Origin of the sequence: Blastococcus litoris, from assembly GCF_003075095.1 — a bacterium.
GTDB classification, from domain to species: domain Bacteria; phylum Actinomycetota; class Actinomycetes; order Mycobacteriales; family Geodermatophilaceae; genus Blastococcus_B; species Blastococcus_B litoris.
Map to the genome: position 1 here is coordinate 1 of NZ_QCZF01000015.1, position 57177 is coordinate 57177.

The window sequence follows — 57177 nt, forward strand, 5'->3', positions numbered from 1 at the left end:
GGCCACCGCCCCGGGCAAGACGGCGACCACCTGGGCCATGGCCGACGGCGCCCTGGCCGCGCTGCGGGCGAGCCGCCGGCCGGCGCCCCCGCCGTCGGTGCACACGCCGTGGCACGCGCTCGACCCCGACGAGGTGCTGCGCCGCGTGGCCGACCTCCCGGCGGCCGAGGACGACCGGCGCCGGCTGCCGGCCCCGGTCCGTGCGGTGGCCGCGCTGCCGGTGGTGCGCGGGCCGGCGCGCCTCGCCCGGACCGTCGCCGCCGAGCTCTCCGACCCGCTCACCCCGATCCTCGGGACCGGGGCGGCCGCGACCGCGGTCCTCGGCGAGTCGACCGACGCGATCCTCGTCGGCAGCGTGACCGTCGGCAACGCCCTGATCAGCGGGCTGCAGCGGCTGCGGGCCGAGACCGTGCTGGAGTCGCTGCTGCTCGAGCAGGACGTGACCGCGCACCGGGAGACCGGCGGCGGCACCGAGGACGTGACCGCCCGCGCGCTCCGGGTGGGCGACGTCGTGCAGGTGGCTGCCGGGGACGTCGTGGCCGCCGACGCACGGCTGCTGGAGGCGGTCGACCTGGAGGTGGACGAGTCCGACCTCACCGGTGAGTCGCTCGCGGCGTGCAAGGGCGTCGACGCCACGCCCGGCGCCGACGTCGGCGACCGCACCTGCATGCTCTTCGACGGCACCACGGTGGTCGCCGGCCGGGGGCGCGCGGTCGTCGTCGCCGTCGGGCCGGCGACCCAGGCGGGACGGGCGACCCGCGCCGCCGGGGGCGCCGCGCCGCCGGCGGGGGTGCAGGCCCGCCTCGGCGAGCTCACCCGCGCGGTGCTGCCGCTGACCCTCGCCGGCGGCGCCGCGGTCGCCCTGCTGGGTGTGCTGTGGGGGCGGCCCCTGCGCGAGGCCGTCGGGTCGGGGCTGGCCGTCGCCGTCGCCGCCGTCCCCGAGGGGTTGCCGCTGGTCGCGACGGTGGCCCAGCAGTCCGCGGCGCGGCGGCTGTCCCGCCGGGGCGCCGTGGTGCGCAGCGCCCGGGTGCTCGAGGCGCTCGGCCGGGTGGACACGGTCTGCTTCGACAAGACGGGCACGCTGACGGAGAACCGGCTCCGCGTGGTCCGGCTGGTCCCGGTCGAGGGCAGCGAGGAGGACGTCCTCCGGCTGGCCGCCGGGGCGGCCGCGGAGGGCGACGACCGCGCGCACGAGACCGACCGGGCCGTCGCCGAGGCCGCCCGCGAGCGGGGCGTGGACGGCGGCGCTCCGGAGTCCGCCCTGCCCTTCGCCGCCGAACGGGGCTTCTCGGTCGCGGTCCGCGACGGGCGGCTGGTGGTCAAGGGAGCGCCCGAGGTCGTGCTCGCCCGCTGCTCCGGAGCGGGCGGGGTGCAGGAGCGGGTCCGGGAGCTCGCCGCCGACGGGCTGCGGGTCCTCGCGGTCGCCGACCGGGCGGTGGACGGGCAGCCCGGCGACCTGGACGGGGCGGCGCGCGACCTGACGCTCCGCGGCTTCGTGGGCCTGGCCGACACGTTGCGCGGGTCCTCGGTGGCCGCCGTCGAGCAGCTGCTCGCCGCCGGCGTCCGCGTCGTCGTGGCCACCGGCGACCACCCGGGCACCGCCGGCGCGATCGCCGCGCAGGCCGGCGTCCCGCACGCCGACCGGGTGGTGACCGGCGCCGAGCTGGCGCGGGCCTCGGACACCGAGCGAGCGAAGCTCGTCCGCACGGCCGGGGTGTTCGCCCGGCTCTCGCCGGAGCAGAAGGTCACCCTGGTCGCGGCGCTGCGGCGGGCCGGGGCGACGCTGGCGATGACCGGCGACGGCGTGAACGACGCCGCCGCGATCCGGCTGGCCGACGTCGGGGTCGGGGTGTCCGGAGCCGAGTCGCCGGCCGCGCGCACGGCCGCCGACCTGGTGCTGACCGACCTCGACCTGACCCGCCTGGTCGACGCGATCGCCGAGGGGCGGGCGATGTGGGGCCGGGTGCGCGACGCCGTCTCGGTGCTGGTGGGCGGCAACGCCGGCGAGGTGGCCTTCACCGTGCTCGGCACCGTCTTCGGCGGGCGGGCGCCGCTCGGCACCCGTCAGCTGCTGCTGGTGAACCTGCTGACCGACATGTTCCCGGCGCTGGCCGTCGCCGTCGCCACGCCGCGGGCGGCCGCCGTCGAGGACGTCGAGGGCCCGTTGCGCGGGCACCCGCTGGCGCCGGTCCTCCTGGACGGGCCGCAGCGCGGCTTCACCGGCACGGTCCGGCGGATGGTCCTCGTGCGCGGCGCGGCCACCACCGTGGGCGCGACCGGCGCGTGGGCGACCGGTCGGCTCACCGGCACCTCCGGCCGGGCGAGCACGATGGGCCTGGCCGCCCTGATCACCACCCAGCTGGGGCAGACGGCGTGGGCCGGACGGCGGAGCCCACTGGTGCTGGCCACCGCGGCAGGGTCCCTGGCCGTGCTGGTCGCCGTCGTGCAGACCCCCGGGCTCAGCCGGTTCTTCGGCTGCCGGCCGCTGACGCCCCTGTCCTGGCTGACCGTGCTCGGCTGGGCGGCCGCGGGAACGGCGACGGCCGAGCTCGGGCCCGGCCTGGTCGCCCGGCTCAGCTGATCAGGACCACCACGAGCGTCCGCGGCCCGTGCACGCCCTCGACCCGCTGCAGCTCGATGTCGCTGGTGGCCGACGGGCCGCTGATCATCGTCAGCGGCGCCGGCGGGTCCAGCCGCGCCAGCCCCTCCGGGACGCTCCCCACGACCTGCGCCGCCTCGACCACGCACACCAGGCAGTCGGGCAGCAGGGAGAGCGCGCGGCGGCCGCACAGCGGGCTGCCGTCGAGGACCAGCGTCCCGGTCTCCGCGATCGCGACGGAGACACCGGTGACCGAGGCGGCGAAGCCGGCGAGCGCCACGGCGGGGCGGCCGTCGTCCTCGGCGACGCCGTCCGGCCGCCAGCCCGCCGGCACCCCCGGGGCGACGACGACGTCGGCGGGGGAGTGCTCGCCCAGCGCCGTCCCGAGCGCGCCGGCGACGGCCTCCGCGGCGTCCGGCGGCGCGCAGCGCACCACGGTCGCCTGGTAGTCCTCGAGCCGGTCGGTCAGGACGTCGAGCAGCTCCGTCGTCGGCCGGTCGTCCGACGTCCGGTAGCTGCGGGCGACGTCGGGCACCGCGGGCCGGTCAGGTCCGAGCGCCGTCCGGATGCGGCCCAGGATCTCCTCGCGAGCGTTCACCGGCCGTGCTCCTCGGCCCACTGCTGCGTGAAGGTCTTCGCCGGTGGCGTCGGCAGGTCGCGGGTCCGGGTCCACCGCGACGCCGGCGGTGGCAGGGCGGCGGGCAGGGTCGGCTTCCCGCGGGCGAGCAGGCGTGCGAGCCCGGCGGCGCGCTGCGCGAGCCGCCACAGCCGCGGGGTGGCCATGGCCCTCGCGAGGGCGCGGAACGCGACGGCCTCGGGCGTGGTGCGCTCCTGTGCCTCGACGTGCTCGCCCCGCAGGTGCACCAGGATCGAGGGGATGTCGATCGCCACCGGGCAGACGTCGTAGCAGGCGCCGCACAGCGACGAGGCGTACGGGAGCGAGGCGTTGTCCTCCACGCCGGTGAGCTGGGGCGACAGGACGGCACCGATCGGGCCGGGGTAGACCGAGCCGTAGGCGTGCCCGCCCGCGCGCTCGTACACCGGGCAGACGTTGAGGCAGGCCGAGCAGCGGATGCAGTGCAGCGCCTCGCGTCCCACCTCGTCGGCGAGCACCGCCGTCCGCCCGTTGTCGACCAGGACGAGGTGGAACTCCTGCGGGCCGTCCCCGGGCGTCACGCCGGCCCACAGCGACGTGTAGGGGTTCATCCGCTCGCCGGTGGAGCTGCGGGGGAGCAGCTGCAGGAACACCTCCAGGTCGCGCCACGTCGGGACGACCTTCTCGATGCCCATGACCGTGATCAGCGTCGGCGGCAGGGTCAGGCACATCCGCCCGTTGCCCTCGGACTCGACGACGGCGAGCGTGCCGGTCTCGGCGACGGCGAAGTTGGCGCCGCTGATCGCGACGCGGGCCCGCAGGAACCGCTCGCGCAGGTGCGCGCGGGCGGCCATCGCCAGCCGCCGCGGGTCGTCGGGCAGGTCCGGGTCGACGCCCGGCATGGTGCGCAGGAAGATCTCGCGGATCTCTGCCCGGTTCTTGTGGATCGCCGGAACCAGGATGTGGCTCGGCTGGTCCTCGCCCAGCTGGACGATCAGCTCGGCGAGGTCGGTCTCGTGCGCGGTGATGCCGGCGGCCCCGAGCGCCTCGTTGAGCCCGATCTCCTGGGTGGCCATCGACTTGACCTTGACGACCTCGTCGGCACCGGTCGCCTGCACGAGGCGGGTGACGATCTCGTTGGCCTCCGTGGCGTCGCGGGCCCAGTGCACCGTGCCGCCCCGGGCGCGGACCTGCTCCTCCAGCGCGACGAGGTGCTCGTCCAGCCGGGCCATGGTGGCCGCCTTGAGCGCCCGGCCGGCCTCGCGCAGCTCCGCCCAGTCGGGCACCTCGCCGACGACGGCGGCCCGCTTGGCACGGATCGTCGACGTCGCGTGGCCGAGGTTGGCGCGCAGCTGGCCGTCGCGCAGCGACTCGCGGGCGGCGTCGGGGAACGAGCGGTCGCCGCGGAGGTGGCCGACACCCCGGGGCGCGGTGGGCAGGCCGAGGAAGACCGCGGTCATGGCGTCACCGCCGGCGTCGTGGCCTGCCGGGGGGTGACCGCGTCCTCGGTCGAGGCGAGGATCTCGGCGAGGTGCACCGTGCGGGTGCCCGACCGCAGCCGGGACAGGCCGCCGCCGATGTGCATGAGGCAGGACGCGTCCCCTGCCGTGCACACCTCCGCGTGCGTCGAGAGCACGCCGGCCATCTTGTCGGTGAGCATCGCCGTCGACGTCTCGGCGTTCTTGACGGCGAAGGTCCCGCCGAAGCCGCAGCACTGGTCGGCCGCCGGCAGCTCGACCAGCTCCAGCCCGCGGACGGCGCGCAGCAGCTGCAGCGGCCGGTCGCCCACCCTCAGCATGCGCAGCGAGTGGCAGGTCGGGTGGTAGGTGACGCGGTGCGGGTAGTAGGCCCCGACGTCGGTGACGCCGAGCACGTCGACGAGGAACTGCGACAGCTCGTAGGTGCGGCCGGCCAGCGCCGCGGCGTCGTCGGCGAGGGCGTGCTCCCCGGCCCGCCGGGCGACCATGGCCTGCTGGTGGTGGATCGACGCCACGCACGACCCGGACGGCGCCACGATCGCCTCGACCCCGGAGGACAGGGCGCCGGCGAAGGCCCGCACGTGGTTGGCGACGATCGGCACGGCCTCGCGCCGGTACCCGGTGTTGACGTGCATCTGCCCGCAGCAGCTCTGCCCCGGCGGGACGACGACCTCGTGGCCCAGCCGCTCCAGCAGCACCGCGGTCGCCCGCGCCACCTGCGGCGCCACCGTGTCGACCAGGCAGGTGGCGAACAGGGCGACCTTCACGGCGCCTCCCTCACGACGCGTCGTCCCGGCGGACCATGCTCGACTCCCGGACGACCAGCTGCGGGCCGAAGACCTCGTGCTCGTGCCGGTGCCCCTCGCCGACGGCCTCGGCGAGCAGCAGCTCGGTGGCCCTCCGCCCCAGCTCGTGGCGCGGCTTCCGCACGGAGGTGAGCGGCACGGCCGCTGCCGCGGCGAAGTCGATGTCGTCGTAGCCGACGATGGCGAACTCGTCCGGGACGCGCACGCCGTGCGCGACCATGCCCTGCAGCAGCCCCAGCGCCAGCAGGTCGTTCGCGCAGATGGCCGCGGTGGGCCGGCGCGCGGCCGGGATGCCCACGATCCGGCCGGCGGCCTCCCGCCCGCCGGCGACGGTCAGCGCCTCGGGGGAGAGGACCGTCAGGGCGTCCACGGAGCCGAGCGCCTCGCGCACCGCGGCGGCCACGCCCTCGTGCCGCTCCTGGATCTGGGGCAGGCCCGACGCCCCGCCGATGAACGCGATGCGGCGGTGGCCCCGCTCGAGGAGGTGCTCGGCCGCGAGGCGACCGCCCAGGACGTCGTCCACCGAGACGGCGCACTGGTCGGGCCCGGACGGCCGGCGGTCGACGAGGACGACGGGCACGCCGCGGCCGCGCAGCGCGTCCAGGTGCGGGGAGAGCTCCGCCGTCGGCGTGATGAGGACGCCCTGCACCCGCTGCTCGGACAGCACGTCGAGGTGGGCGGCCTCCTTGTCCGGCTCGTCGTCGGAGTTGCAGAGGATGACCGAGAGCCCCTGCGCGTTGGCGACGTCCTCGACCCCGCGGGCGACGTCGGTGAAGAACGGGTTGGAGATGTCGAGGACCACCAGGCCGATCGTCCGGCTGCGGCCGGCCCGCAGCTGGCGGGCGGACTCGTTGCGCACGAAGCCGAGCGCGTCGATGGCGCCCAGGACGCGGTCGCGGGTCGCCTGACCGACGGTGTCGGGCCGGTTGAGGACGTTGCTCACCGTGCCCACGGAGACCCCGGCCCGCAGGGCGACGTCCCGGATGCTCGCGTTCACCTTCCCCCTCCTCGGCGATCCCGGGCCCTGCTCGGTGAACCGGTTCAGTGCGGTCCGCCGCACTCTGCCCGTGATCGTTGACACAGTCCTACCAGCTTCCCTATGGTCGGCGCCAGCATGGATTGAAACGTTTCACCACCATCGGAGACCGCATGCCCGACTTCCGCGCCGCTGCCCTCGAGGCGCTCGCGACCCAGACCATCGAGCTGCCCTCGTGGGCGTTCGGCAACTCCGGCACGCGGTTCAAGGTCTTCGGCCAGCCCGGTGTCGCCCGCGACCCGTTCGAGAAGCTCGAGGACGCCGCCCAGGTGCACGCGCACACCGGCGTCGCGCCACGGGTCTCCCTGCACATCCCGTGGGACCTGGTCGACGACTACGGCGATCTCGCCGCCTCCGCCCGCGACCTGGGCGTCTCGATCGGCGCGATCAACTCCAACCTCTTCCAGGACGACGAGTACAAGCTCGGCTCGCTGACGCACGCCGACCCCGCCGTCCGCCGGCGGGCGATCGACCACCACGCGCAGTGCATCGAGGTCATGCGGCGGACGGGGTCCACGGACCTGAAGATCTGGCTGCCGGACGGCACCAACTACCCGGGTCAGGACGACCTGCGCGAGCGGCAGGAGCGGCTGGCGGACTCGCTGCGGCAGATCTACGCGATGCTCGACCCCGGGCACCGGATCCTGCTCGAGTACAAGTTCTTCGAGCCCTACTTCTACGCGATGGACATCCCCGACTGGGGCACCTCGCTGGTGCACTGCCTCGAGCTCGGCGACCAGGCCACCGTCGTCCTGGACACCGGCCACCACGCCCCGGGCACCAACATCGAGTTCATCGTCATGCAGCTGCTGCGCCTCGGCCGGCTCGGTGCCTTCGACTTCAACTCGCGCAACTACGCCGACGACGACCTGATCGTCGGCTCGGCCGACCCGTTCCAGCTGTTCCGGATCATGGACGAGATCGTCGCCCAGGGCGCCCACCTCCCGGCGTCGGGCGTCACCTTCATGCTCGACCAGTGCCACAACCTGGAGAAGAAGATCCCCGGGCAGATCCGCTCGGTGATGAACGTCCAGGAGGCGACGGCGAAGGCGCTGCTGGTCGACCGCGAGGCGCTGCGGGCCGCCCAGCGGGCCGGTGAGGTGCTCGACGCCCACTCGGTGCTGATGGACGCCTTCAGCACCGACGTCCGCCCCCTGCTGGCCGAGCTCCGCGAGCAGCAGGGGCTCGACGCCGACCCCTACGCGGCCTACGCCCGCTCCGGCCACCAGCAGCGCATCGAGCGCGAGCGCGTCGGCGGTCGGCAGGCCGGCTGGGGCGCCTGAACCGATCTCCGCCTTCTGCACCGAACGCCGAACAGGACAGGACGACGACGTGACGAACCCCGTGGTCAGCGATCTGCTGGCCCGCAGCAACCGGCTGGGCGCGGACCCGCGCAACACCAACTACGCCGGCGGCAACACCTCCGCCACGGGCAGCGGGACCGACCCCGTCACCGGGCAGCCGGTCGAGCTGCTCTGGGTCAAGGGCAGCGGCGGCGACCTCGGCACCCTGACCGAGGGCGGCCTCGCCGTGCTGCGGCTGGACCGGCTCCGCTCGCTGGTCGACGTGTACCCCGGCGTCGACCGGGAGGACGAGATGGTCGCCGCCTTCGACTACTGCCTGCACGGGCGCGGGGGAGCGGCGCCCTCGATCGACACCGCGATGCACGGCCTCGTCGGCGCCGCGCACGTCGACCACCTGCACCCGGACTCGGGCATCGCGCTGGCCACCGCGGCCAACGGCGAGGCGCTGACCCGCGAATGCTTCGGCGACCGCGTCGTCTGGGTGCCCTGGCGCCGTCCCGGGTTCCAGCTCGGCCTCGACATCGCTGCCGTCGCGGAGAAGAACCCACGGGCGATCGGGTGCATCCTCGGCGGCCACGGCATCACCGCCTGGGGCGCGACCAGCGAGGAGGCCGAGGCCAACTCCCTGGACATCATCCGCACGGCCGAGCGGTTCCTCGCCGAGCGCGGGCGGCCGCAGCCGTTCGGGCCCGTGCTGCCCGGCTACGAGGCGCTCCCGCCGGCCGAGCGGCGGATCCGGGCGGCGGCCCTCGCGCCGGTCATCCGCGGCATCGCGAGCACCGACAAGCCCCAGGTCGGCCACGTCACCGACTCCGACGTCGTCCTCGACTTCCTCGCCTCGGCCGAGCACCCGCGCCTGGCGGCGCTGGGCACGTCCTGCCCCGATCACTTCCTGCGCACCAAGGTGCGGCCGCTGGTCGTCGACCTGCCGGCCACCGCTCCCGTCGAGGACGTCGTCGCGCGGCTGCGGGAGCTGCACGTGGAGTACCGCGAGGAGTACGCGGCCTACTACGCCCGCCACGCCACCCCCGACAGCCCGGCGATGCGCGGCGCCGACCCGGCGATCGTGCTGGTGCCCGGTGTCGGCATGTTCAGCTTCGGCGCCACCAAGCAGACCGCCCGGGTGGCCGGCGAGTTCTACGTCAACGCCATCAACGTCATGCGCGGCGCGGAGGCGGTGTCCACCTACGCGCCCATCGACGAGAGCGAGAAGTTCCGCATCGAGTACTGGTCGCTGGAGGAGGCCAAGCTCCAGCGGATGCCGAAGCCCAAGCCTCTCGCGAGCCGGGTCGCGCTCGTGACCGGCGCCGCGTCGGGCATCGGCAGGGCCGTCGCCCACCGGCTCGCGGCCGAGGGCGCCTGCGTCGTCGTCGCCGACCTCGACCTGCAGAAGGCGGCCGACGCCGCGGCCGAGATCGGCTCGTCGGACGTGGCGATCGGCGTCGCCGCCGACGTCAGCGACGGCGAGGCCGTCGCCGCCGCGTTCCGCGCGGCGGTGCTGGCCTTCGGCGGGGTGGACCTGGTCGTGAACAACGCGGGTCTGTCGATCTCCAAGCCGCTGCTCGAGACCACCGAGCAGGACTGGGACCTGCAGCACGACGTCATGGCCAAGGGCAGCTTCCTCGTGTCGCGCGAGGCGGCCCGCATCATGATCGAGCAGGGGCTGGGCGGCGACATCGTCTACATCAGCAGCAAGAACTCGCTGTTCGCCGGGCCGAACAACATCGCGTACGGCGCGACCAAGGCCGACCAGGCGCACCAGGTCCGGCTGCTGGCCGCCGAGCTCGGCCCGCACCAGATCCGGGTCAACGGCATCAACCCCGACGGCGTCGTCCGCGGCTCGGGCATCTTCGCCGGCGGCTGGGGCGCGTCGCGGGCCGCCGTCTACGGCGTCCCCGAGGAGGAGCTGGGCGAGTTCTACGCCCAGCGCACGCTGCTCAAGCGCGAGGTGCTGCCCGACCACGTGGCCGACGCCGTGTTCGCGCTGACCGGCGGCGACCTCACCCGGACCACGGGCCTGCACGTACCCGTCGACTCCGGCGTCGCGGCCGCGTTCCTGCGGTGACCGGGGGGACCTTCGCGGCCGTCGATCTCGGGGCGTCCAGCGGCCGGGTGATGGTCGCGAGGGTCGCTCCGGAGCGGCTGGACCTGCACGAGGTGCACCGCTTCCCCAACCGGCCGGTCCGGACGGCGGGAACCCTGCACTGGGACGTGCTCGGCCTCTACGCCGGGGTGCTCGACGGCCTGCGGGCCGCCGGGCGGGACGGCGGCCGGCTGGACGGCGTGGGCATCGACAGCTGGGCCGTCGACGTCGGGCTGCTCGACGACGACGGCGCCCTGCTGGGCAACCCGGTGCACTACCGGGACGCCCGGCACGCCACCGCGGTGCCCGAGGTGCACGCCGTCGTCCCCGCCGACGAGTTGTACCGGACCACCGGCCTGCAGCACCTGCCGTTCACCACGGTGTTCCAGCTGGCGGCCGCCCGCCGCACCGCCGGGTTCGCCGCGGCGCGGACGCTGCTGCTGGTGCCCGACCTGTTCGCCCACTGGCTGACCGGAGCGGTCGGGGCCGAGCTCACCAACGCGTCGACGACGGGGCTGCTCGACGTCGCCACCCGCGACTGGGCGTGGGACCTGGTCGACCGGTTGGAGCTGCCGCGCGGGCTGTTCCCGCCGATCCGGCGGCCCGGCGACCGGCTCGGCGAGCTGCTGCCCGACGTGCTGGCCGAGACGGGGCTGGCCGGCCCCGTGCCGGTGACGGCGGTCGGCTCGCACGACACCGCCTCGGCCGTCGTCGGCGTCCCGGCCTCCTCCGACAGGTTCGCCTACGTCTCGTGCGGCACGTGGTCGCTGGTGGGCGTCGAGCTGGAGGAGCCGGTGCTCACCGAGGCCGGCCGTGAGGCCGGGTTCACCAACGAGCTCGGCGTCGACGGCACGATCCGCTACCTGCGCAACGTCATGGGGCTGTGGCTCCTGCAGGAGTCGCAGCGCACCTGGGCGGCGGCCGGCCTGCCCGCCGACCTCCCCGACCTGCTGGCAGCGGCGGCGCGCGTGCCGGCGTTCACGGCCGTGGTCGACCCGGACGACGCCCGGTTCCTGCCGCCCGGCGACATGCCCGCCCGGATCGCCGAGGCGTGCGCGGAGACGGGGCAGGTGCCGCCGCAGAGCCAGGGGGAGACGGTGCGCTGCATCCTCGACAGCCTGGCGCTGGCCTACCGGCGTGCGGTCCGGCGGGCGGCCGAGCTCTCCGGCCGGGACGTCGAGGTCGTCCACCTGGTGGGCGGGGGTGCGCGCAACACCCTGCTGTGCCAGCTCACCGCCGACGCCTGCGGCCTGCCGGTCCTCGCCGGCCCGGTCGAGGCGGCGGCGCTCGGCAACGCCCTGGTGCAGGCCCGGGCCGGAGGGGTGCTGGCCGGCGGCCTGCCTGAGCTGCGCGCCCTGCTCCGCGCCACGAGCGACGTGCGGACCTACACCCCGTCGCCCGCGGCCGGGAGCGCGTGGGCGGCCGCGGAGGGCCGGCTCAGCCCAGGGAGGCGATGAGATCCCGGCAGGCCTGCTCGCACCTGCGGCAGGACTCGGCGCACACCCGGCAGTGCTCGTGCATGGACGCGTGGCTGCCGCACTCGTCGCCGCACGCCTGGCAGGCCGCCGCGCACGCCTCCAGAACCGCGCGGGTCAGGTTCGCGTCGTAGCCGGTGTGCCGCGACAGCACGCGGCCGGTCGCCTCGCACACGTCGGCGCAGTCGAGGTTGGTGCGGATGCACTTCCGGAGCTCGGCGACCATGTCCTCCCCGAGGCAGGCGTCCGCGCAGGCGGTGCACGCCTGCGCGCACTCGACGCACGCGTCGATGCACTCCTGCAGCTTCTGGCGGTCGATCCCGCCGAGATCCGCCGGGTACGTGTCGAGCATCTGGGCTGCGACGGTCATGGACCCTCCTCGTGCTTCCGGTGGGGACGACCCGCTGCCGTCCCGCCGTCACCGGTGCGCGAGCTCCTACCCGGCCGGTTCCGGTCCACCTGCGCTGTCACCCAACCGTCATGTCGCAGTGCGGCCGACGGGTGTCGCCACCGACCGGCCGGGGCAGGGGACCGGCCATGGTCGACGTGCTCATCCTCGCCGCGGGTGCGCTCGGGCTGGGCGTCGCGGCGCTCTCGGAGCGACTGCGCCGGCTGCCGGTGTCCGAGCCCGTCCTGGCCCTGCTGGCGGGCGTGCTGCTCGGGCCCGCGGTCACCGGCGTGCTGGACCTCCACCCGGTCACCGAGGACCACACCTGGCTGCACACCGCGACCCGCATCCTGCTGGCGGTCTCGGTCATGTCCGTGGCTCTGCGCTACCCGTTCGACGCGGCCCGTGCCCGGCTGCGGCCCGTCCTGCTCCTGCTCGCGGTCGCCATGCCCGTCATGGCCCTGGTCACCGCCGGGCTGGCGGCTCTGACGCTCGGTGTCGGGCTGGGGGCCGCCGCCCTCCTCGGTGCCGCACTGTGCCCGACCGACCCGGTGCTGGCGTCCAGCGTGGTCACCGGGGGGCCGGCGGAGGAGGACCTGCCCGCCCGCGACCGCCAGATCCTCTCGCTGGAATCAGGGGCCAACGACGGGCTGGCGCTCCCGCTGGTGCTGGTCGCCGTCGCGATCGCGGGCGCCCACCCGCTGGGCGCGGCGCTGCTCGAGTCGGTCTGGCAGGTGCTCGGTGCGCTCGCCGTGGGCGCCGGCACTGGCTGGCTGGGCGGACGCGCGCTGCGCGCGGGCGAGCAGCACGGCTCCACCGACGCCGGACCGCGGCTGCTGTTCACCGCGGTCCTCGCCCTGGCCGTGCTCGGGGTGTCCGGCCTCATCCACGTCGACGGCATCCTCGCGGTCTTCGTCTGCGGGCTCGTCTTCAACCTGGTGAGCACCGGATCGGACCGGACGGACGACGCGCCGATCGACGAGGCCGTGAACCGGTTCCTGGTGCTACCGCTGTTCCTCGGCCTCGGCGCCGTGCTGCCCTGGGACGAGTGGGCCGAGCTCGGCTGGCCCGGCGTCGCCCTCGTCGTCGGCGTCCTGGTGCTGCGCCGGCTCCCCGTCGTCTGGTTGCTCCGCCGCCCGCTGGGGCTCGGCCGGCCCGACGCGGTGTTCCTCGGCTGGTTCGGGCCGATCGGTGTCTCGGCCGTCTTCTACCTCGTGCTGGAGGCCGAGCGGCTGGGCGTCGATCCCGTCGTGCTGGCGGCGGGGACGCTCGTGGTGGCGTCCAGCACGGTCGTGCACGGCATGAGCTCGACGCCGGGGCGGCTGCTGTACCGCCGGGCCACGTCCTCCGGCGGACCCAGGACCGGTGCGGCTGCCCGTGCGGGCGAGAGCTAGGGGGAACGATCCATGTGGTTCGACTCGTGGGCGGATCTGGGGCGCGTGCTCGCCGTCGGGGCCGCCGCCTACCTCACCGTCGTCCTGGTCCTCCGGCTGTCGGGGAAGCGGACGCTGGCCAAGCTGAACGCCTTCGACCTCGTCGTCACCGTCGCGCTGGGCTCCACCCTCGCGACGATCCTGCTCAGCAGCGACGTCTCCTGGTCCGAGGGGGCGCTCGCCCTGGGGCTGCTGGCCCTCCTCCAGTTCGTGGTCGCCTGGCTGACGGTGCGGATCTCCGCGCTCCGGGACGTGGTGACCGCCCGGCCGACGCTCCTGCTGCTCGACGGCGAGGTCATCCCCGGGGCGCTGCGCGATCAGCGGGTCACCGACGACGAGATCCGCCAGGCCGCGCGCGCGTCCGGGCAGGGAGACCTCGCATCGCTGGGCGCCGTGGTGCTGGAGACCGACGGGACGCTCAGCGTCATCAGCTCGGGCGACCTCGGGAACCGGTCGGCGCTGACCGGGGTCCGGGGGTTCGACGGCTGACCCCTCAGGGCGCCGGCGCCCAACGCCCGGCCAGCGCCTCGCCCAGGTCCCGCTCCCAGCGCCCGATCTCGGCCTCGTCGACCGACGTCGTCTCCCGGGCCAGGTCGACCAGCCGCACGGCGTACTCCCGCAGGGCCGCCTCGACGCCGCCGTCCGGCGCCCGCCAGGCGACCTCGCGCAGGAGCCCGGCGATCCGCCGGAGCACCGCCGGCTGGCCGCCGGCGAACTGCAGCGGCTCCTCGAGGCCCACGCGGATCAGGGCCGGCACCTCCCACGGCGGAAGCACGAGGCGGACCACGCCCTCGTCGTCCCGGAAGACCCGCGGGACCGGGGGGCGGACGACCAGCTGACCCAGCAGGGCGGACACGTGCGACATCGCGTGGACGGCGGTGGTGGGGTCGTTCGTGCCGGGGGAGAGCGCGCGGACGGCGATGTCGACGACCTTGCGCAGGCTGTAGGCCACATCGTGCGCGGGGGAGCGCTCGAACCCCAGGTGCACCGCCGCCTGCAGGGCGTCGTCGAGCGCCGCCGTGTCCTCGCCGCCCCCTGCCCAGACGTGCGCCAGCGGGGTGCCGGCGACGACGGAGTCGCCCATGCGCGGGACCAGGAGCACCGTGGCCCCGGCGGCCCGTGCCGCCCGGACGACGGGCGGGTGCACGACGTCGACGACGAAGCCGCTCGACCGGGCGGTGAGGAGACGGGGCGGGCCCATGGGGAGGGAGCCTCGTTCCGGCTGCTCGCCCGGACGCGGCAGCTCCCGGTCGTAGGTCGCGGTGGCCTCGTCGTGGACGTCGCGGAGCATGGTCTCCACCCGCAGCGACGTGGCGAGGTGGCCCAGGAACAGCACGATGGCGACGACGCTGGCGAGCGTGAGCACGAAGCCGACCGTCACCGACAACCGGGGGACGACGGCGAAGCCGCCGCTGGCGGCGTCCTCGGTGCGGACCGTGCGCAGCACCGTGAGCGCGTAGACGAAGGTCCCGACCAGCTGGGCGAGGGTGAGCTGGACGACGCGGTCGGTGGCGAAGGTCTGCAGGAGCCGGGGCGAGTGCTGGCTGCTGCTCAGCTGCAGCGCGACCACGGTGAACGAGAAGGTCAGGCCGGTGACGGAGATCAGCGAGCCGGCGATGGCCGCCAGCAGATCGCGGGCGGCCGACGGCCCGCCCCCGAAGACGAAGATGAGCGGGTGCTCGCCACCGGGCTGCTCGAGCACCTCGTCCAGCGCGGGCAGCCCGATGCCGAGCGCGATCGCGACGACGATGGCCAGCACCGGCAGCGGCCAGAGCGACCCGCGCACACGGGACCAGAGCCGGGAGAGGGGTGCAGGTGGGCCGGTCATCGGGCACGCATACCCACCGGTGGCGGGAAGGCACGCGGGGAGGCGGTGCGCGAGCGCACCGGCGCGCAGCGGAGGATCGGGGCATGCAGCCTGACGACCGCCGCCCCGGGACCAACTGGGCCGGCAACCACCTTTACCGGGCGACCCGGTTGCACCGCCCGGCGAACCTGGACGAGCTGCGCGACGTCGTCACCGGCGCGTCCGCCGTGCACGTGCTGGGCTCCCGCCACTCGTTCAACGGCATCGCCGACGCCGAGGACCTGGTCTCCCTCGAGGTGCTGCACACCGAGGAGGCGCTGCCGCCCGGCGTCGCCGTCGACCGCGCGGCCGGCACCGTGTCCTTCGGCGCGGGGCTGAAGTACGGCGAGCTGGTCGGGCTGCTCCAGGACGAGGAGCTGGCCCTGCACAACCTCGCCTCGCTGCCGCACATCTCCGTCGCGGGAGCCGTGGCCACCGCCACGCACGGGTCCGGCGTCGGCAACGGGAACCTCGCGACCGCGGTCGCCGCCGTCGAGCTGCTCACCTCGGACGGCGAGCTGCGCACCTTCTCCCGGGACGACGCCGACTTCGAGGGCGTCGTCGTCGGCCTGGGTGCCCTCGGCGTCGTCACCCGCCTCACCCTCGACGTGCAGCCGGCCTTCCAGGTGCGGCAGCGGGTGTTCGAGCGGTTGCCCTTCGAGGCGCTGTGCGAGCACTTCGACGAGATCGTCTCGGCCGCCTACAGCGTCAGCGTCTTCACCCACTGGGAGGACGACGTCGAGCAGGTGTGGCTCAAGATCCGCGACGGCGAGCCGGAGCCCGACGAGCTGTTCGGTGCGACGCCGGCGACGGTGGACCGCCACGTCATCCGCGGCCTCGACGCCACCCCGTGCACGCCGCAGCTGGGCCGGCCGGGGCCTTGGTCGGACCGGCTGCCGCACTTCCGCATGGGGTTCACGCCGAGCGCGGGCGAGGAGCTCCAGTCCGAGTGGATGGTGCCCCGCGACCGTGCCGTCGAGGCGCTGCAGGCAGTCAGGTCCCTGTCGGACCGGATCCGGCCGCTGCTGCTCGTCTGCGAGATCCGCACCGTCGCCGCCGACCGGCTGTGGATGAGCATGAACCACGAGCGGGACTCGGTCGGCCTGCACTTCACCTGGGTGCGCGACCAGGAGGCGGTCGAGGAGCTGCTGCGCGACCTCGAGGCCGCGCTGGCCCCGTTCGGCGCGCGGCCGCACTGGGGCAAGGTGTTCACGGCCGACGCGTCCGCCATCGCGCCGCTCTACCCGCGGCACGCCGACTTCGTCGGCCTCGTCGAGCGGCTCGACCCGCGCGGGGTCTTCCGCAACGAGTGGCTCGAGCGCCGGGTGCTCGCCTCCGTCTAGGGCCGGCCCGCCTCCGGCTGCCGCTTCATCGCCGAGCGCCCGGCGCCGGGCGCAGCCTCGGACGCCAGCAGGGGCAGCGTGCGGAAGGGCACCAGCTGGGAGAGGGCCACCACGCTGGTCGAGCGGACGACGGCCGACGAGCGGTTGAGGTCGACGAGGATCTGCTGCAGCCCCTCGTGCGAGCTGGCCGCCACCCGGCACAGGACGTCGCCGCTGCCGGTGGTCGCGTGCGCCTCGAGCAGGCCGGGGATCGCCTCCAGGTCGCGCTGCACGTCCTCGATCGCTCCCTGGGCGATCTCCAGGGTGACGAAGGCCTGCACGCCGAAGCCGGCGGCGGTCACGTCGACGTCCGGGCCGTAGCCGGTGACGACGCCGGTGTCCTCGAGCCGCTGGAGCCGCGCCGACACCGTCGCGCGCGCCACGCCGGTGATGCGGGAGAGCTCGAGGGCGCCTGCCCGCGGCTGCCGGCGGAGGGTGTCGAGCAGGGCGACGTCCAAGGCATCGATGGGCACGTCGCAACTATGCAACCTGAGCAGCGCATGGCGCACCCAGGTAGCCCGATGGTGCAGCCCGGCCAGCAACAACAGCACCGTTTGCCGAGGGTAGGCCTGCGGGTGTGCACTGCCGCGCATGAGCCTCGAGCAGACCCTCAACGACGAGGAGCGGCTGGCCGACCTCGACCTCGGCCAGCTCAGGGAGTTGGTCGGCCTGGTGGAGTACGACGCCTCCGGCGACCCCTTCCCGGTGTCGGGCTGGGACGCCCTGGTGTGGGTCGTCGGCAACGCCGTCCAGTCCGCGCACTTCTTCCAGTCCGCGTTCGGCATGGAGCTGGTGGCCTACTCCGGCCCGGAGACGGGCAACCGCGACCACCACGCCTACGTGCTGCGCTCCGGCGCCGCCCGCTTCGTGATCACCGGCGCGTACGACCCCTCCAGCCCGCTGGCCGACCACCACCGCCGGCACGGCGACGGGATCGTCGACATCGCGCTCTCGGTGCCCGACGTGGACCGGTGCATCGCCCACGCCGAGGCGCAGGGGGCGACGGTCCTCGAGCGGCCGCACGACCTGACCGACGAGCACGGGACCGTGCGGATCGGCGCGATCGCCACGTACGGCGACACCCGGCACACCCTGGTCGACAGGTCGCGCTACACCGGTCCCTACCTGCCCGGGTTCGCGGCCCGGACCTCGACCATCGAGCGCGGCGCCGGTGCGCCGAAGCGGCTGTTCCAGGCCGTCGACCACGTCGTCGGCAACGTCGAGCTCGGCGCCATGGACGAGTGGGTGGCGTTCTACAACCGCGTCATGGGCTTCACCAACATGGCGGAGTTCATCGGCGAGGACATCGCCACCGACTACTCCGCGCTCATGAGCAAGGTCGTCGCCAACGGCAACCACCGGGTCAAGTTCCCGCTCAACGAGCCGGCGGTCGGCAAGAAGAAGTCCCAGATCGACGAGTACCTGGAGTTCTACGGCGGGCCGGGCGCGCAGCACGTGGCGCTCGCCACGAACGACATCATCGGCACCGTCGACGCGATGCGGGCCCGGGGCGTCGAGTTCCTGTCGACGCCGGACTCCTACTACGAGGACCCGGAGCTGCGGGCCCGCATCGGGCAGGTCCGTGCGCCGATCGAGGAGCTGCAGGCGCGCGGGATCCTGGTCGACCGCGACGAGGACGGCTACCTGCTGCAGATCTTCACCCGGCCGACCGGCGACCGGCCGACGGTCTTCTTCGAGCTGATCGAGCGGCACGGCTCGCTGGGGTTCGGCAAGGGCAACTTCAAGGCGCTCTTCGAGGCGATCGAGCGCGAGCAGGCCCGTCGCGGCAACTTCTGAGCTCCATCGCGACAGAGCACGGAGGAGGAGTTCGGATGGCGCACTACCGGCAGGTGGGGGAGATCCCGCCGAAGCGGCACACGCAGTTCCGCCGGCCCGACGGCCGGCTGTACTCCGAGGAGCTCATGGGGGAGGAGGGCTTCTCCTCCGACAGCTCGCTGCTCTACCACCGGGGCGTCCCGTCCTCGCTGGTCGACGCCCGCCCGTGGGAGCTGCCCGACCAGACGACGACGCCCAACAGCCCGCTGGTGCCCCGGCATCTGCAGCTGCACGACCTGTTCCCCGGTGAGCAGCACGAGGCGACCGACCCGGTGACCGGCCGGCGGCTGGTGCTGGGCAACGCCGACGTCCGGCTCTCCTACGCCGTGAGCAGCCTGCCCAGCCCGCTCTACCGCAACGCCGTCGGTGACGAGTGCGTCTTCGTCGAGCGGGGGACGGCGACGGTCGAGACGGTCTTCGGCGCGCTGGACGTCGGCCCGGGCGACTACGTCGTCCTGCCGCGGGCGACGACGCACCGCTGGCTGCCCACCGGGGACGAGCCGCTGCGCACCTACGCGATCGAAGCGAGCGGCCACATCGCCCCGCCGAAGCGCTACCTGTCGAGGTACGGCCAGTTCCTGGAGCACGCGCCCTACTGCGAGCGGGACCTGCGGGCACCGGCCGCGCCGCTGCTGGCCGAGGGCACGGACGTCGAGGTGTTCGTCAAGCACCGCGGCGAGGGGCCGGGCGGGCTGGCCGGCACCGTGCACGTGACGCCGGAGCACCCGTTCGACGTCGTCGGCTGGGACGGCTGCCTCTACCCGTACGCCTTCAGCGTGCACGACTTCGAGCCGATCACCGGGCGCGTGCACCAGCCGCCGCCGGTGCACCAGGTGTTCGAGGGGCCGAACTTCGTCGTCTGCAACTTCGTGCCCCGCACGGTCGACTACCACCCGCTGGCCGTGCCGGTGCCCTACTACCACTCCAACGTCGACTCCGACGAGATCATGTTCTACGTCGACGGCGACTACGAGGCGCGCAAGGGCTCCGGCATCGGCAAGGGTTCGGTCACCGTGCACCCCGGTGGGCACTCGCACGGGCCGCAGCCGGCCGCGGTCGAGGCGTCCCTGGGCGCGGAGCGGTTCGACGAGCTCGCCGTCATGGTCGACACCTTCCGGCCGCTCCAGCTCGGCGAGGGCGGCCGGGCGGTGGACGACGGCCGGTACGCCTGGTCCTGGTCGGGCCGCGGGCCCGCGTGACGTGGGTCGAGCTGCCGGACGGCACGGGATTCGGGATCGACAACCTGCCGCTGGGAGTCGTGCTCGGCGGCGGCCGTCCGGGGATCCGGCACGCGGTGCGCATCGGGGACTCGGTCCTCGACCTGCACGGCGTCACCGGGCTGCCGGTGCACGCGACGCGGACCCTCGACTCCTTCCTGGTCGCCGGCCCCGACGCCTGGCGCGACCTGCGCGAGCAGGTCACCGAGTGGCTCACCGACGAGCGGCACCGCGCCCGCGTCGAGCCGCACCTGCTCCCGCTGGCCGCGGTGCAGGCGCTGCGACCGATCGGGGTCGCCGACTACGTCGACTTCTACAGCTCGAGGGCGCACGCCGAGAACGTCGGCCGGCTCTTCCGGCCGGACGGCGACCCGCTGCCGCCGAACTGGCTGCACCTGCCGATCGGGTACCACGGCCGCGCCGGCACGGTGCAGGTCTCCGGGGCGCCGGTGGTCCGCCCCTGCGGCCAGATCGGCCCGCCCGGTGACGACGGGCTGCCGCCGTTCGGGCCCACGCGCCGGCTCGACCTGGAGGCCGAGCTCGGCTTCGTCGTCGGTGCGCCGTCCGAGCCGGGGGAGCGGGTGCCGGTCGAGGCCTTCGGCGAGCACGTGTTCGGGGTCTGCCTGGTCAACGACTGGTCGGCCCGCGACCTGCAGGCGTGGGAGTACCAGCCGCTGGGGCCGTTCCTCGGGAAGTCGTTCGCGACCTCGATGTCGCCCTGGATCGTGCCGCTGGCCGCGCTGGAGGCGGCTCGCGTCCCCCCGCCGCCGCGCGACGCCGCGCTGCTGCCCTACCTGCGGGACGACGCGGCGCCCTGGGGGCTGGACGTCGAGCTCGAGGTGCGGATCAACGGGGAGGTGGTCAGCCGGCCGCCGTTCCGGGACATGTACTGGACGGCCGCCCAGCAGCTGGCGCACCTGACGGTCAACGGCGCCCCGGTGCTGGCCGGCGAGCTGTTCGCCTCCGGCACCGTCAGCGGCGCCGCCCGCGAGCAGTGGGGCTCGCTGCTGGAGCTGACCGCGAACGGCACCCGGCCGCTGCCCCTCGCGGACGGGTCCACCCGCGCCTTCCTGGAGGACGGCGACACCGTCTGCATCACCGCGAGCGCTCCGGGGCCGCACGGCGCGCGGATCGGCTTCGGCGAGGTGACCGGCCGGGTGCTGCCCGCCCGGTGATCAGCCGACGACGACGTTCCAGGGCCTGATCGTCCAGCCGGTGACCAGGCCCCGGACGACGTACGGGTCGCGCGCGACGAAGTCCTCGACGACCTCGCGCGGGGCGGTCCACACCAGCAGCGCGCGGTCGTAGGGGTCGGGGAGTGCGCCGGCGAGCAGCAGCTCCCCGCGCTCGTGGGCCTCCCGCGCGAGGGCGAGGTGCTCGTCGCGCAGCGCGGCCCGGCGCTCCAGGTAGTCGTCGGCCAGCGCGTACTCGAGCACGAGGTGCATGCCGTCCAGTGTCATCCGGAACCCGGCCCGCGTCGCGGGAGGACGTGGCCGAGGAGCAGGGAGCCCAGCCCGGCGGCGACGACGGCGAGCAGGGCGACCCGCAGGCTGAACGCGTCGGCCAGGACGCCGATGAGCGGCGGCGAGAGCAGGAAGCCGATCCGGAGCAGCCAGTTGACCACCGCCAGCCCGGTGCCGCGGCGCAGCCCCGGGAGCTCGTCGGCGGCGTGGTAGACCGCCGGGATGAGGGTCGCGACGCCGAGCCCGGCGAGGGCGAAGCCGATCAGCGTGGTCGCGACCGAGGGGAAGGCCAGCGCCAGGCCCATGCCGGCCGCGATGACCGCTCCACCCACCTGGGCGACCCGGCGCTGCCCGAACCTGTCGACGACCCGGTCGCCGGTCAGCCGGCCCACGGTCATGGCGCCCTGCAGCGCGACGAACCCGAGCCCGGCCACGGCTGCGCCGGCGGCGAGCTCGGTGCGCAGGTACAGCGCGGCCCACGAGGCGCCGGCGTCCTCCACGATCGCGCCGCAGACGCCGAGCACGCCCAGCGCCGTCATAGCGAGCACGGCGGTGCGCATGCCGGCGCGGGCGGCGGAACCCGTGGGGCGCTCCGGCTCCGGTTCGCGGTCGGCGTCGTCGTCCCCGGGGAGCATCAGCCGGTAGGCGCCCACCGCGACGGCGCCGAAGACCACGGTGGAGAACGCGAGGTGCACCTCGAGGGGCACCGCCAGACCGGCCGCCGCCGACCCGAGCAGGCCGCCGCAGACCGCGCCGATGCTCCAGAAGGCGTGGAAGCCGTTGAGGATCGAGCGCCGGTAGAGCCGCTGCACCCGCAGGCCGTGCGCGTTCTGGGCGACGTCGATGACCGCGTCCAGCGCCCCGGCGACCAGCAGCGCCCCGGCGAGCGCCGGCCAGTTGGGCGCGAGGGCGATCCCGAACAGCACGACGCCGAGCAGGACCAGGCCCCACGTCGCCACCCGGGCCGAGGTGAACCGGCGGATCAGGGCGGCGGAGGACAGCGCGGCCAGCAGGGCGCCCAGGGGCATCGCCGCCAGCGCCGTCCCGAGCGAGGCGTTGCTCAGGCCGAGGTCGGCCTTGATCTCGGGCAGCCGGGGCACGACGTTGGAGTAGAAGACGGCGTTGAGGAAGAAGCACGCCGCGACGGCGAGGCGGGCACGGCGCAGCTCGCGGGTCGGGGCGAGCACCTGGTCGGTCGTCATCGGGCGAACCGGGCCAGCGCGTGCCGGATCTGGTCGGCGTCCATCGGGTCGGTCGACAGCGCGCTGTGCAGCACGAGCCCCTCCACGAGCGCGTCGAGCTCCCGCGCGGTCACCGGGTCGAAGTGCCGCTCGAGGCTGCGCCGGCTGCGGCCCATCCAGTCCTGGGTGACCGCGCGCAGCGCGGGGTTCCTGGCGGCGGCCACGTACAGCTCGACCATCAGCACGAGGTCGCGGGCGGAGTCGAGGAGATCGCCGGTGAGGTGCTCGACGAGGTAGTCGAGGACGGCGCCGGAGTCCTGCGCGGCCCGCATCCGCTCGTCGAACCGCGGCGCGACGGTGTCGACGTGCACGGTGAAGGCGGCGGTCAGCAGCTCGTCCAGGGAGGCGAAGTGGTACGTCAGGCTGCCCAGGGGCACGTCGGCGGCGCGGGCGATCGCCCGGTGGGTGGAGCCGGAGACGCCCTGCTCGGCGATGACCGCCAGCGCCGCCGCCAGGATCCGGTTGCGCCGCTCCGGGTCGAACCGCCGGGCGCGGCGGACGGGTGCTCCGGCCATCGTCACGCCTCGCCGTCCAGGGACCTGACCACGCGGGCGGGGTTGCCGACGGCCACGACGTCCGCCGGCAGGTCGCGGGTGACCACGGCGCCGGCGCCGACGACGGTGTTCGCGCCGATGGTCACCCCCGGCAGCACGATCACGCCCCCGCCCAGCCAGACGTTGTCGCCGATCACGATGGGTGCGGCGGCCTCCCACTTCTGCCGCCGCGGCTCCGGGGCGAGCGGGTGCGTCGGCGTCAGCAGCTGGACGTTGGGCCCGATCTGGACGTCGTCCCCGATGGTGATCGCGGCGACGTCGAGGGCGACCAGCCCGAAGTTCGCGAAGCAGCGGGCGCCGATCCGGATGTGGGAGCCGTAGTCGACGGAGAAGGGCGGCCGGATCTCGGTGCCCTCGCCGACGGCGCCGAGGAGCTGCTCCAGCAGCTGCCGCCGGAGCGGGCCCTGGCGCACGGACGTCGCGTTGTAGGCGGCCACCAGGTCCAGCGCGGCGGCGCTGCGCTCGGCCAGCTCGGGATCGTCGGCGATGTACAGGGCACCGGCGAGCATCCGCTCGCGCATGCTCCGGGGGTCGTCCACGGCGCGACCGTACAGGACGATAGGAACGGGCGTACACATCGGCGTCGGGCAGGATCGCGGGCATGCCCCGGCTGCTCGTCGTCCACCACACGCCCTCGCCCAACCTGCAGACGGTCCTGGAGGCGGTGCGCGAGGGCGCGGCCATGGTCGAGGAGGTCGATCTCGTCGTGCGGCCGGCCCTCTCGGCCGGCGCCGCCGACCTGCTGGAGGCCGACGGCGTCCTGCTGGGGACGCCGGCCAACATCGGCTACATGTCCGGTGCGCTCAAGCACTTCTTCGACACCGTCTACTACCCGTGCCTCGACGCGACCGTCGGCCTGCCGTACGGGGTCTACGTCCACGGAGGCGACGACACGGCCGGAGCCCTGACCGCGATCCAGAAGATCACCGGCGCCCTCCGCTGGCGGCAGGTCGCCGCGCCGCTGAGCCTGACCGGCCCGCCGTCCCCGGCCGACCTCGAGGCCGTCCGGGAGCTGGCCGCCACGGTCGCGGTCGGGCTCTAGCTGTCACTGCATCCAGCCTCACCAGGCGGTGGTCGCCTGGAGCACCGCCTCGGTCAGGGCGCGGGTGCGCAGCTCGGTGACCTGCTGGTACTCCGGGTCGGCCACCATCCGGCTGAAGGCCTCCCGAGACGGGTAGCGGACGAGGAGGACGGCGTCCCAGGCCTGCCCCTCCTCGGCGACGAGGGGCGTCGACCCCGAACCGGCGTAGAGCACCTCGCCGCCGTACCGCGGGAGGAAGGTGCTGCTCAGCGCCTCGGCGTACTGCGCGTACAGCTCCCGCCCGCCCTCGGCGTACCGGAGCAGGTTGAGCATCACGACCGGTCCGCCGGGGTCGTCCTGCAGGTAGCGCTTGAGATCGGCACCGCGCGGGTCGACAGCCACGGGACGACGCTAGCCGGTGGGAGGAAACCGGTTGACCGGTGCCCGACGCTGGACCGGTGCGACTGACCTTCACCCGCATGGCCGACCGGCGACCCGTCGAGTCGACGGTGGAGCGCGACGACGGCGTCGTCTTCGCCATCCGCGGCGCCGGCGGCGGTGCCGACCTGCCGCACGACCTCGTGCACGCGCTCGTCGAGGCGGAGCTGGGGATCAGCGACGGCATCTGGGGATGCGTCGCCGACGGCGTGGTGTGGAACAGCATGCGCCACGTATCGGGCCGGCAGCCGCCGCACGCGGCCGAGCGGTCGGCGCGCCTGAAGAAGGAGCGGGCAGCGGCGATCCAGCGCGCCGAGGGGGTGGCCGACCTGGTGTCCCGCCTGGCGCGCGGCGCCGAGGTGCTGCCGGGCGAGGCGGCGTCCGGGCTGCCGGCGGCGCGGCTGGAGGCGGCGGCCGGGGCGCTGCGCGCGGCCGGCGCCCGGTGGGCCGCGCTGCGGCCCGGCGCCACGGAGACGGTCGTCTGGACCCCGGTGCGCCGGCGCAGGTGATCTCCACCTCCTCGTCCCGGGCCTGACCTGCCCGGATCGCGGGCCCGTGGCACGCTCGATCCGTGACACGGGTGGGGCTGGTGCTCGGCGGCGGGGGAGTGGTCGGCCAGGCCTACCACTCGGGCGTGCTGGCGGTCCTGCAGAACGACTTCGGCTTCGACGCCCGCACCGCGGACGTCATCGTCGGCACGTCGGCCGGGTCGATCACCGGCACCCTGCTGCGGCTCGGCGTCTCGGCCGAGGACCTGGCCGCCTGGACGGTGAAGGCGCCGCTGTCCGGGGACGACGACGTCCTCCGGCAGATGGCCGAGGCGACGCTGCCCGAGCTGGCGCCCTTCCGGCCGCTGCAGCTGCTCCGCCGCCCGATGCGCCTGCCCGGCAGGCACATGGTCGCGCGCGCCCTCTCTCGGCCGCTGCAGTTCCGGCCGATGGCCGCCGGGCTGTCGCTGCTGGCGCCCGGGCGGCACGACATCCTCGAGCAGCTGTCCGCGCTGCGGGAGCTCGAGCGGCCCGAGTGGCCGGAGCCCGACCTGTGGATCTGCGCGGTGCGCCGCCGCGACGGGCGGCGGGTCGTCTTCGGTCGCCCCGGGTCACCGCCGGCGCCCATCCACCTCGCCATCGGGGCGTCCTGCGCGGTGCCCGGCTACTTCGCCCCGGTGCAGATCGGCCGGCACAGCTACCTCGACGGCGGCGTCCACTCGCCGACCAACGCCGCCGTCCTGCGGGGCCAGGGGCTCGACGTCGTGGTCGTCGTGGCGCCCATGAGCGGCCCTGCGGGCTGGCGACCCGGCGTCTTCCCGTCGGTGCGCCGGTACTCCGACCGGCTGCTGCGGCAGGAGGTGCGGGCGCTGGAGGCCGAGGGGATCAGGACCGTCGTCTTCACGCCCAGCCACGGCGAGCAGCAGGTGATGGGTACCGACATGATGTCTCGCGAGCGGCTGGACGAGGTCATCGCGCAGTCGTTCCTCACCGCCGGCGCCCACGCCGGGACCTCGGAGGTCGCCTCGCTGCTCCGCTCGATCGCGGGTCGCAGCGCCTGAGGCGTCAGCCGTTGAGCTCGAGGACCTGTGTGGTGTCGGTCCGCACCTGCTCCAGCAGCGCCGGCTCCTCCGAGAGCCGGTGGCCGTAGGACGGGATGGCCTCCTGCAGCGCCGGCCGCCAGGCGGCGACCCGGTCGGGGAAGCAGCGCTCGAGCAGGGTGAGCATCGCCGAGACGGCGGTCGAGGCGCCGGGGGAAGCGCCGAGCAGACCGGCGATCGAGCCCTCGCCGCCGACGACGAGCTCGGTGCCGAACTGCAGGACCCCGCGCCCGGTGGCCGGGTCGCGCTTGATGACCTGCACGCGCTGACCGGCGGTGATCATGTCCCAGTCGGCCTGGTCGGCGAGCGGCACGAACTCGGTCAGTGTCTCGTGCCGGGCCGAGCGCGACTTGAGCAGCTCGGTGACCAGGTACTTGGTGAGCCCCAGCTCGGTGCGGGCGACGCCGAGCATCGAGCCCAGGTTGTCCGGCTTGACGCTGAGCGGCAGGTCGAACATCGAGCCGGCCTTGAGGAACTTCGGCGAGAAGCCGGCGTAGGGACCGAACAGCAGCGAGTGGTCGCCGTCGATGAGGCGCAGGTCGAGGTGCGGCACCGACATCGGGGGCGCCCCGACGGCGGCCTGCCCGTACACCTTCGCCTGGTGCGTGCCCACGAGCTCGGGCGACGTCGTCCGGAGGAACATGCCGCTGACCGGGAAGCCGCCGAAGCCGCGGATCTCGGGGATCCCCGCCTTCTGCAGCAGCGGCAGGGCGCCACCGCCGGCGCCGACGAACACGAACCGGGTGCGCAGGGCGCGGCGCTCACCGGTGCGGGTGTCCTCGACGGTGACCTTCCAGCGGCCGTCGGGCTCGCGGTCGAGGTCCCGCACGCGCTGGTTCGTGTGCACCATGACGCCGCGGCTGTCGGCGTCGTCGAGCAGGAGGCGGGTGAGCGCCCCGAAGTTCACGTCGGTGCCGGCTCCCGAGCGGGTGGCGGCGACGACCTGCGACGGGTCGCGGCCGGCCATCATCAGCGGGATCCAGCGGGCCAGCTCCGCAGGGTCCTCGGTGTACTCGAGGCCCTGGAACAGCGGCTGCGCCGACAGCGCCTCGTGCCGCGCGCGCATGTAGCGGCGGCCGTCCTCGCCGGTGACGAAGCTCAGATGGGGGACCGGGGTGATGAACTCCTTGGGCGAGCCGGTCATCCCGCCGCGCACCAGGTGGGCCCAGAACTGGCGGGAGACCTGGAACTGCTCGTTGATCGTGACGGCCTTGGACGGGTCGACGCGGCCGTCCGGCCCGGCCGGCGTGTAGTTCAGCTCGCAGAGCGCCGAGTGCCCGGTGCCCGCGTTGTTCCACGGGCCGGAGCTCTCACCGGCGACCTCTGCGGCGGACTCGAACACCGTGACGCTCCACTGCGGGGCGACGACGTTGATCAGCGCGGCCAGCGTGGCGCTCATGATGCCGCCACCGACCAGCACGACGTCGGGGTTCGCGCTGTCGGGTACGCCGGCTGCTACGCCGCTCTCGGAAGTCACGTCTGCCTCTCCGGCCATGCAAGGGAAGGTGCGCCGCAGCGCCGTCCTTCTGATCGTCGGACGAAACGACCCGTTGCATGCAGTCCGGAAGGTGTGAGGAATCCCAAGCCCGTGAGCTTGACCATACTTGCGGCACGGGATCGGCCCGTTCACGCGAGGACGACGGCCTCCTCGTGGGTGTCGGCTGCGCCACGGCGACCCCCGACGGGGGGAGGTCAGCCGAGGGAGATGCCGTCCAGGTAGCGCCACCGGCCGCCCTCGCGCACGAACCGGCTGCGCTCGTGCTGCGCTCCCGAGCGGCCGTCCAGCCGGTGGTGCGCCCGGAACTCCACCGTGCCCTCGGCCTCGAGGAGGGCTCCGCCGGTCGTGGCGAGCACGTCCAGCCCCGTCCAGCGCACCGCCGGGTCGAGGTCGAGCGAGCGCGGCCGGGTGGTGGAGTGCCAGGTCTCGAGGAGATAGGCGGCGTCGCCCAGGGCGAAGGCGCTGTAGCGCGACCGCATCAGCTGCTCGGGCGTCGCGGCCGTCCGCACGCCGTCGTGCAGGGGGCCGCAGCACTCCGCGTACGGCAGGCCGGAACCGCAGGGGCAGGGTCGGGGACGCACCCGCCCAGTGTCCCCGGCCGGCGTGCGGCAGCATCCGGGGTGTGACCACGGAGCCCGGCTGGGTGCACGACGCGATCTGGTGGCACGTCTACCCGCTGGGCTTCGTCGGCGCGGAGCGGGAGTCGGCCCCCGGCCGGCCCGTCGTCCACCGGCTCGGTCACCTGGCCGGCTGGCTGGACCACGCCGTCGAGCTGGGCGCCTCCGGAGTGGCCCTCGGGCCGGTGTTCGCCTCCGAGACGCACGGCTACGACACCACCGACCACCTGCGGGTCGACCCCCGGCTGGGCGACGACGCCGACCTCGACGCACTCGTCGCCGCCTGCCGGGAGCGCGGGCTGCGGGTGCTGCTGGACGGGGTCTTCAACCACGTCGGCCGCGGCCACCCCGCCTTCCGGGCCGTCCTGGAGCAGGGGCCGTCCGCGCCGACCGCCTCGTGGTTCCGGCTGCGCTGGCCGTCCGGCGAGTGGGCCCCCGGTGTGGAGCCGGGGTACGACGACTTCGAGGGGCACTCCGCGCTCGTGGCGCTGGACCACCGGGAGCCGGCGGTCGCCGACCACGTCGTCGACGTCATGTGCCACTGGCTCGACCGCGGCGTCGACGGCTGGCGGCTGGACGCGGCCTACGCCGTCCCGGCGTCCTTCTGGGCCGGCGTCGCCGACCGGGTGCGCGAGCGGCACCCGGACGCGTACCTGATGGGCGAGGTCATCCACGGCGACTACGCGCGGTTCGTCGCCGAGGCGCACGTCGACGCGGTCACCCAGTACGAGCTGTGGAAGGCCGTCTGGAGCTCGCTGAACGACGCCAACTTCTTCGAGCTGGACGCCGCCCTGACCCGGCACAGCGGCTTCCTCGACTCCTTCGTGCCGTACACGTTCCTGGGCAACCACGACGTCACCCGCATCGCCAGCCGGCTCACCGACGAGCGCCACCTCGCGCACGCGCTGGTGGTGCTGCTGACCACCGGTGGCACGCCGGCGGTCTACGCCGGTGACGAGCACGCCTTCCGCGGGGTCAAGGAGGACCGTGCGGGTGGGGACGACGCGGTCCGGCCACCCTTCCCGGCCACACCGGGGGAGCTGTCGCCGCTGGGGCTGCCGACCTACGGGCTCCACCAGGAGCTGATCGGCCTGCGCCGCCGCCACCGGTGGCTGCACGCGGCCCGCACCCGGACGCTGCACCTGGCCAACGAGCAACTGGTCTACGAGGCGGTGGGTGAGGGGCAGCGGCTGGTGGTGGCGCTGTCGGTGGGGGAGCGGCCGGTCGAGGTGCCCGTGGAGGCAACCGGTGCCGTGCTGGCCGGGGCGGCGGAGGTCGCCGGCGGCCGGGTGCGGCTGGCGCCGCACGGCTGGGCGGTCCTGGAGGGCTGACACGTGCCCGAGAAGCCGCTGCCCGACGTCATCGCGCCGGACCTGGACGTGCTGTTCTGCGGGATCAACCCGTCCCTGATGTCTGCGGAGCGCGGGCACCACTTCGCGCGGCCGGGGAACCGGTTCTGGCCGGCGATCCACCTGGCCGGGTTCACGCCGCGGCTGTTCACCCCCGACGAGGACCGGCAGCTCCCCGAGCACGGCCTGGGCATCACGAACGTGGTGGCGCGGCCCACGCGCACCGCCGCCGAGCTCAGCCGGGAGGAGCTGCGCGAGGGCGCGGCGGCCCTGGCCGAGCTGGTCGCGGAGTACCGGCCACGCGTGCTCGCCGTCCTCGGCATCACCGCGTGGCGCACCGGCTTCGACCGGCCGACGGCGGTCACGGGCCTGCAGCCCGAGCGGATCGGTGGCGCAGCCACCTGGGTGGTGCCGAACCCGAGCGGCCTGAACGCGCACGTCCAGCTGCCGGACCTGGCCCGCATCTACCGGGAGCTGCGTCCGTGACGGTCGAGGTGCGGCCTGGCCACCGCCTGCGGCGCGAGATCTGTCCCGTCCGGGTGGTGTCCCCGGAGCGCCCGACCACGTACCTTAAGTGCAACCGGAACGTTATTGAGCAGCTTCGCCGTCCTCGGAGGTCGCCTTGAGCAGCACGACGCCCTCACCGCAGGAGGCCTTCGTGCACGGCCAGCTGATCAACCTGGTGCGCACGGGCAGGGCGGTCACCCGCCCGGGGCTGGAGCAGGAGACCGGCATCGGGCGCAAGGTCGTCACCCAGCGCGTCCAGCAGGCCATCGATGTCGGCCTGCTCGAGGACGGCGACCTGGCGCCGTCGGCAGGCGGCCGGCCGTCCAGGCTGCTCCGGTTCCGCTCGGAGGCCGGGCACGTCTTCGCCGGGATGATCGGCGCGACCGAGATGACGGCGGCGGTCGCGACGCTGGACGGCACCCTGATCGCCTCGCTGCACGAGGACTGGAACGCCGCGGAGCGGCCGGAGGAGACCCTCGAGCTCCTGGACGCGCTCTTCGTCCGGCTCGCCCGCCGGACGCGCACCGAGCCGTGGGCCTTCGGCATCGGCGTGGCCGGCCCGGTCGACTTCGCGACCGGCCGCCTCGTCGACCCGCCGATCATGCCCGGCTGGGACGGCTGCAGCGTGCGCGCCTGGCTGCGCGACAGGTACGACGCGCCGGTCTGGGTCGACAACGACGTCAACCTCATGGCGCTGGGCGAGTGGCACAAGGGCACACCGCAGGACGGCCGCGACCTGCTGTACGTCTTCGTCGACGAGGGCGTCGGGGCAGGTCTGGTGTCGAAGGGCACGGTCTTCCGCGGCGACACCGGCGCCGCCGGGGACATCGGCCACATCCAGGTCACCGACGACCCCGCCGTCGTCTGCCGGTGCGGGCAGATCGGCTGCCTCGAGGCAGTGACCGGTGGGTGGGGTCTGGTCCAGCGGCTGACCCCCCGCGCCGCCGAGAGCCCGGTCCTCTCCGCCCGCCTGGCCCAGCGCGGTCACCTGACCTCGCAGGACGTCGGCCTGGCCGCGCGGGACGGCGACCCGCTCGCCTCCGCCGAGACGCTCCGCGGCACCCGGCTCATCGGCACCACCGTGGCCGGGGTCGTCAACTTCCTCAACCCCGGGACGGTCGTCCTGGGCGGTGGCGCCCTCCGGATCGGGGACTCCGTCGTGCGGGCCTTCGAGGAGACCGTGCGGGGGCGCGCGACCAAGCTGGCGCAGCAGCGCCTGACCGTGCGGCCGGCGTCGCTGGAGTTCCGCGAGGGCGTGACCGGTGCCGCCATCCTCGCGATCGAGCAGCTGTTCGCGCCGGAATCCGTGGGTCTCTGGATCGAGAGCGGGTCGCCGATCGGGCACGCCGCGCCGCTCCAGCGCTCCGCTGCCATGTGAGGGTTGACATATGTGCCAACGGCACTAAAGTCGTCCCCACGGCGTGACCCGCCCCACAGCTCGATCTCCGCTCCTGACCCGGAGCGCCTGCTCTCTCCTCGCCACTGCGGCCGTCGGCCGCCCGGGACCGCAACCGGTCCTGACGTCTCTGGAGTTCACATGCGAAGGTCCCTCGTCGCGACCACGGTCGCGTCCGTCCTGCTGCTCGCCACCGCCTGCGGCGGTTCGTCCGACGGTGGCTCCGGCTCCTCGGGCAGCACCGACAGCCTGACCCTGGCCGCCATCACGCCGCCCACGTCCTTCGCCATCGGGGAGATGGCCAGCAGCGGTCCCGAGGACCACTACTACCAGGCCGTCTACGACAAGCTGCTGAACCTCGACGCCGACGGCCAGCCCGTTCCCAACCTCGTGACCGAGTGGAGCTACGACGAGACCGGGACCCGGCTGAGCCTCACGCTCCGGGACGACGTCACCTTCACCGACGGTGCGGCGTTCGACGCCGAGGCGGTCAAGGCCAACCTCGAGCTCGCGAAGACGAAGACCGGCGAGGCCGGATCCGCCCTCCGTGCCGTCGACAGCGTCGAGGTCGTCGACGCCACCCACGCCGATGTCGTCCTCAGCCGGCCGGACCCCTCGCTGCCGCAGGCGCTGGCGCGCAGCTCCGGCTACATGGCCAGCCCCGATGCCCTGGGCAACGCCGACCTGAGCACGAACCCCGTCGGCTCCGGCCCCTACGTCCTCGACCAGGACGCCTCGACCGCGGGCAGCACCTACGCCTACACCCGCAACGAGGACTACTGGAACGCCGACGAGTACCCGTACGACTCGGTCGAGATCCGCTTCCTCGACGACACCACCGCCACCCTCAACGGGCTGCGCTCCGGCGAGATCATGGGGGTCTACGCCTCGACCAGCGACCTGGTGGCCGGTGCCGAGCAGGCGGACCTGCCGGTGACGACCTACACCAACGGCGGCATCGAGGGCCTCTACCTCTGGGACCGCGACGGCGCCCTCGTCCCGGCCCTGGCCGACGTGCGCGTCCGCCAGGCCATCAACTACGCCATGGACCGGGAGACCATCGTCGACGTGGTCAAGGGCGGCCTCGGGGAGCCGACCGTCCAGATGTTCGGGCCCAGCTCGCCGGCCTACGACGAGTCGCTCGAGGGCACCTACGACTACGACGTCGAGAAGGCCGAGGAGCTCATGGCGGAGGCCGGCTACGCCGACGGCTTCACGATGAGCATGCCCGACGCCTCGCCGGTCTTCCCCGACGAGCAGGCCGCCCTCACCGAGGCGCTCGCGGCGATCGACATCACCGTGAACTACGAGCCCATCACCGGTGACCAGTTCGTCGGCAGCATCATCGGCGGCCAGTGGCCGGGCAACTACTTCAACCTCACGGCCGGCTCCCCGTTCGAGATGATCGGGCTGGCGCTCACCCAGCAGTCCCCGTTCAACCCGTTCAAGACGTCGGACCCGACGGTGGACGAGCTCATCGGCCGGGCCGGCAGCGCGACCGGTGACGAGCAGGACGCCGCCCTGCGGGAGCTCAACGCCTACCTGGTCGAGCAGGCCTGGTTCGCCCCGTGGGATGCGGCCGAGGCCGGGTACGTCAGCGCCAAGGGCGTCGAGGTGCAGCCGGTGCAGGGCGTGAGCGTGCCCCCGCTGGCCAACCTCGGCCCGTCGGGCAGCTGAACCTCCGGCCCGTGGCCGCGGGTGCCCGACCCGCGGCCACGGGCCACCGGTACCGATCCAGCACAACCGGAGGCCGACCGTGCTCCCCTTCCTTCTCCGCCGCACCGGCGCCGGTATCGCACTCGTGTGGGTCACGGCGACGCTGGCCTTCTTCCTCACGACGCTGACCGGCTCCGACCCGGCCCGGCGCATCCTCGGCCCGCAGGCCGGAGCCGCCGAGGTCGCGGCGAAGTCGCAGGAGCTCGGGCTGGACCGGCCGGTCGTGGAGCGCTACTGGGACTGGCTGACCGGCGCCCTCCGGGGCGACCTCGGGACGTCGTGGTTCACCAACCAGCCCGTGGGCCGGCTGGTGTCCGACGCCCTGCCGGTCTCCCTCTCGCTCGTCCTCGCGGCGACGGTGCTGACCGCCGTGGTCAGCGTCGTCCTCGGCGTCGTCGCGGCCGTCCGTGGCGGCTGGCTGGACAGCCTGCTGCAGGGCATCTCCACCGTCGCCTTCGCGGTCCCGAACTTCCTGATCGGCATGCTCCTGGCGCTGGTCTTCGCCGTCGAGCTCGGTCTCTTCCCCGCGCTGGGCTACACGCCCTTCGGCGAGGACCCCGGGAGGTGGCTGGCGTCGATCACGCTGCCCGCCGTCGCCCTGGCCATCGGCGCCATCGCGACGGTCGCCACCCAGACCCGCGGGTCCATGATCGACGTCCTCCAGCAGGACTACGTGCGCACCCTCCGCAGCCGCGGCCTCCCCGCCCGCAGCGTGCTTCTCAAGCACGCCCTCCGCAACGCCGCCCCCGCGTCGCTCACCGTTCTCTCCCTGCAGTTCATCGCCCTGATCAGCGGCGCCGTCGTCATCGAGAAGGTGTTCGGCCTCAACGGCCTCGGCGAGCGGGCGACCGCCGCCGCCGGGCAGGGCGACGTCCCCCTCGTCCTCGGCATCGTCGTCCTGGCCGTCGTCCTGGTCGTCGTGGTCAACCTGCTGGTCGACCTGGCGCTGGGGTGGCTCAACCCGAAGGTGCGTCTGGCATGAGCGTCCTGTCCGACGGCGGTCCGGCCGGCCCTCCGCCCGTCGACGCCGTCGACGCGGCTCCGCGCCGCGGCGCGTTCCGGCTCCTGCTGCGCCGACCGGTCGCGGTCGTGTGCCTCGCGTGGGTCCTCCTCGTCGCCGCCCTGGCGCTGCTCGCGCCCCTGCTCACGTCCGCCAGCCCCACGGCGTCGAAGATCACCGAGGCGCTGGCGCCCATGGGCGGAGCGCACCCGCTCGGCACCGACGGCGTGGGCCGCGACGTGCTGGCGCAGCTGCTCTACGGCGCCCGCACCAGCCTGGTCGGCGCGCTGATCGTCGTCGCCGTCTCGCTGGCCCTCGGGCTGCCCGCCGGCATCGTGGCCGGCTACTACCGCGGCCGCTTCGACGCCGTCGCGAGCTGGGTCGCCAACCTGCTGATGGCGCTGCCCGCGATCATCGTCCTGCTCGTCGTCCTGGCCCAGTTCGGCCGCAGCACCGAGCTCGCGATGGCGGTCTTCGGCGTGATCATCGCGCCGGCGGTGTTCCGGCTGGTGCGCTCGTCGGTGCTGTCGGTCCGCGAGGAGCTGTTCATCGACGCGGCGCGGGTCTCCGGCCTCGGCGACGGGCGGATCATGCGCCGGCACGTCGTCCCCGTGGTGATCGCCCCGACGGTCATCCAGACGTCGCAGCTGCTCGGTGTCGCCATCGTCGTCCAGGCGGGCCTGGAGTTCCTCGGTCTCGGCTCGGCGAACCAGGCCAGCTGGGGCGGGATGCTCAGCGACGCCTTCCAGAACATCTACGCCGAGCCGCGGCTGCTGCTGTGGCCGGGCCTGGCGATCGTCCTGACCGTGACGGCGTTCAGCCTGCTCGGCAACGCCCTGCGCGACGCCCTCGGCGTCGGGGATCGCGTGCCGCGCGTGCGCCGTCGCCGGGGCATCGAGCCGGCGGCTCCCGTGGGGACCGGCACACCGGCCGACCCGCCGCCCGCCGACGCGCTGCTGGCGGTGCAGGACCTGCGCGTCCTCTACCCCCAGGCCGACGGCACCGCGAAGGAGGTCGTGCGCGGGGTGTCGCTCACCGTCCGCCGCGGCGAGGTGCTGGGGCTCGTCGGGGAGTCCGGGTCGGGCAAGTCCCAGACCGCGTTCGCCGTCCTCGGCCTGCTCCCGCCCACGGCCCGCACCTCGGCCGTGCGCCTGGTCTTCGACGGCGCGGACCTGCCGGGTCTGTCGGCGGCCGAGCGCAACCTGCTGCGCGGCCGGCGCATCGGCTACATCCCGCAGGAGCCGATGTCCAACCTCGACCCGTCGTTCCGCATCGGCAGCCAGCTGACCGAGCCCATGCGCCACCACCTGCGGCTCTCGCGTGCCGAGGCGCGCGGCCGGGCCCTCGACCTGCTCGCCCGCGTCGGCATCAAGGACCCGCTGCGGGTCTTCGACTCCTACCCCCACGAGATCTCCGGCGGCATGGCCCAGCGGGTCCTCATCGCCGGCGCGGTGTCCTGCGACCCGGACCTGCTCATCGCCGACGAGCCGACCACGGCGCTCGACGTCACGGTCCAGGCCGAGGTGCTCGACCTGCTGCGCGGCCTGGTCGCGGAGCGGGAGCTCGGCGTGGTGCTGGTGACCCACGACTTCGGGGTGGTGGCCGACCTCTGCGACACCGTCGCGGTGATGCAGTCCGGGCGCATCGTCGAGGAGGCGCCGGTGGACCGGCTCTTCGCGGCCCCCCAGCACGACTACACCCGCATGCTCCTCGGCTCGACGCTCGAGGACACCCCGCCCCGCCAGGCGCTCGTCCCGGCCGCACTGCAGCCCGGCGACCCGCAGCCCCTGCCCTCGTCCGGAGGCATCCGATGACCGCCGTCCAGGAGCCGCTGCTCGTCGCCGACCGGGTGGTCGTCGACTACCCGGTCAAGGGGTGGCGGCAGGCGCCGATCCGGGTCCTCCGGGGTGTCTCGCTGGACATCCGCCCGGGCGAGACGGTCGGCCTCGTCGGCGAGTCCGGCTCGGGGAAGACGACGCTCGGCCGGGCCATCCTGGGGCTGGCCCCGGTCACCGGCGGGTCGATCCGCTTCGCCGGCCGGGAGATCTCCGGGCTGGCCAAGCGGCAGCGCCGGGCGCTCAGCGAGGACATCCAGGTGGTCTTCCAGGACCCCTACTCCTCGCTCAACCCGGCGAAGACCGTCGAGGACATCCTCACCGAGCCGCTGCTGGTCACCGGCACCGCCCGCGCGGAGGCCGGCCGTCGGGTGCGGGCGCTGCTCGACTCGGTCCACCTCCCGGCCGACGCCGGCCGGCGGCTGCCCCGCGAGTTCTCGGGCGGTCAGCGGCAGCGGATCGCCATCGCCCGCGCGCTGACCCGCGACCCGAAGCTCGTCGTCTGCGACGAGCCGGTGAGCGCCCTGGACCTGTCGACCCAGGCCCACGTGCTGGACCTCTTCATCGAGATCCAGGAGCGGACCGGCGTCGCCTACCTCTTCATCACCCACGACCTGTCCGTGGTGCGCCACGTCAGCCACCGGGTCGCCGTGATGCACCGCGGCGAGCTGGTCGAGACCGGCGACGCGGCGCGGGTGACGAGCACGCCCGACCACGCCTACACCCAGCGGTTGCTGCTCGCCGCACCCGTGCCCGACCCCCGTCGGCAGGCCGAACGGCGCGCCGAGCGCCACCGGTTCCTCGCCGCGCAGGCGGCCGGATCACCCGCCGCCTCCTGACCACCCGGGGTCCGCCCGTCAGCGGCCCCCCGCTCACCACGTCCACCACGAGAGGAGGACGCATGTCCGATCGCGTCCGTGCCGGCATCGTCGGCACCGGCTTCATGGGCACCGTGCACGCGCGCGCCGTCCGGCGCGCCGGGGGAGTGGTCGCCCGCGTCGTCGGGTCCTCCCCGGAGGCGTCCCGCGCCGGGGCGGAGCAGCTCGGCGCCGAGGGCGCCGCGGCCTCGCTCGCGGAGCTGCTCGCCGCCGACGACGTCGACGTCGTGCACGTCTGCACCCCGAACGCCACCCACGCCCCGCTGGTCCGCCAGGTCGTCGCGGCCGGCAAGCACGTCGTGTGCGAGAAGCCGCTGGCCGTCGACGCCGACGAGGCCCGCGAGCTCGTCCGGCTCGCCGCGGACGCCGGCGTGGTCGCCACGGTGCCCTTCGTCTACCGCTTCTACCCGATGGTCCGGGAGGCGCGGGCCCGGGTCGCCGACGGGACGGCAGGTCCGGTCCGCCTGCTGCACGGCTCGTACCTCCAGGACTGGCTGGCCGAGGACACCGACGACAACTGGCGGGTGGACGCCGCGGCGGGCGGATCGTCCCGGGCGTTCGCCGACATCGGCGTGCACTGGTGCGACCTGGTCGAGTTCGTCTCCGGCCACCGCATCAGCCGCGTCGCGGCGCGCACCGTCGTCGCGGTGCCCGAGCGCGGCGGCCGTCCCGTGACGACGGAGGACGCCGCCGTCGTCCTGTTCGAGACCGACGGGGGCGCGACGGGGAACCTGACGGTCAGCCAGGTGAGCCCGGGCCGCAAGAACCGGCTGTGGTTCTCGGTCGACGGTGCGGCCGAGTCCCTGTGCTTCGACCAGGAGAACCCCGACTCCCTGTGGATCGGTGGCCGCGAGGTCAACCAGCAGCTCCTCCGGGGGACCACCGAGCGCTCGACCGCCGCCCGGTACACCGTCGTGCCCGCCGGCCACCCGCAGGGCTACCAGGACTGCTTCGACGCCTTCGTCGCCGACACCTACGCCGCTCTCGCCGGCGACCGTCCCGACGGACTGCCCACGTTCACCGACGGCCTGCGGGCCGCCCGCATCACCGAGGCGGTCCTCGCCTCCTCCCGTTCCAGCGCCTGGGTCGACGTCGCCCCGTGAACGCCCCACCGCTCGCTTCGCACAGGCCGACCGCTCCGCACAGGAAGACAGCCACCTCATGACCAGGAACTTCCCCGACTCCGTCGACGTCGCCATCGTGGGCAGCGGTCCGTGCGGGGCCGCCTACGCCCGGATCCTCAGCGAGCGGTGCCCCGCGGCGACGATCGCGACGTTCGAGGTCGGCCCGCTGCTGGCCGACCCGCCCGGTGGGCACGTGAAGAACATCGTCGACCCGGCCGAGCGGGCACGGGCGCAGCGGCTCTCCGAGGGCCCTGCGCCGCTCGGTGCGGGGACGCCGACGGACACGATGGACGGCTACGCCGACGCGGCGCCGCGGCTGGTCCGCCCCGGCACCTTCCTGCTCGCGTCCGGCTACCGGCAGGACGGCGAGGACGGCCTTCCGGGCGCCGCGATGTCGAGCAACGTCGGTGGGATGGGCGCCCACTGGACCGGCGCCTGCCCGCGACCTGGGGACAGCGAGCGGATCTCGTTCGTCCCGGAGCTCGACGAGCTGCTGGCCGAGGGGGAGCGGCTGCTCGCCGTGGACGCGCACGCGTTCGACGACGCCCCCTTCGCCGACGAGGTCCGCAAGCGCCTGAGCGGCGCACTCGACAGCGGCCGGCACGACGACCGCCGGGTCGGCTCCATGCCGCTCGCCGTCGTCCGGCACGACGACGGCCGGGTCACGTGGTCGGGGTCCGACGTCGTGTTCGGCGAGCCGACCCGCGCCAACCCCCACTTCACGCTGGTGCCGGAGGCGCTGGTCACCGAGGTCGTCGTGTCCGGCGGCCGGGCCACCGGCGTCCGCGTCCGCGACCAGCGGGACGGGAGCGTCCACGAGGTCTCGGCCCGGTTCGTCGTGGTCGCCGCCGACAGCCTGCGCACGCCGCAGCTCCTGTGGGCCTCCGGCGTCCGGCCGCGCGCGCTGGGCCGGTACCTGAACGACCAGCCGCAGACCGTGTACGCCGTCCGGCTGCGCGACGTGGCACCGGTGCCCGACGCCGAGGTCGACCCCCGCGACGAGCCGGAGATCGTGCCGCAGAGCGGCGTCAGCTGGGTGCCCTACACCGACGAGGACCCGTTCCACGGCCAGGTCATGCAGCTGGACGCCTCCCCGGTGCCGCTGGCCGACGAGGACGAGCCCACGCCCGGCACGATCGTCGGGCTGGGCTGGTTCTGCGTCAAGGACCTCCAGGAGTCCGACCGGGTCGAGTTCGACGACACGGAGGTCGACCCGTACGGGATGCCGGCCATGCGCATCCACTACCGGCTGACCGACGCCGACCACGCCTCGATCGCCGCCTCCCGCGAGGCGGTCAGGCGCGCGGCCGCGGCGCTCGGCGATCCGTTGGACGACCGCGACCCGCTCACCTTCCCGCCCGGTGCCTCGCTGCACTACCAGGGCACCGTCCGCATGGGCGAGACCGACGACGGGACGTCGGTCTGCTCGCCGGCTTCCCGCGTCTGGGACGTCGACGGCCTGTACGTGGCCGGCAACGGCGTCATCCCGACCGCCATCGCCTGCAACCCGACGCTCACCTCCGTCGCGCTCGCCGTCGCCGGCGCCCGCGACATCGCCGCCCAGCTCACCACCACCGAGGAGTGACCGTGCTCGACCACAACGTGATCCAGGGGCGCGGGTTCCGCAACGTCGTCCAGGACGGCCGGGTGACCGGTTTCCAGTTCGTGCTGCGCCAGCCCAACTACCGGGGGACGGCGGGCAGCCTGCTCGACGGCGTGGGGGTGGTCGTCGACGGCGAGCGCATCCCCGACCACGTGCCGCTGTGGACCGTGCAGGGCCGCACCTACACCCTCGACGAGCTCCGGGCGTCGACCGACGTGCGCTGGCAGCTCGACGAGCCGGCCGTCATCACGGTGCCCAAGCCCGGCGGCCTCGCCACGGGCGTGCACCGGCTCGAGGTCGTCGTCTACCTGCGGCGGCCGTACTTCCCGCCGGCGGTGTCGCGGACCACGTTCACCGCCGCTGCCACAGGCGTCATCGTGCCGCCGGCGCCCGAGGGCGGCCTGAAGTTCGGTGTCTCGACCTACAGCTACACCGGCGACATCTACACGCTGATGACCCTGGAGGACGTGCTCGCCGACGTGGCCGACCTCGGTGCCACCGGCATCGAGATCCTCGGCGAGGGCAACATCCCGGGCTACCCCGCGCCGGACGCCGCCTGGGTCGACACCTGGCACGGGCTGCTGGACCGGTACGGGCTCACCGCCACCAACTACGGGTCCTGGATCGACACCACGATGTGGCGCGACCGCGACCTCACGGTCGACGAGGGCGCGGCCCAGCTCCAGCTCGACCTGCGACTGGCCGCGCAGCTCGGCTTCACCTCGGTCCGGCCGAAGTTCGGCGTCACCTCCTGGGAGCTCGACCCGCACCCCATCTGGGAGGGCGTGGTGGAGCGGTCCCTGGACCTCGCCGCCGACCTGGACGTCGTCATCTGCCCCGAGATCCACGCGCCGACGCCGATCAAGCACCGGGCCACCCAGGGCTACGTCGACTTCATCGAGCGCACCGGCACCAAGCACTTCAAGCTGCTGATCGACACCGGCATCTTCAACACCGAGCCCGTGCTCGAGCTGTCCGAGGAGATCGAGGTGGAGGACGGCGAGATCCCGATGCACCTCCGTCCGCTCGCCGTGCCGATGGCCGACCTGGTCGAGGTGCTGCCGCACGTGCACTTCATCCAGGCGAAGTTCGCCGAGGTGGACGACGACCTCAACGACCTGCACGTGCCGTGGGGGCAGATCATCCCGACCCTGCAGGAGGCGGGCTGGTCGGGCTGGCTGTCCAGCGAGTACGAGGGCCGGCGGGACCCCTACCGCGGCCGGGACCAGGTGCGCCGCCAGCACGCGCTGCTCCGCTCGCTCGCCACATCGCGGGGCTGAGGGCGCGGTGAGGTCCGGGGACGAGGAACGGGAGCGCCTCTGGCAGGGCTTCGTCTCGCCCCCGGACGATGCGCGGCCGCGCGCGTGGTGGCACTGGATGGACGGCAACGTCGACCCGGAGGGCATCCGGCTCGACCTCGAGTGGCTGCACCGCGTCGGCGTGCGCGGCGTCCAGCTCTTCGACGGCGGGATGGGCACGCCGCTCGTCGTCCCCGAGCGGGTGGCGCACGGCTCGGTGGCGTGGACGGACGCCGTGCGCCTCGCGTCGGACACCGCCCGGGAGCTCGGGCTGGAGTTCGCCGTCGCGACGTCGGCCGGCTGGAGTGCCGCCGGCGGCCCCTGGGTCGAGCCGGCCGACGCGATGAAGAAGGTCGTCTGGTCCTGGACCCCCGTCGAGGGCGGCCGGGCGGTCGAGCTGCCGCTGGCTCCCTTGCCCGACGTCACCGGCCCGTACCAGGACTGCCCGCGGTGGGGCGCCGACCCGGGGGTGCACAGGTACGTGCAGGAGTGGGCTGCCGTCGCCGTCCCCGCCGCCGACGTGCCGGACGCGCTGCCGCCCACGACGGTGACGGCCTCGGCGCCGATCGAGGACTGGGGGCCGCTGGTCGACGGGAGCTTCGGCGCCGCCGTGTCCCTGCCCCGGGACCCGGACGGCCCGTCCACGGCCTGGATCGAGCAGGTCTTCGACGAACCGGTGACCGTCACGGCCGTCACCGTCGGGCTGCCGGGGCCGCGCGGCTTCGGCGCCGCGCCGCCGCCGTCGGCGCGGTTGGAGGCATCCGACGACGGCAGTCGCTACCGCCCGGTGGCCGACGTGGAGGTCGTCGAGGACCCGACGGGCAAGGCAGTACCGGTGCGCACCGTGACCTTCCCGGCCGTCACCGCCCGCCGGTTCCGGCTGGTGCTCACGGGGGAGAGCGCGGCCGCGGCCCTGCCCCGCCTCGCGCAGGGGGTCCGGCCCCCGCCGGTCTTCCGCCGGGCGGCGGAGTTCCTGGTCTCGGAGTTCGCGCTGTACCCGGGGGGACGGGTGCACCAGGCGGAGGTCAAGGCCGGCTTCGCCGCAGCGCCGGACTACCACGCCCTCGACACCGCGACGACGACGTCGGCCATCGACCCGGAGGACGTCGTGGACGTGAGCGGCTTCGTCGGTGCCGACGGCGTCCTGCGGTGGGACGCGCCGCCCGGCACCTGGCGGGTGCTCCGCTTCGGCGCCTCCCTCACCGGCCAGACCAACGGCCCCGCGGCGGCCGACGCGACCGGGCTGGAGGTCGACAAGCTCGACGCCGCGAAGGTCCGCCGGTACCTCGCGACCTACCTCGGCCTCTTCGACGGAGTCGGGCTGGACGCGCTGCTCAGCGACAGCATCGAGTCGGGGCCGCAGAACCACACCGATCTCCTGCGCGAACGCTTCACCGAGCTGCGCGGTTACGACCCGGTGGCATGGCTGCCCGCGCTGGCCGGGCTCGTGGTGGGGGACGCCGGGCGGACCGACCGCTTCCTCTGGGACCACCGGCGGACGATCGCCGACCTGGTGGCGTCCGAGTACTACGGCACGGTGGCGGCGGAGGCGCACGCCCGCGGCCTGACGTACTACGCCGAGGCACTCGAGGACCACCGGCCCCAGCTCGGCGACGACCTCGCGATGCGCAGCCACGCCGACGTCCCGATGGGCGCCATGTGGACCTTCGACGCCGGGACCGAAGAGCCGGCACCGACCTACCTGGCCGATCTCAAGGGCGCCTCCTCCGTGGCCCACGTCCACGGCAAGGCGTTCACCGGCGCCGAGTCGATGACGGCCTTCCACCGGCCGTGGAGCTACACGCCGCGGCGGCTGAAGCACGTCGCGGACCTGGAACTGGCGCTGGGCGTCACCCGGTTCTGCATCCACACCTCGCCGCACCAGCCGGCCCGGGTGCCTCCGCCGGGGATCGGCCTGGCGCCGCACCTGGGGCAGGCGTTCGTCCGGACCGAACCGTGGGCCGACCTCGCCGGGCCCTGGATCGACTACCTGGCGCGGTGCTCGTGGCTGCTCAACCAGGGGGTGCCCGCCGTCGACGTCGCGGTGTTCGTCGGCGAGGAGGCGCCGGTGACCGCGCTGTTCGGCGAGGCGCCGGACGCGACCGTGCCGGCCGGCTTCGACTTCGACTACGTCGACCTGCCGGCGCTGGAGTCGCGGTTGACGGTCTCGGACGGCGAGCTGGTCGCGGGGGAGACCCGGTACCGGCTGCTCTTCCTCGGCGGCTCGAGCGCCCGCATGACCGTCCGGGCACTGCGCCGGCTCGCCGAGCTGGTGGAGGCGGGTGCGACGGTCGCCGGGGCGCGGCCGGTGGGCTCGCCGTCCCTGGCCGACGACGCGGCGGAGCACGCCCGGCTCTGCGACGCGCTGTGGGGACGGGACCGCGTGCTGGACGCCGACGTGCCGTCGGCGCTGCGGCACCTCGGCATGCGGCCCGCGCTCGCGGTGGACGGCGGGGAGCTGCTCCGCATCGGCCGGCGGACCGCGGTCGGCGAGATCACCTTCCTCGCCAACCCCGCGCCGGAGCCGGTGACGGTGACCCTGCGGCCGGCGGCCGGCGAGGGACCGCTGGTGTCCTGGGACCCCGTGACGCTGGTCCGCCGCGCCCTGCCTCGCCTCGACGGGGGCCACCGGCTCACGGTGCCCGCCCTCGGGTCGGTCGTCGTCCTCCCTGGCGGCGCCGTCGACGAGCCGCCGTCCGGGTCTGCCGCCGAGGTGGTGCTCGACGGCGAGTGGCGGCTGCGGCTGCCCGGCGTCCTCACCACGACCCTGACGGCCGGCCCGCTCCCGTGGACCGGGCTGGGACCGGCGGCCGCCGGCTTCGCCGGGGTCGGCACCTACGCCACGGAGCTCCACCTCGACGACGACCCCGGTGACGCCGCGGCCGTCCTGGACCTCGGCGACGACGTCGGGGACCTGGCACGGGTGCGGGTCAACGGCGCCGACTGCGGTGTGGCCTGGACAGCCCCCTGGCAGGTCGACGTCACCGGCGCGCTGCACCGCGGTGCCAACACCGTCGAGGTCGACGTGGCGAACGCGTGGATGAACCGGCTGATCGCTGAGGCGTCAGCACCGACGGGGGAGATCTTCGGCCCGGTCGCCGGGGTCTACGAGGCGGACGCGCCGGTGCGGGCGTCCGGGCTGAGCGGTCCGGTGGTCCTCCGGCTGTTCCGCTGATGCATGATCACCGGCCCTGGCGGAGGTCCCGCGCGACCGCGCGCCCTGCCGCGCGGGCGTCCAGACCGATCTGGAAGAGCAGCCCCTTCAGCGGATTCGAGATGCCGACGAAGCGGAGCCCGGGTGCCGAGGGAGCGGTGCGGGCGCCCCTGACCAGCGGCCGCCCGCGCTCGTCGAGGACGCCGAGGTGGCCGACGACCGGCTCGAGCCCGCAGGTGTAGCCGGTCGCCGCGATCACCACGTCGGGCCGCAACCGGGTCCCGTCGGCGAGCACCGCCTCGCCGTCCGCGAAGCACTCCAGCGCCGCGACGGGCGTCACCCGGCCGGCCTTCAGCGCCTCGATCAGGCCGACGTCGATGGTCGGGGTCACCCCGGTCGCCCGCTGCTGGGCGACCACGCCCTGCGGCGCCGCGGGCAGGCCGTAGCGCGTCAGGTCCCCGACGAACCGGCGCTGGAGCAGGCGGTTGAGCGGGTCGGCCAGCCGGGCCGGGGTGACGTCCAGCGAGACGCCCAGCAGCGTGATCGGCACCGGGCCCAGCTGGCGGGGGATGACGTTGGGCGGGGTGCGCACCGCCAGCCGCACGCGTGCCGCTCCGCCCTCGGCCAGGTCGGCGGCGATCTCCGCGCCCGTGTTCCCGGCGCCCACCACGAGCACGTCCCTGCCCCGGTACGGCGCGGCGTTGGCGTACTCCGACGCGTGCAGCAGCGTCCCGCCGAACGTCTCCGCGCCGGCCCAGGTGGTCCGCAGCGGCGCGGAGTTGTACCCCGACGCGACCACGACCTGGGCGGCCTGCAGGTCGCCGTCGTCCGTGCGCGCGGTCCAGCCGGGCCCCTCCCGGTCGAGGCGGCGCACGGTCGTGCGGAACCGCGGCTCGATGCCGTGGTGCGCCGCGTAGTCCTCGAGGTAGCGGACAACGTCGTCCCGGGCGACCCAGCGGCCGTACGCGCGGGGGATGCGCAGGCCGGGGAGCGCCGACTGGACGCGGGGGGTGTGCAGGTGCAGCCGGTCGTAGCGGGCGCGCCAGGAGTCGCCCACCGCACCGCCGCGGTCGACGACGAGGGGCTGCACACCGCGCTTGCGGAGCACCGCTGCGACCGCCAGACCCGCGGGGCCCGCACCCACCACCAGCACCTGCTCCGTCATGGCCGGTCACTCTGCCGGTGCGGGACGGCGGCGCGCCAGCCTCCGACAGTTCCCGGTCCGTGATCGGTTGCACGCGACAACCTCGGGTAGCACCGACCCGGCACGTGGTCGGTGAAGGGGTCTCGGTGGCAGGAACGCAGCAGCAGACGGACGCGCACGCCCGCGAGGGGGGTGACGAGCAGCCGGACCCACGGCGCTGGAGGGCGCTGGCGGTGTGCCTCGTCGGCGGCTTCATGGTGCTGCTCGACGTCTCGATCGTGAACGTCGCGCTGCCCTCGATCCGCGAGGGCCTGCAGGCCTCGGAGAGCGAGCTGCAGTGGGTGGTCTCGGGCTACGCGCTCACCTTCGGGCTGCTGCTCGTCCCGGCCGGCCGGGTCGGTGACGTCAGGGGCCGGCGGACGATGTTCGTCACGGCGTTGGGCCTGTTCTCCCTGGCCTCGTTGGCGTGCGGGTTGGCGCCGACCAGCCTGACGCTGGTCGTCGCCCGGCTCGTGCAGGGCCTGGCCGGCGGCCTGCTCACGCCGCAGATCAGCGCGCTGATCCAGCAGCTGTTCCGCGGCCGCGAGCGGGGGACGGCGTTCGGCCTGTTCGGCACGGTCATCGGGGTGTCGACGGCTGTCGGGCCGCTCCTCGGCGGCGCGCTGATCGCCTTCTTCGGTCCGGACGACGGCTGGCGGTGGGTCTTCTTCATCAACCTGCCGATCGGTCTGGCCGCCATCCCGCTCGCGTGGAAGCTGCTGCCGAAGCCCGACCCGTCGCGCCGGCGGCACGACTACGACCCGCTCGGCGTCGTCCTGCTGGGCGCGGGGATCGTCGCGCTGCTGCTCCCGCTGGTGCAGGAGCGGCAGTGGGAGGGCCCCGCGAAGTGGCTGCTCGTCCCGGTGGCCGTCCTGCTGCTCGGGGCGTTCGTCGCGTGGGAGTTCCGCTACACCCGCCGGGGCAAGGAGCCGCTGGTCGACCTGGCGCTGTTCCGGCTCCGGTCGTGGTCGTTCGGCGCCTCGATGATCACGCTGTTCTTCGCCGGCTTCACCCCGCTGTTCTTCGTCTTCACGCTGTACCTGCAGACCGGTCTCGGCTACAGCGCGCTGGAGGCCGGGCTGGCCATCACGCCGTTCGCGGTCGGGTCGGCGGCGGCTGCGGCCGCCGGCGGCCGGGTGGTGCACCGGTTCGGCCGCTCACTGGTGGCCGTCGGGCTGCTGCTCGCCGCGCTCGGCTTCCTGGGGACGCTGCTGGCCGTGCACCTGGTCCCGGACAGCGGGACGGGGTGGGCCACCCTCGCCCCGCTGCTGGTGGGCGGTCTCGGGGCGGGGCTGGTCATCTCCCCGAACCAGGCGCTCACCCTCTCGGAGGTCCCGGTCGAACGGGCCGGGACGGCGGGTGGCCTGCTGCAGGTCGGCCAGCGGATCGGCGCGGCCGTCGGGATCGCGGCCGTGGGCTCGGTCTTCTTCGCCCAGGTCGCCGCCTCCCAGGGCGACTTCGCCAGTGCCTTCACCCACGGCATCCTCGTGGCGACCGGCTTCCTCGTCGCCGCGCTGGTGCTGGCGGTGGTGGACGTCCTGGTGGACCGGCGGATCCAGGCCCGGGCCGCCTGATCGCCCGGAACCGTCAGTGGTCGAACGTATGTTCCATCCATGCAACGGGCGTCCGGTACCTCCAGCTTCGAGGGCCTTCTCCTCGACTGGGTGCTGACCCGGCCGGAGCCCGACCCCCGACCACCCGTGTGGTCGCTGGACGACGAGGGCGTCGCCGTGGAACTCGCGCGCCTCGAGCGCAACCGAGCCAAGGAGACCGCCCGGGAGGCCGAACTGATCCTGCGGCTCGCGGAGTTGCGCCCCGACACCGACGACCCGGCGCGGGGCGCCCGGGGTGCGCGCAGCGGCGCCTGGCGGCGGAGCGGTCCCGAGTTCCCCGGGGTGAGCGAGTTCTTCCCCGACGAGGTCGCGCACGCCCTCAACCTCGGCCGTGGCACGGCCGCGTTCCGCGCGCGGCGCGCCTGGACCTGGCGGGAGAGCGTGCCGGCGACCTTCGCCGCGCTCCGTCGAGGGGAGATCGACGAGCGTCGGGCCGGAGTCCTCGCCGACGCGCTGCAGCACACGGCACCCGAGACGGCCAGGGCGGTCGAGGCCGCGCTGCTGCCGGAGGCGAGCGCCCTGTCGCTGACCCGTCTCGGAGCGCGGGCCCTGGAACTGCTGGCGGAGCTGGACGCCGAGGCGATCGACGTGCGCCACGAGGAGGCGCAGCGGGCCGCCGACGTGCGCTGCCACGACGCGGGCGACGGCATGGCGACGCTGGCCACGGACATGAGCGCCGACGAGGCGGCGGCCTGCTACGCCATGATCGACCAGCTCGCCACGATGGCGAAGGCCGAGGGCGATCCGCGCCCCATCGGCGAGATCCGCTCGGCGATCCACTCGATGCTCGTCCTGCGACCGGCTGACCACGATCTTCCCGGCGTCACCGTGAACCTGGCGGTCACCGCTTCGCTCGAAGGGCTGGAGGGTGCGTCGGCGCACGGCGGCGACGTCAACGGGCTCCCGATCACCGCCGCCCACCTGCGCGAACTGCTCCGCCGGCTCGGCGCGCTCGGCCTGACCACGCCGGAGGGTGGCTCGCTGATGTTCGCGATCACGGATCCGGACGGGCGCCTGCGGGCGACCCTCACCGCGGCCCAACTGGCCCGCCGGGCCGCGCAGGGCTGCGTCGAGCACCCGCTGGCGGACTGCGGCTGCGCGGTGCTCGACGCGCCGCCGGCGACCGACGGCTACGCGCCCACGGCAGCGCAGCAGCGGTTCGTGCGGACGCGTGACCGCCGCTGCCGGATGCCCAACTGCGGGCAGCGGGTCGGCTGGGCCGACCTCGACCACGTGGTCGCCCACGCCCGGGGTGGCTCGACCGGGTGCGCCAACCTCTGCTGCCTGTGCCGCTCCCATCACCGGCTGAAGACCTTCGCCCGCGGCTGGGCGTTCCACATGGACGCCGACGGGGTCCTCCACGTGACCAGCCCGTCCGGGGTCACCCGCACCACGAGGCCCCCGGGCCTGCGGCCACCCGATCCCGAGCCGCCGCCGGACGTCCCGGCCGATGACCCCCCACCGTTCTGACCGGCGGGCCGCCCCCCGATTCGAGCGCCGGTCGACCGGGTCCGTCGTGAGCGGTCAGCCGCGGTCGGTCGCCGCGGCTTCGTAGAAGGACATCTGCGGCTGGCCCACCACGAGCCCCGGTGCGACGCGGAGGAACTCCAGCGTGTGCGCGTGCGTCATGTGCGCGTCGAGCGCGGCCTGGTCGGCCCAGATCTCGATGCCGAGGATCCGGTCCGGGTCCTCGAGATCTGCGGCGAACGAGTACGCGACACAGCCGGGGTCGGTGCGGGTCGCGGAGGCGACTGCCCGCGCCGCCGCGACGAGCTCGTCGCGGCGCCCGGGCGCCGCGGTGGCGCTGCCGAGGACGATCAGCACGTCAGTCCTCGATCAGCGCGAGCTGCTTGTTGATCTCGCGCGGGTTGGAGTCGCCCGCCACCTTCTGCAGGAACGGCGTGTGGTCGAACACGAAGTCGCGGATCGGCCGCAGCGGCGCGGGTGCGTGGTGGAAGACCTTGCCCAGCATCCAGGCCATCTGGACCTGCTTGGCGGTGTGCGGCTTGCGCGGGTCCTCGTAGGACTGCAGCGCCCGGCGCACGGCAGCGAGGTCGGTGAGGTCGACCCCGCGCAGCGCGACCCCGAGGAAGTAGCCGTCCTCGATGGACATGCCGGCCCCGTAGGCGGCGTACGGGGACGTGGGGTGGGCGGCGTCGCCGACCAGCGTGGCGCGGCCCTTCGACCACTGCTTCAGCGCCGGCCGGTCCCGCAGCACCCACCGCTGCACGTCCTGCGGCTCGGTCGCGGCGATCAGCCCGGGCAGGGGTGCCGGGAACCCCTCGGCCAGCCCGGCCGCCGACGCCTTGAGGTCGGCCGGCGCCGGGGCGTCGGGGTCGGTGGAGGTGAGCACCCACCACTGGTGGCCGTCGCGACCCTTGTGCCGGATCGACGTCCAGCTGCCCTGGATCGTGCGGCCGTGCGTCAGGACGCACTTGTTCGGCACCGTGCCGGCGACGTCGGCGAAGGTGAAGCCACCGAAGATGTGCAGCCGGTGCTCGCGCTTGGGGGCGTCTCCCCAGAGGGTACGGCGGAGGAGGGAGTCGATGCCGTCGGCGCCGATCAGGACGTCGTGCTCGGCGGTGCTGCCGTCGGCGAAGTGCAGGGTGACGGCGCGCTCGTCCTGCTCGATCCGGTCCACCTGGGAGTCGAAGCGGATGGTCCCGTCGGGGATGGCGGCGAGCATCCGCTCGTACAGCTCCGGCCGCAGCAGCCCGATGAAGCCACCGCCGAAGGCCGCCTTCACGTCCTCGTCGAGCTTGACGTCGACCCGGACCCTGCCCTGCAGGTTGCGGAACTCCGAGTGCGTGGGGGCGCCGAGGTCCTCGGTGTCCACCCCGAGCGCGCGCAGCGCCTTCAGCGGCGGCGGCCACAGGTTGAGGATGTTCCCGGCCGGACGCGCCTCGCGGTAGCGCTCGTAGACGACGACGTCGTGGCCTGCCTTGATCGCGCCCAGCGCGGCGGCCATGCCGGCCGGTCCCGCGCCGAGGACGGCGACGCGGCCGCGGGAGGAGGGTGAGGAAGGGGTCACGAGGGCACCTCGAACTCGTCGGAAGAACAGTAGTCGACACTACAGTTATGTCTGAACTGTAGTGCTCGTCACTGTTCTGTCAAGCGTCCGGGAGGATGGGCACGTGGATGCCGAACTCGAGGTGCGACCGCCCAAGCAGCAGCGGAGCCGGGAGGCCTGGAACCGCGTGCTCGACGCCGGCGTGGCGCTGCTGGAGGACGGCGGCTACGACGCCTTCACGATCGCTGCTCTGTGCGAGCGGGCCGCCGTCGCGCCGACAGCCATCTACGCCCGCACCACGAGCAAGGACGCCCTCTTCCTCGCCGTCTACGAGCACGGCATCGCCAGGCTGAGGGCCGAGCAGGCTGTCTTCGCCGACGACGCCCGGTGGGCCGGTCTGGCACCCGCGGAGCTCGTGCGCGCGGCGGTCGAGGAGATGGTCGGCATCTCCCTGCGTCACCAGCGGTTCCTGGGGGCGATCGTGCTGCTCTCCGCCGCCCACCAGGAGGTGCAGCGGCGGGGTGACCGCTACGCGCGCGAGCTGGGCGACGGGTTCACCGCCGTGGTCCTGGGGGCGGCGGACGCGATCACGCACGTCGATGCGGAGGCCGCCGTCCGCGCGTGCTTCGGCACCGTCTTCGCGGCAGCCATGATCCGCGTCGCGTACGGCCCGGCCTTCGCCACGCCCACCCCGGTGGACGACGACGCGTTCGCCGCCCACCTGGGCGAGACGGCGGTGCGCTACCTGCTCGCACGCCCCTGACCGGCGGCTATCAGTTGACGACGTGCAGCTGGTCCAACCAGAGGAGCTGCCAGACGTTGCCGTCCGGGTCGGCGAAGCTCCCCGTGTAGCGGGCGCCTTCGTCGCGGGGCGACGACGTCGTCCGCCCGCCGGCAGACGTCGCCTTCGCCAGCAGATCGTCGACCTCGTCGCGGCTCCCCACGGTCAGGCACGGCAGCGCCGTGGGGCGCGTCGGGTCACCGGCCTGCGCGCCGGCGACGTCGGCGAACCGCTCGCGGGTCTGCAGCGTCACGACGATGGCGTCCTCGACGACGACCGACGCCGTCCGGTCGTCCGACGAGTGCTCGTTGATCCGGAAGCCGAGCGCCTCGTAGAACGCTCGGGCTCTGGGCAGGTCGTCGACCGGCAGGCTCAGGAAGAGCATCCGGCCGGTCACCGCGCGAGCTCGGCGAAGGTGTCCGCGACCCAGTCGGCGACGAAGGTGCTGACGTGCGGCAGGTGGTCCAGGCCGATGTGCTCGGTGGCGCCCTCCTCGGGCGTGAAGACCCGCAGCTCGCGCTTGGGGGAGTTGACCGCCTGCTCGTAGGACCGGTGCGCCATCGCCAGCGGGATCTGCCGGTCGTTCTCCCCGTGGGCGATCAGGAACGGCACGGTGATCTGCTCGACGACCCCCTCGAGGTTCACGTCGTCGGCGAAGTCGAGGAATGCGTCCAGGTTGTTCTCGTCCCCGTCCTTGCCCCACACCCAGAGGACGTGCGACCAGTAGTGGGGGACCGGGCGCTCGCCCTCGCGCTCCTTGCGGCGGCGCTGCACGGCGCCCCAGTCGTGGTTGGCGCCCCAGGCCACGCAGAGGGCGAAGCGCTTCTCGAACGCGGCGGCGCGCGGGGCGTAGTAGCCGCCCAGCGACCAGCCGACGATGCCGATGCGGGAGGTGTCGACGTCGTCGCGGGTCTCCAGGTAGTCGACGGCCGCGCCTGCCCAGACCTCGGTGTCGATCCGCGCGGTGAGGCCCTGCAGCCGCAGCGCCTCACCGGTGCCGGGCTGGTCGAGCATGAGGCAGGAGATGCCGCGGGCGGCGAGCTCCTCCCAGTGGCTCGAGCTGTACATGTGCTCCTTGGTGGAGTCCAGGCCGTTCACCAGGACGATCACCGGGTGGGGGCCCTCGCCCGGCGCCTGGCTGAAGTAGGCCGGCAGCGTCGTCCCCTCGTAGGGGACCGCCACCCGGCTCACCCGCGGGCTGTGCGTGTCGAACGCCTTCTGCGCGATCTCCAGCATCCGGCGGTAGGTCGGGAGCCGGTCGGGGTCGGAGTGCGACAGCATCCGCTCGGCCTGGGAGAGGTAGTTGCTGGCGCGGAAGTACAGCTGGCCGGCGGTCCGGACGTGGCCGGCCTTCTCCGCGTCCTCGGCCTGGGCGACCAGCTGGTCGGTCAGGGCGGTCCAGGCACGCAGGAAGTCCGGCGTGCCGGCGTCCTCGCCCGCATTGGCGGCGTCCTTGATCGGGCGGCAGGCGCGGTCCACCTCGTCGATGAGCCCACCGCTGTTCAGCGTCGCGACGACGCCGAGGTTCCAGGTGTAGGGGCCGGTGGGGAAGTACTCGAACACGGGTGGTTCCTCTCGCAGGGTGTTCAGGAAGCGGCGCGGACGGCGTCGCTGATCGACTTCACGCCGCCGTGGGCGGTCATGCCGCCGTCGACGGGGATCTCCGCGCCGGAGATGAAGGAGGCCTCGTCGCTGACGAGGAACAGCACCAACGGCGCCACCTCGTCGACGGTGCCGGTGCGGCCCAGCGGCGTCTCGGCGACGTTCGCCTCGCGGAACGCCGGTGCGGCGGACGCCGTCATCGGCGTCTCGATGTAGCCCGGGTGCACGGCGTTGACCCGGATGCCCCGGGGCCCGAGCTCCAGGCAGGCGGCCTTGGCGAGCCCGCGCAGGGCCCACTTGGACGCCGTGTAGGCCACCGGGAAATGGCCGGTCAGCGCGGCCACGGAGCCGACGACGACGACCGATCCACCGCCGGTCATGAGCGGCGTCAGCGCCTGGACCCCGTGCAGGGTGCCCGCGACGTTGACCTCGTTCACCCGCGCGAGGTCCGCCGCGCCCAGCTCGTCCAGCCGTGCCCGCCAGGTCACGCCGGCGTTGGCGACCAGCCCGTGCACGACGCCGAAGCGGGCCCGCAGGTCCTGGGCGAGCAACCCCCAGCCGACGGCGTCGGTGACGTCGAGCTGCCGGTACTCGACACCCGGCAGCTCCTCGGCGGGTCCGGGCGTGAGGTCGCAGGCGATCACCGTCGCACCCTCGGCGGCCAGGAGGCGCGCTTCGGCGGCGCCCTGACCCTGGCCGGCACCGGTGACGACGACGACCTTCCCGGCGACCCGGTTCATCGGGAGCGCGCCCGGGACCGCTTCCGGGCCGGCGGCACGGGCGGCAGGTCGAGCCCCTCGACGACGCGGTTGCGGATGGTGCCGAGGCCCTCGACGGTCATCTCGACGACGTCGCCGATCTGCAGCGGCGGGGGAGCGGCCTCGCCCCGGATGCCCCACAGCTCGGCGAGGCAGCCGCCGTTGCCGCAGGTGCCCGAGCCGAGCACGTCGCCTGCCCGCACCTCCGTGCCCCGGGAGGCGTAGGAGACGAGCTCCTCGAACGGCCAGCCCATGTTGGACAGCAGGTCCTGGCCGATCTCGACGTCGTTGACCGAGACCCGCATGTCGAGGGCGAGGAAGCCGTCGTCGTCACGGTAGGGCTCCAGCTCGTCGGCGGTGACCAGCCACGGGCCGAGCGTGGTCGCCGAGTCCTTGCCCTTGGCCGGGCCCAGCTTCACCGCCATCTCGCGGAACTGCAGGTCGCGGGCGGACCAGTCGTTGAGGATCGTGTAGCCGAAGACGTGGTCGCGGGCCTGCTCGGGGGTCAGCGAGGCACCGTCCCGGCCGACGACGACGGCGACCTCCAGCTCGAAGTCGAACTTCTGCGACCCCGGGGGCACCGGGACGTCGTCGTGTGCGCCGACCAGCGCGTAGGGGTTCGTGAAGTAGAAGGTCGGCGCCTGGTACCACTCCGGCGCGACGGCCTCGCCGCTCGGCGCCACCATGCCCTCGACGTGCTCCTCGAACGCGACGAAGTCGCGGACGGTCGGTGCCTCCAGCGGGGGCAGCAGCCGCACCGAGTCCACCGGCACGGCCGGACCCTCGAGCGCGGCGGTACCGGCCTCGAGCGCCGCCGGCAGCCCGGCGCGGACCAGGTCGAGGATCGTGCGGTCGTCGGGGAGTGCGTGCAGGCCGGCGGCTGATGCCACACCGGCCTGCACGCGGCCTCCGGACTCCCAGGTCGCGAACCGCATCAGACCGGGGGTGCGACGAACAGACCCTTGTCGGGGTCGTTGAACGACTTCTGCGCCACGAACTCGTTCATCGCGTTCGCCGTGCCCCACTGGTCGCTGACCTCGGGGTTGCTGATGTCGTACAGGTGCGGGTGCCAGGTGTCCTCGTCGAGGGTCTCCAGCTCCGTCGTGTACTCGACGGTGTTGCCGTGGGGGTCGAGGAAGTAGCTGAAGGTGTTGTTGCCCGCGAGGTGCCGGCCCGGGCCCCAGACCTTCTCGACGCCCGCCCGCAGCAGCCGGCCGGTGCCGCGCATGTACTCGTCGAGGCCGCGCATCTCGAAGGAGGCGTGGTGCAGCGAGGCGTGCGGGCCGCGGGCGATCGCCATGCTGTGGTGCCAGGCGTTGGTGCGGAGGAAATACATCATGTTGCCCATCCGGGGGTGCATGAGCGTGTCCGACAGCGAGAAGCTCAGGTGCTTGTCGTAAAACGCGACGGTGCCCTCGGGGTCGGTGGAGTTGAGCACGACGTGGGAGAGGCGGACCGGGATCGACTCGCCCTCCTCGATCGTGCGGTGCTCCCGCACGGCGACGTCGGAGCTGACCTCGATGGTGCGGCCCTCGTTGTCGAAGAACCGGAAGCCGTAGCCGCCACCGGGGGTCTGCAGGTCGGTCGGCTCGTGCACCAGCTGGACGCCGTCCGCGGCCAGCTGCCCGGCCAGGGTGTCGACGTCGGCGCGGTTCGCGGCGCCGAAGGAGATGAGGTCGATCCGCTTGTCGGTCGCCTCGCGCAGCCGCACGATGTACTGCTCCGGCGACCCCTCGGCGGCCAGGAAGGCCAGCCCGGTGTCGGTGTGCTCGGGGGTCAGGCCCCAGATGCCGGAGTAGAAGTCGAGCTGCTTGGCGAAGTCGGGCACGGCGAGGTCGACGTGCCGCAGGTGCGTGATCAGGCGCTGGGTCATGGTTTCTCTGGCTTTCAGGCGGGCTGGCTGGTGAGCATGGCGATGGAGCGCATCATCGAGGGGATGTCGCCCTGGACGTGGTCGAGCTGCCACTGGGCGAGCTGGTTGGACGCGTCGACGACGGTCTTGGCGCGCTGGTAGCGGCGGGCCATGAAGGCGTCCCACAGGTCCTGGTCGAGCACGTCCCGCTCGACGAGCAGCTCGGCGAGGACGACGGCGTCCTCCAGGGCCATGGCACCGCCCTGGGCGATGGTGGGCGGGCAGGTGTGCGCGGCGTCCCCGATGAGGACGACGCGGCCGCGGTTCCACGGCTCGTCGAGGACGTGCGTCTCGAACCACGTGTAGTTGACCCGCGACGGGTCGGTGAGCGTCTCGCGGATCTCGTCCCACGGCCCGTGGTAGGCCTGCGACAGCTCCTTCATGACGGCGAGCTGCTCGTCGGGGCTGAGGGCGCTGCGGTCCTGCGCGTCCTCGACGATGTAGGCGTAGAGCGAGTCCTCGCCGGTGGGGCAGTAGCCGGCGATGTAGGAGGGCCCGCCGTAGTAGAGGTCGGTCCGCGTCACGCTGGCCGGGCGCGGACCGAAGGCGCGCCAGATGCCCATGCCGACCGACTTCGTCTCCAGGTTCACGCCGAGCGCCCGGCGGGTCCACGAGCGGATGCCGTCCGCGCCGACGACGAGGTCGTAGCGGCCGGTGGAGTGGTCGGAGAACGTGACGTCGACGCCGTCGGCGTCCTGGCGCAGCTCGTTGTGCGTCGTGCCGAACCGGACCTTGACGCCGACCTCGGTGGCGCGGTCGACCAGGATGCGGGCCAGCTCCCGCCGCGGCATCCCCATGGCGGCGGGGAGGTCCGGTCCGCCGGTCTTGGCGTCGGGGATCTCGGCGACGACCGTGCCGTTCGGGTCGGGGGCGCGGATGCCGGTGACGTCGAAGGCGTAGCCCGCCGCCTGCACCTGGTCCCACACCCCGAGGGAGCGGAGCTCGCGCAGGGCGTTGCCCTGGAGCGTGATCCCGGAGCCCAGGGCGGCGACGTCGGGCTTGATGTCGACCAGGTCGACGCCGACCCCGGCCTTCGCGAGGTGGATCGCGGTCGCGGCGCCGGCGAGGCCGCCCCCCACGACGAGGACGTTGCTGACGGCAGGCATCGGTGCCTCCTACTTGACGGCGATGGGGTTGACCGGGGAGCCGACGGCTCCGGTGATGGGAAGGGGAGCGGCGGTGAGCCAGAAGTCGTAGCGGCCGTCCGCGGCGCAGTCGGCGGCCAGGGCGTCGAGGTCCCACATCTCGCCGATGGACAGCCCGATGTTGGGGATGGCGACCTGGTGCAGCGGCTGGAAGGCCACGTCGAACTCGTTGGGCCGGACCTCGAAGCCCCAGGTGTCGGTGGCGATGCCGGCGATCTCGGTGCCGTGCAGCCAGTCGGCGGTGGTGAAGGAGAGGCCGGGGGCGGCGCCGCCTGCGTAGTCGCCCCAGCCGCGTCCCTCGGCGATGTCGCGGCGGGCACGGGTGAGGCGACCGGTCCGGACCACGACGAGGTCGCCGCGGCCGACGCGCGACGACTCGCCCTGCGCGGCGATCGTGGCCTCGAGGTGCTCGGTGGTGATGGCGAAGCCGTCGGGCAGCTCGCCGTCGGTGCCGAGGGCCCGGCCGACGTCGAGGAGCACGCCGCGGCCGGCGATCAGCGAGGCGACGTGCTCGATGCCGGTGACCAGGTCGCCCTCGCTGGTGACGACGTCACCCGCGCGGCGCCCGTTCCAGGCGAAGCCGTGGTCGAAGATGTGCCCGAGGCCGTCCCACTGGGTCGAGCACTGCAGGGGCATGGCGATGACGTCGTCGGCGCCGCCGATGCCGTGCGGGAAGCCCTGGTTCCCGCGTTCGGCGTCCGTGCCGGTGTCGGTCATGGTGTGCACCGGGTTCGTGCGTCGCCGCCAGCCCTTCTGCGGGCCGTCGGTGTCGAAGGACTGCGACAGCGAGAAGCTGGCGCCCCGGCGGACCAGGGCCGCGCCCTCCACCCGCTTGGCGTCGTCGAGGAAGTTCATCGTCCCGATGACGTCGTCGGCGCCCCACCGGCCCCAGTTCGAGCATCGCTTCGCAGCAGCGGCGATGGCGCTCTCCGGATCCGTGCGGTCGAGCGGCTCAGGGGTCTCCTGCATGCCCCGACGGTGGCGCAGCCCACAGGGGTGAGGGAAGACGGAATGCCTGATGACTGGCATCAGCCCCGTCGATACGGTGGGCCTCGTGAACATCGCGAGCCTGGATCTCAACCTGCTCGTGTCCCTCGACGCGCTGCTCCAGCAGCGCAGCGTCACCCGCGCCGCGGCGCAGATGGGGCTCAGCCAGCCGGCCCTGTCGGCGTCGCTGGCCCGGCTGCGCCGGCACTTCGACGACGAGCTGCTCACCCGCGTCGGCAACGAGTACCGCCTCACCCCGCTGGCCGTGCAGCTCAAGGAGCTCGCGCGGATCGCGCTGTCGGGCGTCGAGCGGGTGTTCACCGCCCAACCGGAGTTCGACCCGGCCTCCTCGACGCGTGAGTTCACCCTGCTCGTCAGCGACTACGTCACCGCGATCCTCGGCGACACGGTGGCGGCGCTGCTGGCCG

The 57177-nt window shown here is 74.1% G+C and carries 52 protein-coding genes (1 of these 52 only partly in view); 28 read left to right on the forward strand and 24 right to left on the reverse strand.

The window, feature by feature from the left end:
• The coding region (locus DCS98_RS21555; RefSeq protein WP_164704711.1) for a cation-translocating P-type ATPase at positions 1 to 2581 on the forward strand (2581 nt) is incomplete at its 5' end.
• On the opposite strand, the gene DCS98_RS21560 is transcribed toward DCS98_RS21555, so the two are convergent.
• The 4 genes from DCS98_RS21560 to DCS98_RS21575 are packed head-to-tail and all read right to left on the reverse strand — an operon-like array spanning position 2574 to position 6475.
• A complete protein-coding gene (locus DCS98_RS21560; protein WP_116453543.1) occupies positions 2574 to 3197 on the reverse strand; it encodes a LutC/YkgG family protein in 624 nt (207 codons plus the stop codon). The two genes, DCS98_RS21555 and DCS98_RS21560, sit on opposite strands and share 8 nt — an antisense overlap.
• Positions 3194 to 4654: a LutB/LldF family L-lactate oxidation iron-sulfur protein gene (locus DCS98_RS21565; RefSeq protein WP_116453544.1), complete on the reverse strand. Its 1461-nt coding sequence runs from the start codon at positions 4652 to 4654 to the stop codon at positions 3194 to 3196. The genes DCS98_RS21560 and DCS98_RS21565 overlap by 4 nt, the downstream gene beginning before the upstream one ends.
• Positions 4651 to 5439: a (Fe-S)-binding protein gene (locus tag DCS98_RS21570; protein WP_116453545.1), complete on the reverse strand. Its 789-nt coding sequence runs from the start codon at positions 5437 to 5439 to the stop codon at positions 4651 to 4653. The genes DCS98_RS21565 and DCS98_RS21570 overlap by 4 nt, the downstream gene beginning before the upstream one ends.
• Positions 5440 to 5449: 10 nt before the next feature.
• Positions 5450 to 6475: a LacI family DNA-binding transcriptional regulator gene (locus DCS98_RS21575; RefSeq protein WP_116453546.1), complete on the reverse strand. Its 1026-nt coding sequence runs from the start codon at positions 6473 to 6475 to the stop codon at positions 5450 to 5452.
• 152 nt (positions 6476 to 6627) lie between these two features.
• Between DCS98_RS21575 and rhaI the strand changes: the two genes are divergently transcribed.
• From rhaI to DCS98_RS21590, 3 genes are read left to right on the forward strand one after another with little or no spacing between them, the layout of a single operon-like run.
• Positions 6628 to 7797 (forward strand): L-rhamnose isomerase, encoded by a 1170-nt coding sequence (gene rhaI / locus DCS98_RS21580; RefSeq protein ID WP_116453547.1) that lies wholly within the window; start codon positions 6628 to 6630, stop codon positions 7795 to 7797.
• A gap of 49 nt (positions 7798 to 7846) precedes the next feature.
• On the forward strand, positions 7847 to 9883 hold the full coding sequence (locus DCS98_RS21585; protein WP_116453548.1) for a bifunctional aldolase/short-chain dehydrogenase: 2037 nt from the start codon (positions 7847 to 7849) through the stop codon (positions 9881 to 9883).
• Entirely contained in the window at positions 9880 to 11358 is a 1479-nt protein-coding gene (locus DCS98_RS21590; RefSeq protein WP_116453549.1) for a rhamnulokinase, read from the forward strand. The genes DCS98_RS21585 and DCS98_RS21590 overlap by 4 nt, the downstream gene beginning before the upstream one ends.
• On the opposite strand, the gene DCS98_RS21595 is transcribed toward DCS98_RS21590, so the two are convergent.
• Positions 11339 to 11746, reverse strand: coding sequence for a four-helix bundle copper-binding protein (locus tag DCS98_RS21595; RefSeq protein WP_116453550.1), 408 nt, complete (start codon positions 11744 to 11746; stop codon positions 11339 to 11341). The two genes, DCS98_RS21590 and DCS98_RS21595, sit on opposite strands and share 20 nt — an antisense overlap.
• 167 nt (positions 11747 to 11913) lie before the next feature.
• On the opposite strand from DCS98_RS21595, the gene DCS98_RS21600 reads away from it, so the two are divergent.
• Positions 11914 to 13158 (forward strand): cation:proton antiporter domain-containing protein, encoded by a 1245-nt coding sequence (locus DCS98_RS21600; RefSeq protein ID WP_116453551.1) that lies wholly within the window; start codon positions 11914 to 11916, stop codon positions 13156 to 13158.
• Between the two features lie 12 nt (positions 13159 to 13170).
• Positions 13171 to 13686, forward strand: a complete 516-nt coding sequence (locus tag DCS98_RS21605; RefSeq protein WP_116453552.1) for a DUF421 domain-containing protein — start codon at positions 13171 to 13173, stop codon at positions 13684 to 13686.
• Between the two features lie 4 nt (positions 13687 to 13690).
• Here the strand turns inward: DCS98_RS21605 and DCS98_RS21610 are convergent, their stop codons facing one another.
• The gene (locus DCS98_RS21610) at positions 13691 to 15025 is read right to left on the reverse strand and encodes a DUF2254 domain-containing protein (protein WP_116453553.1); all 1335 of its coding nucleotides are present in this window, start codon (positions 15023 to 15025) and stop codon (positions 13691 to 13693) included.
• Positions 15026 to 15108: 83 nt separating this feature from the next.
• On the opposite strand from DCS98_RS21610, the gene DCS98_RS21615 reads away from it, so the two are divergent.
• A complete protein-coding gene (locus DCS98_RS21615; RefSeq protein ID WP_116453554.1) occupies positions 15109 to 16386 on the forward strand; it encodes a D-arabinono-1,4-lactone oxidase in 1278 nt (425 codons plus the stop codon).
• Here the strand turns inward: DCS98_RS21615 and DCS98_RS21620 are convergent.
• Positions 16383 to 16898 (reverse strand): Lrp/AsnC family transcriptional regulator, encoded by a 516-nt coding sequence (locus DCS98_RS21620; RefSeq protein WP_241038560.1) that lies wholly within the window; start codon positions 16896 to 16898, stop codon positions 16383 to 16385. The genes DCS98_RS21615 and DCS98_RS21620 overlap by 4 nt on opposite strands.
• 118 nt (positions 16899 to 17016) lie before the next feature.
• Here DCS98_RS21620 and hppD point away from each other — a divergent pair, with 118 nt between their 5' ends.
• From hppD to fahA, 3 genes are read left to right on the forward strand one after another with little or no spacing between them, the layout of a single operon-like run.
• A complete protein-coding gene (gene hppD / locus DCS98_RS21625) occupies positions 17017 to 18222 on the forward strand; it encodes a 4-hydroxyphenylpyruvate dioxygenase (protein WP_116453556.1) in 1206 nt (401 codons plus the stop codon).
• Positions 18223 to 18257: 35 nt separating this feature from the next.
• Complete coding sequence (locus DCS98_RS21630) at positions 18258 to 19460, forward strand: homogentisate 1,2-dioxygenase (protein WP_116453557.1); 1203 nt, start codon at positions 18258 to 18260, stop codon at positions 19458 to 19460.
• Positions 19457 to 20653, forward strand: coding sequence for a fumarylacetoacetase (gene fahA, locus DCS98_RS21635; RefSeq protein ID WP_116453558.1), 1197 nt, complete (start codon positions 19457 to 19459; stop codon positions 20651 to 20653). The genes DCS98_RS21630 and fahA overlap by 4 nt, the downstream gene beginning before the upstream one ends.
• Here the strand turns inward: fahA and DCS98_RS21640 are convergent, their stop codons facing one another.
• The 4 genes from DCS98_RS21640 to DCS98_RS21655 are packed head-to-tail and all read right to left on the reverse strand — an operon-like array spanning position 20654 to position 23275.
• Complete coding sequence (locus DCS98_RS21640; protein WP_116453594.1) at positions 20654 to 20923, reverse strand: YciI-like protein; 270 nt, start codon at positions 20921 to 20923, stop codon at positions 20654 to 20656.
• A gap of 11 nt (positions 20924 to 20934) precedes the next feature.
• Positions 20935 to 22143, reverse strand: coding sequence for an MFS transporter (locus DCS98_RS21645; protein ID WP_116453559.1), 1209 nt, complete (start codon positions 22141 to 22143; stop codon positions 20935 to 20937).
• A complete protein-coding gene (locus DCS98_RS21650) occupies positions 22140 to 22697 on the reverse strand; it encodes a TetR/AcrR family transcriptional regulator (RefSeq protein ID WP_116453560.1) in 558 nt (185 codons plus the stop codon). Before DCS98_RS21650 ends, DCS98_RS21645 begins: the two co-directional genes overlap by 4 nt.
• Positions 22698 to 22699: 2 nt before the next feature.
• Positions 22700 to 23275 (reverse strand): sugar O-acetyltransferase, encoded by a 576-nt coding sequence (locus DCS98_RS21655; RefSeq protein WP_241038561.1) that lies wholly within the window; start codon positions 23273 to 23275, stop codon positions 22700 to 22702.
• A 62-nt stretch (positions 23276 to 23337) separates the two neighbouring features.
• Here DCS98_RS21655 and DCS98_RS21660 point away from each other — a divergent pair, with 62 nt between their 5' ends.
• The gene (locus DCS98_RS21660; protein ID WP_116453562.1) at positions 23338 to 23778 is read left to right on the forward strand and encodes a flavodoxin family protein; all 441 of its coding nucleotides are present in this window, start codon (positions 23338 to 23340) and stop codon (positions 23776 to 23778) included.
• Positions 23779 to 23796: 18 nt separating this feature from the next.
• Here DCS98_RS21660 and DCS98_RS21665 read toward each other — a convergent pair whose 3' ends face one another.
• On the reverse strand, positions 23797 to 24159 hold the full coding sequence (locus DCS98_RS21665) for a DUF1330 domain-containing protein (RefSeq protein WP_116453563.1): 363 nt from the start codon (positions 24157 to 24159) through the stop codon (positions 23797 to 23799).
• Positions 24160 to 24215: 56 nt separating this feature from the next.
• Between DCS98_RS21665 and DCS98_RS21670 the strand changes: the two genes are divergently transcribed.
• Together DCS98_RS21670 and DCS98_RS21675 are read left to right on the forward strand one after the other, a co-directional pair.
• Positions 24216 to 24704 carry a hypothetical protein gene (locus DCS98_RS21670; RefSeq protein WP_116453564.1) on the forward strand — a complete coding sequence of 163 codons (489 nt, stop codon included), beginning with the start codon at positions 24216 to 24218 and terminating at the stop codon, positions 24702 to 24704.
• Positions 24705 to 24766: 62 nt separating this feature from the next.
• On the forward strand, positions 24767 to 25744 hold the full coding sequence (locus DCS98_RS21675) for a patatin-like phospholipase family protein (RefSeq protein WP_116453565.1): 978 nt from the start codon (positions 24767 to 24769) through the stop codon (positions 25742 to 25744).
• 4 nt (positions 25745 to 25748) lie between these two features.
• Here DCS98_RS21675 and DCS98_RS21680 read toward each other — a convergent pair whose 3' ends face one another.
• Entirely contained in the window at positions 25749 to 27260 is a 1512-nt protein-coding gene (locus DCS98_RS21680; RefSeq protein ID WP_241038563.1) for a malate:quinone oxidoreductase, read from the reverse strand.
• Positions 27261 to 27475: 215 nt separating this feature from the next.
• Entirely contained in the window at positions 27476 to 27862 is a 387-nt protein-coding gene (locus tag DCS98_RS21685) for a YchJ family protein (protein WP_116453567.1), read from the reverse strand.
• Positions 27863 to 27903: 41 nt separating this feature from the next.
• Here DCS98_RS21685 and DCS98_RS21690 point away from each other — a divergent pair, with 41 nt between their 5' ends.
• From DCS98_RS21690 to DCS98_RS21740, 11 genes are all read left to right on the forward strand, one after another.
• Positions 27904 to 29229 (forward strand): alpha-amylase family glycosyl hydrolase, encoded by a 1326-nt coding sequence (locus DCS98_RS21690; protein WP_206340392.1) that lies wholly within the window; start codon positions 27904 to 27906, stop codon positions 29227 to 29229.
• A 3-nt stretch (positions 29230 to 29232) separates the two neighbouring features.
• Complete coding sequence (mug, locus tag DCS98_RS21695) at positions 29233 to 29733, forward strand: G/U mismatch-specific DNA glycosylase (RefSeq protein ID WP_116453568.1); 501 nt, start codon at positions 29233 to 29235, stop codon at positions 29731 to 29733.
• Between the two features lie 136 nt (positions 29734 to 29869).
• Entirely contained in the window at positions 29870 to 31132 is a 1263-nt protein-coding gene (locus tag DCS98_RS21700) for an ROK family protein (protein WP_116453569.1), read from the forward strand.
• A 159-nt stretch (positions 31133 to 31291) separates the two neighbouring features.
• A complete protein-coding gene (locus DCS98_RS21705; protein ID WP_116453570.1) occupies positions 31292 to 32827 on the forward strand; it encodes an ABC transporter substrate-binding protein in 1536 nt (511 codons plus the stop codon).
• 79 nt (positions 32828 to 32906) lie between these two features.
• The gene (locus DCS98_RS21710) at positions 32907 to 33848 is read left to right on the forward strand and encodes an ABC transporter permease (protein ID WP_116453571.1); all 942 of its coding nucleotides are present in this window, start codon (positions 32907 to 32909) and stop codon (positions 33846 to 33848) included.
• A complete protein-coding gene (locus DCS98_RS21715; RefSeq protein WP_116453572.1) occupies positions 33845 to 35680 on the forward strand; it encodes a dipeptide/oligopeptide/nickel ABC transporter permease/ATP-binding protein in 1836 nt (611 codons plus the stop codon). Before DCS98_RS21710 ends, DCS98_RS21715 begins: the two co-directional genes overlap by 4 nt.
• The gene (locus DCS98_RS21720) at positions 35677 to 36540 is read left to right on the forward strand and encodes an ATP-binding cassette domain-containing protein (RefSeq protein WP_116453573.1); all 864 of its coding nucleotides are present in this window, start codon (positions 35677 to 35679) and stop codon (positions 36538 to 36540) included. The genes DCS98_RS21715 and DCS98_RS21720 overlap by 4 nt, the downstream gene beginning before the upstream one ends.
• Positions 36541 to 36602: 62 nt before the next feature.
• Positions 36603 to 37682, forward strand: coding sequence for a Gfo/Idh/MocA family protein (locus DCS98_RS21725; RefSeq protein ID WP_116453574.1), 1080 nt, complete (start codon positions 36603 to 36605; stop codon positions 37680 to 37682).
• 58 nt (positions 37683 to 37740) lie between these two features.
• Positions 37741 to 39288 (forward strand): GMC oxidoreductase, encoded by a 1548-nt coding sequence (locus DCS98_RS21730; protein WP_116453575.1) that lies wholly within the window; start codon positions 37741 to 37743, stop codon positions 39286 to 39288.
• Between the two features lie 2 nt (positions 39289 to 39290).
• Entirely contained in the window at positions 39291 to 40586 is a 1296-nt protein-coding gene (locus tag DCS98_RS21735) for a C-glycoside deglycosidase beta subunit domain-containing protein (protein ID WP_241038565.1), read from the forward strand.
• A 7-nt stretch (positions 40587 to 40593) separates the two neighbouring features.
• On the forward strand, positions 40594 to 43779 hold the full coding sequence (locus DCS98_RS21740) for a glycosyl hydrolase (protein ID WP_241038567.1): 3186 nt from the start codon (positions 40594 to 40596) through the stop codon (positions 43777 to 43779).
• Between the two features lie 7 nt (positions 43780 to 43786).
• Here DCS98_RS21740 and DCS98_RS21745 read toward each other — a convergent pair whose 3' ends face one another.
• Positions 43787 to 44923, reverse strand: coding sequence for a flavin-containing monooxygenase (locus DCS98_RS21745; protein ID WP_116453577.1), 1137 nt, complete (start codon positions 44921 to 44923; stop codon positions 43787 to 43789).
• 125 nt (positions 44924 to 45048) lie between these two features.
• Here DCS98_RS21745 and DCS98_RS21750 point away from each other — a divergent pair, with 125 nt between their 5' ends.
• Positions 45049 to 46515: an MFS transporter gene (locus DCS98_RS21750; protein ID WP_116453597.1), complete on the forward strand. Its 1467-nt coding sequence runs from the start codon at positions 45049 to 45051 to the stop codon at positions 46513 to 46515.
• 39 nt (positions 46516 to 46554) lie between these two features.
• The gene (locus tag DCS98_RS21755; protein ID WP_116453578.1) at positions 46555 to 48024 is read left to right on the forward strand and encodes an HNH endonuclease signature motif containing protein; all 1470 of its coding nucleotides are present in this window, start codon (positions 46555 to 46557) and stop codon (positions 48022 to 48024) included.
• A gap of 54 nt (positions 48025 to 48078) precedes the next feature.
• Here the strand turns inward: DCS98_RS21755 and DCS98_RS21760 are convergent, their stop codons facing one another.
• The gene (locus DCS98_RS21760; RefSeq protein WP_116453579.1) at positions 48079 to 48378 is read right to left on the reverse strand and encodes a putative quinol monooxygenase; all 300 of its coding nucleotides are present in this window, start codon (positions 48376 to 48378) and stop codon (positions 48079 to 48081) included.
• 1 nt (position 48379) lies between these two features.
• Positions 48380 to 49585, reverse strand: coding sequence for an FAD-dependent oxidoreductase (locus DCS98_RS21765; protein ID WP_241038570.1), 1206 nt, complete (start codon positions 49583 to 49585; stop codon positions 48380 to 48382).
• A 103-nt stretch (positions 49586 to 49688) separates the two neighbouring features.
• Here DCS98_RS21765 and DCS98_RS21770 point away from each other — a divergent pair, with 103 nt between their 5' ends.
• Positions 49689 to 50327, forward strand: a complete 639-nt coding sequence (locus DCS98_RS21770; protein ID WP_116453580.1) for a TetR/AcrR family transcriptional regulator — start codon at positions 49689 to 49691, stop codon at positions 50325 to 50327.
• Between the two features lie 10 nt (positions 50328 to 50337).
• On the opposite strand, the gene DCS98_RS21775 is transcribed toward DCS98_RS21770, so the two are convergent.
• From DCS98_RS21775 to DCS98_RS21805, 7 genes are read right to left on the reverse strand one after another with little or no spacing between them, the layout of a single operon-like run.
• Positions 50338 to 50730 carry a VOC family protein gene (locus DCS98_RS21775; protein WP_116453599.1) on the reverse strand — a complete coding sequence of 131 codons (393 nt, stop codon included), beginning with the start codon at positions 50728 to 50730 and terminating at the stop codon, positions 50338 to 50340.
• 8 nt (positions 50731 to 50738) lie between these two features.
• Positions 50739 to 51908 carry an alpha/beta hydrolase family protein gene (locus tag DCS98_RS21780; protein WP_116453581.1) on the reverse strand — a complete coding sequence of 390 codons (1170 nt, stop codon included), beginning with the start codon at positions 51906 to 51908 and terminating at the stop codon, positions 50739 to 50741.
• A 23-nt stretch (positions 51909 to 51931) separates the two neighbouring features.
• A complete protein-coding gene (locus tag DCS98_RS21785) occupies positions 51932 to 52687 on the reverse strand; it encodes an SDR family NAD(P)-dependent oxidoreductase (protein WP_116453582.1) in 756 nt (251 codons plus the stop codon).
• Complete coding sequence (locus DCS98_RS21790) at positions 52684 to 53640, reverse strand: fumarylacetoacetate hydrolase family protein (RefSeq protein WP_116453583.1); 957 nt, start codon at positions 53638 to 53640, stop codon at positions 52684 to 52686. Before DCS98_RS21790 ends, DCS98_RS21785 begins: the two co-directional genes overlap by 4 nt.
• Positions 53640 to 54578: a VOC family protein gene (locus tag DCS98_RS21795; RefSeq protein ID WP_116453584.1), complete on the reverse strand. Its 939-nt coding sequence runs from the start codon at positions 54576 to 54578 to the stop codon at positions 53640 to 53642. The genes DCS98_RS21790 and DCS98_RS21795 overlap by 1 nt, the downstream gene beginning before the upstream one ends.
• 14 nt (positions 54579 to 54592) lie before the next feature.
• The gene (locus DCS98_RS21800) at positions 54593 to 55723 is read right to left on the reverse strand and encodes an FAD-dependent monooxygenase (RefSeq protein ID WP_116453585.1); all 1131 of its coding nucleotides are present in this window, start codon (positions 55721 to 55723) and stop codon (positions 54593 to 54595) included.
• A gap of 9 nt (positions 55724 to 55732) precedes the next feature.
• Positions 55733 to 56731: a cyclase family protein gene (locus tag DCS98_RS21805; RefSeq protein ID WP_116453586.1), complete on the reverse strand. Its 999-nt coding sequence runs from the start codon at positions 56729 to 56731 to the stop codon at positions 55733 to 55735.
• A gap of 85 nt (positions 56732 to 56816) precedes the next feature.
• Between DCS98_RS21805 and DCS98_RS21810 the strand changes: the two genes are divergently transcribed.
• A protein-coding gene (locus DCS98_RS21810) for a LysR family transcriptional regulator (RefSeq protein ID WP_116453600.1) crosses the window boundary here: on the forward strand, positions 56817 to 57177 show its 5' end (the start). 587 nt of this gene lie beyond the right edge of the window; the window shows 361 of its 948 coding nt (coding positions 1-361); its start codon is at positions 56817 to 56819; its stop codon lies beyond the right edge, outside the window.

What these genes read in the sequence shown, in the direction of transcription:
- DCS98_RS21610 (WP_116453553.1), bottom strand. Translation starts at nt 15,025, where the DNA reads ATGACCGGCCCACCTGCACCCCTCTCCCGGCTCTGGTCCCGTGTGCGC.
- DCS98_RS21800 (WP_116453585.1), bottom strand. Translation starts at nt 55,723, where the DNA reads ATGCCTGCCGTCAGCAACGTCCTCGTCGTGGGGGGCGGCCTCGCCGGC.
- DCS98_RS21730 (WP_116453575.1), top strand. Translation starts at nt 37,741, where the DNA reads ATGACCAGGAACTTCCCCGACTCCGTCGACGTCGCCATCGTGGGCAGC.
- DCS98_RS21595 (WP_116453550.1), bottom strand. Translation starts at nt 11,746, where the DNA reads ATGACCGTCGCAGCCCAGATGCTCGACACGTACCCGGCGGATCTCGGC.
- DCS98_RS21795 (WP_116453584.1), bottom strand. Translation starts at nt 54,578, where the DNA reads ATGACCCAGCGCCTGATCACGCACCTGCGGCACGTCGACCTCGCCGTG.
- DCS98_RS21640 (WP_116453594.1), bottom strand. Translation starts at nt 20,923, where the DNA reads ATGCACCTCGTGCTCGAGTACGCGCTGGCCGACGACTACCTGGAGCGC.
- hppD (WP_116453556.1), top strand. Translation starts at nt 17,017, where the DNA reads ATGAGCCTCGAGCAGACCCTCAACGACGAGGAGCGGCTGGCCGACCTC.
- DCS98_RS21785 (WP_116453582.1), bottom strand. Translation starts at nt 52,687, where the DNA reads ATGAACCGGGTCGCCGGGAAGGTCGTCGTCGTCACCGGTGCCGGCCAG.
- DCS98_RS21725 (WP_116453574.1), top strand. Translation starts at nt 36,603, where the DNA reads ATGTCCGATCGCGTCCGTGCCGGCATCGTCGGCACCGGCTTCATGGGC.
- DCS98_RS21775 (WP_116453599.1), bottom strand. Translation starts at nt 50,730, where the DNA reads ATGCTCTTCCTGAGCCTGCCGGTCGACGACCTGCCCAGAGCCCGAGCG.
- DCS98_RS21650 (WP_116453560.1), bottom strand. Translation starts at nt 22,697, where the DNA reads ATGGCCGGAGCACCCGTCCGCCGCGCCCGGCGGTTCGACCCGGAGCGG.
- DCS98_RS21705 (WP_116453570.1), top strand. Translation starts at nt 31,292, where the DNA reads ATGCGAAGGTCCCTCGTCGCGACCACGGTCGCGTCCGTCCTGCTGCTC.
- DCS98_RS21720 (WP_116453573.1), top strand. Translation starts at nt 35,677, where the DNA reads ATGACCGCCGTCCAGGAGCCGCTGCTCGTCGCCGACCGGGTGGTCGTC.
- rhaI (WP_116453547.1), top strand. Translation starts at nt 6,628, where the DNA reads ATGCCCGACTTCCGCGCCGCTGCCCTCGAGGCGCTCGCGACCCAGACC.
- DCS98_RS21755 (WP_116453578.1), top strand. Translation starts at nt 46,555, where the DNA reads ATGCAACGGGCGTCCGGTACCTCCAGCTTCGAGGGCCTTCTCCTCGAC.
- DCS98_RS21615 (WP_116453554.1), top strand. Translation starts at nt 15,109, where the DNA reads ATGCAGCCTGACGACCGCCGCCCCGGGACCAACTGGGCCGGCAACCAC.
- DCS98_RS21630 (WP_116453557.1), top strand. Translation starts at nt 18,258, where the DNA reads ATGGCGCACTACCGGCAGGTGGGGGAGATCCCGCCGAAGCGGCACACG.
- DCS98_RS21805 (WP_116453586.1), bottom strand. Translation starts at nt 56,731, where the DNA reads ATGCAGGAGACCCCTGAGCCGCTCGACCGCACGGATCCGGAGAGCGCC.
- DCS98_RS21645 (WP_116453559.1), bottom strand. Translation starts at nt 22,143, where the DNA reads ATGACGACCGACCAGGTGCTCGCCCCGACCCGCGAGCTGCGCCGTGCC.
- DCS98_RS21565 (WP_116453544.1), bottom strand. Translation starts at nt 4,654, where the DNA reads ATGACCGCGGTCTTCCTCGGCCTGCCCACCGCGCCCCGGGGTGTCGGC.
- DCS98_RS21605 (WP_116453552.1), top strand. Translation starts at nt 13,171, where the DNA reads ATGTGGTTCGACTCGTGGGCGGATCTGGGGCGCGTGCTCGCCGTCGGG.
- DCS98_RS21660 (WP_116453562.1), top strand. Translation starts at nt 23,338, where the DNA reads ATGCCCCGGCTGCTCGTCGTCCACCACACGCCCTCGCCCAACCTGCAG.
- DCS98_RS21790 (WP_116453583.1), bottom strand. Translation starts at nt 53,640, where the DNA reads ATGCGGTTCGCGACCTGGGAGTCCGGAGGCCGCGTGCAGGCCGGTGTG.
- DCS98_RS21745 (WP_116453577.1), bottom strand. Translation starts at nt 44,923, where the DNA reads ATGACGGAGCAGGTGCTGGTGGTGGGTGCGGGCCCCGCGGGTCTGGCG.
- DCS98_RS21600 (WP_116453551.1), top strand. Translation starts at nt 11,914, where the DNA reads ATGGTCGACGTGCTCATCCTCGCCGCGGGTGCGCTCGGGCTGGGCGTC.
- DCS98_RS21715 (WP_116453572.1), top strand. Translation starts at nt 33,845, where the DNA reads ATGAGCGTCCTGTCCGACGGCGGTCCGGCCGGCCCTCCGCCCGTCGAC.